The following is a 56885-nucleotide window of genomic DNA, read 5'->3' on the forward strand; positions in this document are numbered from 1 at the left end:
CCGGCGGCGTGCTCCAGGCCTTCGAACGGCCGTAGGGTTCCTACCCGTCTCCCGCGCCGGCCGCCGCCAGCCGCCGGGCCAGCTCGCGGAGGCCCTCCGCGCGCAGGACGCGGTCCCCGAAGCCCGGCAGGGGGACGTGCAGCGTGACCGGTGGTGCGTGACGGTGCGCGGTGTGAGGTCGCGGAGGGACGGCGCGGGGCTGCGAAGGACCGGCTGGGCGAGAGGCAGTGGCGCACATGCGGAACGTGAGTACGCTGCTACACATGACGGGTCACCCTCCGGGTCCGCTCTGGACGGGCCGGGCCTCCAACCGCGTGCAGTGGCTGCTCGCCGCGACCGGCGCGGCCTGCCTGGCCCTCGGCATCGAACTGGCCGTGGACAACTCCTGGACGGCGGGCATCGTCCCGCTGCTCATGTCCGTGATCGGCTGCCTGGCCGTCGGGCTGCTCATCCTCTACGGCACCCTCGCCTTCGTCCACGTCGCCGTCACCGTCGACTCCGAGTCCCTGGAAGTGCGCTGCGGCCACATCGGACTGCCGCGGCGCAGGATCCCGCTCGCCGAGGTGGCCTCCGCCGAGTTCCTCCCCCGCATCACCCCGCAGCAGTGGGGCGGCTGGGGCTACCGGTGGCGCCCCGAGAAGGGCACCGCGGTCATCGTCCGCCGCGGCGAGGGCCTGGAACTGCGGCTCGGCGACGGAAAGCTGTTCACGGTCACCGTCGACGACGCCGAGAACGCGGTCCGGGTCATCCGTACCCACCTCCGCGCCCTCGCCCCCTGATCCGCCCTCGCCCCCTGATCCGCCCTCGCCCCCTGATCCGCCCTCGCCCCCTGATCCGCCCGGCCCAGCCCTGACCCGCCCGGCTCCGGTCGGCCCGTCCGTCCCGGCCCTGACCCGCCCGGCTCCGGTCGGCCCGTCCGTCCCGCCCCGGCCCGTCCGCCCCGGCCCGTCCGTCCCGGCCCCGGCCCTGCCCGCTCCTGACCCCGGATGGCATCCGCCCCGCACGGCCGACCGGCTCCGCTGCGGCGCCCGGGCGCGGGCCTTTACCGGAGGCCGGCTCCCGGGGACGTACACTCCGCCAGATGAGCACCAGTGTCACCCGCGCGGCCGGAAGCGAGCCCGCGCGGCCCGTCGGCCGGACCGCAGCGGCTACCGGAACCGCAGCCGCCGCAGTCCCCGGCAAGGGGAGCCGGAAGGAGTTCTGGGCGCGTGCCGGGCTCGCCGCCCTCGCCGGGGTGCTGCTCTACCTGAGCTTCCCGCCCCGCCCCCTGTGGTGGCTGGCCCCCTTCGCCCTCGCCCTGCTGGCCGGCTGCTTCCACGGCCGCCGCGCGCGGGCCGGCTTCGCCCTCGGGTTCCCCGCCGGGCTCGGCTACCTGCTGCCGCTCCTCAGCTGGACCGGCGAGGAGGTCGGCCCCGTCCCGTGGCTGGCCCTCACGGCCCTCGAAGCCGCCTTCATCGGCCTCACCGGCCTCGGGATCGCCCTCGTCAGCCGCCTCCCCGCCTGGCCGTTCTTTGCCGCCGCCGTCTGGGTGGCCGGCGAGGCCCTGCGCGCCCGCGCCCCCTTCGGCGGCTTCCCCTGGGGCAAGCTCGCCTTCGGGCAGGCCGACGGCGTCTTCACCCCGCTCGCCGCGCTCGGCGGCACCCCGCTGCTCTCCTTCGCCGTCGCCCTGTGCGGATTCGGCCTGTACGAGGTCCTGCGCGTCGCCCGCAGCCACCCCCGCCGGGCCACCGCCGCGCTGGCCGCGCTCGCCGTCGCCGTACCGGTCGGCGCGAGCCTCGCCGCCCGGCCGCTCGTCTCCGACGCGGCCGAGGACGGGACCGTCGTCGCCGCGCTCATCCAGGGCAACGTGCCGCGCCTCGGCCTCGACTTCAACTCCCAGCGCCGCCAGGTCCTCGACAACCACGCGGCACGCACCGTGCAGCTCGCCGAGGACGTCAAAGCCGGCCGCGTGCCCAAGCCCGACTTCGTCGTCTGGCCGGAGAACTCCTCCGACCTCGACCCCTACGCCGAGCCCGACGCCCGCGCCGCCATCGACCGGGCGGTCAAGGCGATCGGCGTGCCCGTGGCCATCGGCGCCGTCGTGGCCCCGGAGACCGGCCCGCTGCGCAACACGATGATCCTGTGGGACCCGGTCAAGGGGCCCACCGAGACCTACGACAAGCGCAAGATCCAGCCCTTCGGCGAGCGCATCCCGATGCGCTCCTTCGTCCGGTTCTTCAGCTCCGACGTGGACCGGGTGCGCCGCGACTTCGGCCCCGGCAAGGACCCCGGCGTCTTCGACATGGCGGGCAGCGGGGTCGGGATGGTGACCTGCTTCGAGGCCGCCTTCGACGACGCCGTCCGTTCCACCGTCCGGGCCGGTGCCCAGGTCATCACCGTTCCCAGCAACAACGCCACGTTCGGCCGGAGCCAGATGACCTACCAGCAGCTGGCCATGGACCGGGTCCGCGCCGTCGAGCACAGCCGGACCGTGCTCGTCCCCGTCACCAGCGGCGTCAGCGCGGTGATCCGCCCCGACGGCAGCGTCGTCGCGCAGACGAAGATGTTCACCGCGGACGCGCTCGTCGCCGAGATCCCGCTGCGCTCCACCCGCACCCCGGCCACCGTCGTCGGGCCGCTGCCGGAATACGCGCTGCTCGTCCTCGCCGCGGCCGGCCTCGGCTGGACCGCGGCACGCCGGATCCGCGCCCGCCGCCCCGCCTGACGCGGGGGGCGGCGGCCCGCGATCGTAGGGTCGGGGGATGACCACACCCGATTTCATCCGCGCGATCCGCGCCACCGCCGGTCACCAGCTGCTCCTGCTGCCAGGGGTGACGGCGATCGTCCTCGACGACCGGGGCCGGGTACTGCTCGGCCGGCGCAGCGACAACGGGCGCTGGTCGGTGGTCGGCGGGATCTCCGAGCCGGGGGAGCAGCCGGCCGAGACCGCCGTGCGCGAGGTGTTCGAGGAGACGGCCGTGACGTGCGTGCCGGAGCGGGTGGTCCTCGTGCAGATGCTCGCGCCGGTCACCTACCCCAACGGCGACGTCTGCCAGTTCCAGGACATCACCTTCCGCTGCCGCGCGACCGGCGGGGACGCCCGCGCCAACGACAGCGAGTCGCTGGAGGTCGCGTGGTTCGAGGTGGACGCGCTGCCGCCGCTGGAACGGTTCTCCCTCGACCGCATCCACCAGGCGCTGCTGGACGAGCCCACCTGGTTCGAGCCGTTCGTCCCCGCGCCGCAGGGGCGGTCCGCCGACGCCTGAGCCCGGCGGGGCGGGCCGATCTGCGCGGTACCCGACGGCTGCGGCCGTACGCAGAGCCCGGTGCGCGTACGGCCGGAGCCGCGCCCGGTGCGGCGGGCTGTCCGGGGGGCGGTCCGGCGGGCGCGTCAGCCCGTGGCCGCCGCCGCGCGGTACAGGGCCGTCGCCCGGTCGCCCAGTACCGCGCTGTAGGAGATCTCCGGAACCGTGCCACCGCCCTCGTACCCGCCCAGCACCCCGGCCAGCGCACCGTTGACCAGCCAGGGGCTGCCGCTGGTGCCGCCGCTGAGGTCCGGGCAGCCGATCCGGCGCTGCGTCGGCGAGATCAGGTCGGTGGTGTTGGCGCAGCGCAGCGGTGCCTCCAGCGCGCGGGGGTAGCCGACGACCTCCACCGCGGCCTCCCCGGGCTGGCCGTCCGCCACCGGGAAGCCGCCCACCAGGTCCTCCACCTGCCCGGACCGGCCGGTGTCCACCGGCGCCACCGTCGCGAAGGCGATGTCGTCGTCGGGGTCCCGGTCGTTCGTCCAGCCCGCGGCGACGTGGACGCCGGTGATCCGCCACAGGCCGTACGGTGCGCTGCCGTCCCGGTAGCCAGGCGCGAAGAACGTGGTGTCCGGGTCGCCCAGGCAGTGCGCGGCGGTCGCGATCACGTCGCCGTCGTCGCTGCGCACCACCGAGGCGGTGCAGAAGTGGCCTCCGTCGAGTCCGTCCGTGAACAGGGCGCCCACCCGGTTCGCCGTGGCGTCGGGCACGGCCCGCGCCGTGACGCCGAGCGGCCGGTCGGGCGCCGCGTCCGGCAGGGCCACGCCGAGCAGCGCGGTCAGCGCGGTCAGCACGAGCGCGATCCGGGACGCCTGCCGGGCACGGGCGCGGGCTCGTCCGGCGGCACGGGGATGGGAACGCATGCGCGGGATCATGTTCCGACCCTGCCCGGCGAACCTTTGTCCGGAGCCCGCAGTTCCGTATGAATCTGCTGTGAATCCCGTGAGCCGGATGTGAAACCGGGCCATAGCAGGCCAGAGCGGCGGAGCGGGGCGGCGGAGCCGTCGGAAGCGACGAACGCACCGGGCGTTCCCGGGTTCCGTTTCGGCGGAAAGCACCAGTCTATGGACGACACGGACGGTTTGCGGACCGGCTGTTGTGCACCGCGGAGCGTGATCGGCGGGCCCACCCGCCCCTAGCCTCACCGCAGGAGCACGAACGAGGGGCGGTACCCGGTGAACTGGCTCATCCACGACTACCGCGAGAGCGATCTCGCCGCAGTGGTCCACCTGATCGACACCACGGCCGAACTGGGCCAGGAGTCCGTGTTCTCGCTCGCCGAGTGCATCAGCGCCCTCACCGACCGGCAGCCCTGCGTGGTTGCCGTCCACCAGGGCGTACCGATCGGCGCGGCCCTCGCCGGCGTCACCGGCGAGCGGGCCTGGGTGATGCGCATCGCGATCGCCGCGGGCTGGCGCGGCCGGGGCCTGGCCAGCGCCCTGCTCGTCGAGCTGGAACGGCGGCTCATCGCCGCCCGCGTCGGCAGGATCGCGTACGTCCTGCCCGAGGAGGACCTGCTCGGCGAGGGCCTGCTCAACGCCGGCTACACCCGGCAGCCCGCCGTCGCCTACTTCGAGAAGACCGAGCCGCTGCACGGCCCCGCCGCCGGCCTCCTCGACGACCTCGGCGGCCGCTTCCTCCCCAACGACCTGTGGACCGGGGTCGCCGGGATGGAGAAGGAGAAGGACCTCATCGAGCGGCGCGTGGTCCTGCCGCTGGCCGAGCCGGAGCGGGCCGCCTCGCACGGGGTGCGGGCGCCGCGCGCCATCGCCCTCTTCGGGCCGCCCGGCACCGGCAAGACCACCTTCGCCCGGGCCATCGCCTCCCGGCTCGGCTGGCCGTTCGTCGAACTGCTGCCGTCCCGCCTCGCCGACGAGGGCAATCTGGCGGCGGCGCTGCGCGACGCCTTCGCGCGGATCGCCGAATTGGAACGGGTGCTCGTCTTCATCGACGAGGTCGAGGAGATCGCGCCCCGGCGCACCGAGCCCGCGCAGCCCGGCGGCATCCACGGGGTGACGAACGAGCTGCTGAAGCTGATACCGCGCTTCCGCGAGGGCGACGAGCGGCTGCTGGTCTGCGCCACCAATTCCATCCGCTCGCTGGACCCGGCCTTCCTGCGGCCCGGGCGCTTCGACTACCTGATCCCGATCGGGACCCCCGACGCCGGGGCCCGCGCCGCGATCTGGTCCCGCTACACGGCGGGGCGCGCCGACGTCGACGTGGCGGCCCTGGTGGCGGCCACCGAGCTGTTCACCCCGGCCGACATCGAGCACGCGGCGCGGATCGCGGCGCAGGTGTCCTTCGAACGGGACCTGGAGGCGGTGGGCGCGCGCGGCGCGGCCGCCACGCAGCTCGGTGCGACCACCCGGGACTACCAGGAGGCGGTCCGGCAGTGCCGGCCCACGGTGACCCCGGCGATGACGGGGGAGTTCGAGGCGGACATCACGGCGCACGCCCGGTTCTGACCGCGCGCCCCGCGCCCCGGTTCCGACCCCGCGCCCCGGCGCCCGCGCCCGGGCAACGGCTCCGTCCCCCGGTTGCGGCGGGGGACGGCAAGTGGCCCGCAGCCACTCCCCAAAGCGGCTGCGGGCCTCCCGCGCGGACTTGGCATCCGTGCGGGACGGCCAGGCTCCGGTTGGGGTGTATCGCCGGCTGGAGCGTGACACGCGACGGTGCCGAAGGGCGCCCTGCGCGCCCTCGTCAACACCTTCGAGTCAACCAGCGGGCCGGGGGGCGGCGCTTCGGCCGGACGGCCCAGGCCACCTCGGCCGGACGGCCCAGGCCACCTCGGCCGGAAGGACGAACTCAAGGAGCGGCAGAGCGCCCTCGTCGTGCGCGACGACGAGGAGGACGGAGCTCCGCCCCGCTCCCGGGTGGACCTCCACGGCGGCCCGGCCGTGATCCGGCCGCGATCCGGCCGGGCGCACCCGCCTCCCGTACGGCTACGGCCCGCAGCGGTACGTGAACTCCACCGCGGCCGTGCGCGGCCCGGGCGACAGCAGCTCCAGCTCCGCCTTCGCGGGGTGGCTGCCCGCCCCCCGGAACGTCCACAGCAGGTGCAGCCGCGCCTCCCGCTGCCCGCGCGGCACCCGCTCGGTCAGCTGCTCGGAGCGCGTGCCGTCGCTGCGGATCCAGCGGTAGGTCAGCGTGCCCGGGCGCCCGTTGGTTCGTACGAGGGCCACCACGTCGGCCGCGGTGTCACACGACGGGCCGTCGGCGGCGGTGGTCACGGCCACGTCGCGGACCTCGAGGGCGGGACCGTACCGCTGCCAGCCGAGGTACGCGAGCACGGCGATCAGCACCAGCCCCGCCAGCGCGTACCGGCGCAGCCCGGCGGCCCGGCGCCCGCGGGGCGCGGCGGTCCCTGCCGCGGTGACGGGGAACGGCGCGGGCACGGCCGCCGTCACCCCGGGCCCGAACCGGAGCACGGAGCCCTCGACCCGGTCGGGGGCGACCTCGGCCGGCTCCGGCGGGCCGGAGAACCAGTGGCTGCCGAGCACGGTGGCGCTGTACTCGTCGTCCTCGGGGGCGCGGGGATCGCTCATCGGGCGGGCCCCTGACAGCGCGGCAGGTACTGGGAGTCCGACGCGGAGCCGTTCGCGGCGGCGGGCTTGGTCGTGACCCGGACCCCGCCGTAGCAGCCGCGTCCACTGGTGAAGGTGTGGGACCGGACCACCGGGGCGATCGAACCGGACTGGACCACGACCGTGTCCGTGCCGTCGGGCACGGAGAACTCGCCGGCCGCGTCGCCGAGGTACCACTGCAGGACGACGGTGACCGGGCCGGTGCCCTGGGTGGCGAGCGAGACGGTGGCCTCGCCCCGGTAGACGCCGGGCCTCAGTGACACGTCGAGCTTCGTGACCTGCAGCGTCGGGGCCGGTGTCGGTGTGGGGGTCGGCGTGGGAGTGGGGGTGGGGGTGGCCGTCGGGGTGGGCGTGGCACCGGGGGCCGGGCCCGTGCCGCTCACCGCGGGGGTCGGCGGAGCCGTCGTGGTGGCGCCGGGCGTCGGGGACGCGGACGGGGAGGGGGACGGCGACGGCGAGGGGCTCGCCGACGCCGGGGGGCTCGGGGACGTGGACGGGCCCGCGGTCCCGGTCGGTGAGCCCGGTCCCGGCGGGGCGGCGCTGGTCGTGGCGAACGCGCTCAGCGCCGAGGCCCCGCCGGGGGTGCCGCCGATCGCGTCCGTCGTGAACAGCAGCACCGTGCCCAGGACCAGCGCCAGGCCCGCCGCGAGCAGACCGCCGCGGCCGGGGGCCCAGCCGGAGGCGCCGCCCAGCGTGGTCGAGGCCACCGCCGTGGTGCCCTGGGCGGCGGCGGTGGCCGAGGGGAACAGGAGCGGCAGCAGCGCGGCCAGCGCCGCCAGCTTGCGCTGCCCGCGCTCCTCCCACTGCGGCCCGTACGCGGCGAGGGCCACGCCCTCCAGCTCCGCCACGAACGCCTCGGCGTTCTCCGGCCGCTGCTCCGGCTGCTTGGCCAGGCCCCGCCGGATCAGCGGGCGTACGGGCTCGGGGGCCTCGGTCTCCGGGACCGGGGCCTCGATGTGCTGGACCGCGAGCTCCGCGAAGTTCTCCCCGTCGTAGGGCTTGCGCCCGGTCAGGCACTCGAAGAAGGTCGCCGTCGCCGCGTACACGTCGGCGGCGGGCGAGGCCGGGCGGCCCTGCCACTGCTCCGGGGCCATGTAGGCGGGCGTCCCGGCCACGCCGGGCGTGGTGCCGCGGCCCGCCGCGATCCCGAAGTCCACCAGCTTCGACGAGCCGTCCGCCGCGACCAGTACGTTCTCCGGCTTGTAGTCCCGGTGGACGACCCCCGCCCGGTGCGCCTCCGCCAGGCCGAGGAGGGAGCCCTTCAGCACCACCAGCGCGGCCTCGGCGTCGGCCCGTCCGGACCGCTTCAGCAGCGCGCGCAGCGAGATGCCGTCGACCAGCTCCATCACGATGGCCGCGCCGCCGGGCGCCTCCACGTACTCGTACAGTCCCACCACGTACGGGGTCCGCAGGCCGCCGAGGAGCCGCGCCTCGGCCCGGAACTCCCCGACGAAGGCGGGGTCCTCGCGCAGCCGGCCGCTGAGGTACTTCACCGCGACGGCGGTGCCCGTGCCGTCGTGGACGGCGAGCACCACCCGTCCGCTGCCCCCCGAGCCGAGTTCCCGGACCTCGGTGTAACCGGGGACCGTCCACGTGCCGTTCATCGATCCCGCCCCTCCGCGCCGTGACGGCGTCCTGTCCCCGGGCCGTTCGGTCGCCGGCCGGCCACCCCCTGGGACACGCATTGCGCCACGGCCGGTTCCCGTCCGTGCGGGGCGTCTCAGGCGGCGGCCCGCACCGCGCCGATCATCGTGTGCAGCCGGTCGGCCGCGGCCCGGCCGAAAGCCGGGTCGTTGATGTGGGTGTCGTAGTCGTACAGCCGGGCGGCGCTGCCCCGCAATCCGTCGCGCAGTGCCGAGAACAGGGCCCCGTCCGCGCGGGGGTCGTGGTAGGGGCCGCCGGGGGCGCCGAGGGTGGAGAGTCCGCGGAGCGGGACGCAGACGGCCGCGGGGCCGGTCGCCGCGCGGAGTTTGGCCGCGACCCGGCGGCCGAGCTCGGCGCATTCGTCCTCGGTCGTACGGATCACCGTGATCGACGGGTTGTGGACGCGGACGCGCCGGTAGCGGGCCCGTTCCGGCAGGCTCCCCAGCGGGCCGAACTTGACCATGTCCAGCGCCCCCAGGCTCACCACCTGCGGAACCCCGGCCCGGCCGGCCGCGCTGAGCCGGTCCGGGCCGGCGGTGAGGATGCCCCCGCACAGGTCGTCGGCGAGCTCGCTGAGGGTGAGGTCGAGGACCCCGGCGAAGACGCCCTGGCCGGCCAGGGTCTCCAGGGTGCGGCCGCCGGCGCCGCTGACGTGGAAGACCAGCACCTCGTAGCCCAGTTCCGTCAGCCGTTCGCGGGCCGCGTCCACGCCGATGGTGGTCACCCCCGCCATGCTCGTCGCGATCAGGGGCCGGGTGCCCGTCCCCAGCGCGGCGGGGAGGTCCGGGTCCAGGGCCGCGCGCGCGTGTGCCCTGGCCATCCCGGCGACCGCCTCGACCGCGTTGGCGAGGACCGGGGCGGAGACGCTGTTGATCCCCGCGATGTCCACCACGCTGTACATCATCGTGATGTCCGAGGATCCGACGTACGGACCCACGTCCCCGGACGCCATCGAGGAGACCATCACCTTGGGCACGCCCAGCGGCAGGGCCCGCATCGCCCGGGTGGCGATCGAGGTGCCGCCGCTGCCGCCGATCGCGAGCACCCCGTGCAGCCGGCCCTCGGCGTGCAGGCGCAGCAGGGTCGCCTCGGCGCCCCGGGCCATCGTGGTCACGGCCGCGCCCCGGTCGGCGGCCGTGCGCAGCTCCGACAGTTCCGTTCCCGCCGCTCTGGCCACCGCGTCACGCGGCACGTCCGCGGGCACCCGGGGCTCGCCCATGATGCCCGTGTCGACCAGTACCACCTCGACGCCGGCCCGCGTCAGCCTCTCGCGCAGCCAGCCGTACTCCACACCCTTGGTGTCCAGGGTTCCCACCAGCACGACGTTCGTCATATGTGCAATGTCCACGCAGGTGGGGTTTGCTGGCAAGTAAAGGTCGGGTCAACCCTTCACCAGCACCAACAGCCTCTCCAGAAAAGGAATCTGAGAGGGCATCAGTTTATTTTCGGCCACCTCCGGGGTGAACCAGGCCACCCGGTCCAGTTCGGGGAATTCCCGCACCTCCCCGGAGTGCGGCGGCCACTGCATCGAGAACGTCCCGGGCACCATCAGCGCGGGGTCGAGGTCCGCCTCCACCGCCCAGATCGTCACCAGCTTCCCGCTGGCCAGCCGTACCTCGCCGAGCGGCAGGTACGGGCCCTCCGGCGGCGGCAGCCCGATCTCCTCGGTGAACTCCCGGCGGGCCGCGTCCCGCGGCGTCTCGTCCGGCCCGTACTCGCCCTTCGGGATGGCCCAGCCCCCGTCGTCCCGCCCGGCCCAGAGCGGACCGCCCATGTGCCCGAGCAGGACCTCGACACCGGGGCCGTCCTCCCCGCCGGTGCGGCGGAAGAGGAACAGCCCGGCACTGCGCTTGTGCGTCATGGGTCCATCCATGCCCCGAACCGGGCCGTCCCAGTGATCCCGGCCGGGGATCACGCGGGCCGGCGCCGGCCTTCAGTGGTCGTGCGGACCCTGGCGGTGCACCGGGCCGTGCGCGTCCGCGCAGTGCGGGTCGCCGTACGGGTCCTCGCCGGCGCGGCCGACGGTGAGCAGGGTGTCCTGGGTGTGGTCCACCTGGAGGGTGGTGTGCGTGATCCCGTACTCCTTGTCCAGCAGCCCCTCCAGATCGCGGCGCACGGCGTGGCAGTCGCCCGCCGGCTCCACCAGCACGTGCGCCGACAGCGCCGCCTGACCGGACGTGATCGTCCAGATGTGCAGGTCGTGCACCTCGGCCACCGGCGGGTGCCCCGCCAGCCGGTCGCCGACCGCGTCCGGGTCCACGTGGGCCGGCGCCGCCTCCAGGAGGATCCGGCCGGACTCGCGGACCAGCCCGTAGCCCGCCTTGACCATCAGCACCACCACCACGAGGGTGGCGATCGCGTCGGCCTGCCGGAAACCGGTGGTCAGCACGATCAGACCGGCCACGGCGGTCCCGATGAACGCGAACAGGTCGTTCAGGATGTGCTGGTAGGCGCCCTCGACGGCGAGCGAGGACCGGTTCGCCCTGGATATGCACCAGGCCGCGACCACGTTGACGACGATGCCCGCCAGCGCCGTCACCAGGACCAGCCCGCCCTCGACCGGCGGCGGATCCACCAGCCGCCGCACCGCCTCGTACGCCAGCCAGACCGCCAGCAGGAGCAGCGTCAGCCCGTTGGCCTGCGCGGAGAGTATCTCCGCGCGCTTGAGGCCGTACGTGAAGCCGCCGCGCGCCGGGCGGGCCGCGAGCCGCATCGCGATCAGGGCCAGGACGATCGAGACGGCGTCGGTCAGCATGTGGGCGGCGTCGGAGATCAGGGCCAGCGAGTGGGCCATGACGCCGACGCACACCTCGACGGCCATGAACGCGCCGATCAGACCGAGCGCGATCCCCAGCCAGCGCCGGTCGGCGTCCGCCGACACGCCGTGGCCGTGTCCGCCGGGTCCGTGGCCGTGCCCTCCGTCAGCGTCACCGTGATCGTGGTCGTGCCCGCTCATGGGGTCCCCCGTCTCATCGCGTCACCCGTGTGTCCGGTTCCGTCGCGTGAAGTGAAGCGCACCCCGGCGCGATGGGCAAAGGCTGCAACGGGGACCGTTGTCATTACCTATAAGAGGGCCCTGACCTGCGACGATGTGTGGCCGGTGCCGGGTCGGCCGGATCGTGGGAAAATTTGCTCATGGTCCAGCGCCCCGGAGTGCCGACCGCGCCCGAGCTCGTCCTGGAGACCGACCGTGGCTCCACCGCGATGAGCCCCGGGCGGATCTACCACGTCGGCCGGGACCCCCTCTGCGAGATCTGCCTCGACGACGCCCGCGTCTCCTGGCACCACGCCGTCCTGCGACCCGACGGCGACCACTGGACAGTCGAGGACGAGGACAGCACCAACGGAACCTGGGCCGACGGCCGCCGCGTGCACGCGTGGAGCGTCGGGCCCGGCAGTGAGCTGCGCTTCGGCCACGCCGCCGACGGCCCGCGCGCGCTGCTGCTCGGACCGGCGCCGCCCGCGGCCGGGCCGTCCGTCGCGCCGCCCGGGGCCGTGCCGTCCGTCGCGCCGCCTGCGGCCGTGCCGCCCGCGGCTGCCGGGCCGCCGTTGACGCCTTCCGGCGCCGAGCCGCCCGTACCGGGAGGGGCCCGGCCGTCCCGGGTTTCGCACCCGGCCCTGACCGGCACCTTCCGGCAGCCCACCGCCGTCCGTCCGCTGCCCGCCCGCACCGCCGCCCGCACCGCCGTGCGCATCGCCGTGCGCATCGGCCGCGCCCCCGGCAACGACCTCGTCGTCGACGACCTCGTCGTCTCCCGCCGGCACGCCGAACTGCGCGCCCGCGCCGACGGCACGTACGAGATCGCCGACCTCGGCAGCCACAACGGCACCTACCTCAACGGCGCCCCCGTCCAGGGGACCGCCCGCCTCGCCGAGGGCGACATCGTCGGCATCGGCCACTCCGCCTTCTGCCTCGTCGGCAACCAGCTCCAGGAGTACGTGGACACGGGCGAGGTCTCCCTCGACGTCCAGAACCTCACTGTCGCCGTCGACCGCGGCCGCAAGACCCTCCTCGACGACATCTCCTTCCCGGTCGGCGCGAAGTGCCTGCTCGCCGTCGTCGGCCCCAGCGGCGCCGGCAAGTCCACCCTCCTCGGCGCCCTGACCGGCCTGCGCCCCGCCGACCGCGGCACCGTCTTCTACGACGGACGCGACCTCTACCGCGACTACGCCGAACTGCGCAGCCGCATCGGCCTCGTCCCGCAGGACGACATCCTGCACGCCCAGCTCACCGTCCGCCGCGCCCTCACCTACGCCGCCGAACTGCGCTTCCCCCAGGACACCGCCAAGGCCGAACGGCGGGCCCGGGTCGACGAGGTGATCGGCGAACTCGGCTTGCGGGAGCGCGCCGACCAGCCCATCCACAGCCTTTCCGGCGGGCAGCGCAAACGCGTCTCCGTCGCCCTGGAGCTGCTGACGAAGCCCTCGCTGCTCTTCCTGGACGAGCCCACCTCCGGCCTCGACCCCGGCATGGACCGGTCCGTGATGCACATGCTGCGCGGCCTCGCCGACGACGGCCGTACCGTCATCGTGGTCACCCACAGCGTGCTCAGCCTGGACGTCTGCGACCGCCTGCTCGTCCTCGCCCCGGGCGGGCGCATCGCCTATTTCGGGCCGCCCGGGGAGACGCTCGGCTACTTCGGCTACAGCCAGTGGCCCGAGGCCTTCGAAGCCTTCGAGAACGACAAGGGCCGCGACTGGGCGGGCGAGTACGCCGCCTCGGTCCCGTACCGCAAGTACGCCGCCGCCGCGTTCCGGACCCCCGGCAGGGACGGCGCCGACGGCCCGGCCGGACCCGCCGGGTTCGTCCCGTCCCCGCCGAAGGCGCAGAGCTGGGGCTCCCAGCTGTCCACGCTGGTCCGGCGGTACGCGGCCGCGCTCAGCGCCGACAAGACCTTCCTCGCCATCATGATCGCGCTCCCGTTCGTGATGGGAGCCATGGCCCGCGCCCTCGCGGGCGGCACGCTCACCCAGGAGACCGCGATCAACGCCCTGCTCATCCTGTGCGTCGGCGGCGTCCTCACGGGCGCCGCCAACGCGGTGCGCGAGCTGGTCAAGGAACGGACCATCTACCAGCGCGAGCGGGCCGTCGGCCTGTCGCGCTCCGCCTACCTGATGTCCAAGGTGGTGGTGCTCGGCGCGATCACCGTGGCCCAGGCGGTGGTGCTCACGCTCGTGGCCCTCTTCGGGGTGAAACTGGGGGCCCCGGGCGGACAAGGGGTGTTCCTGCCACCCCTCGTGGAGATCACCCTCGCCGTCGCGCTGCTGTCGTTCACCGCGATGATGCTCGGCCTGCTGGTCTCCGCGCTGGTCAGGAAGGAGGAGGTCACCATGCCGCTGCTGGTCCTCCTCGCCATCGTGCAGGTGGTCTTCTGCGGCGCGCTGCTCCAGCTGGACGGCGTACCCGTCATCGAGCAGCTGGCCTGGTTCGTGCCCTCCCGGTGGGCGCTCGGCGCCATGGCGGGCACCATCGACCTCGGCGCCATCGTGCCCGGCGCCCTCACCGACGACCCGCTGTTCGCACACAGCGCCGGCGTGTGGCTGCTCAACATGGGGATGCTCGTCGCGCTGTCCGTGCTGTTCGGGGTGCTGGTCGCCCGCCTGCTGCGGCGCCACGAGCCCGCGATCATGCGGAAGTAGCCGATGGTGAATCCGACGACGGACCCCGGGGGCGCCGCGGACTTCCGGCCGACGCACGTCGTGCCGCAGAACGGCCTGCCCGCCTGGGAGACCCCCGACGAGTCCCGGCCCACGGCGCCCCTGGACCCCTTCCTTCCGGTACAGCTGCTGTCCCGGCGGGCCGAATGGGGGGAGATCCTGTGCGCCAACGGCTGGTCCGCCTGGGTGGACGGTCGGCTCCTGGTCGCCGTACCGCAGCCCCCGCCCACGACCGGCGGCCGGGGGCCCGGCCGGGCCGAGGACCCGCGGCCGCTGCTCGCGCGCGGCGCCGACGCACTGGACCGCTACCGGCGGGCCGTCGACGGGCTGGCCGCCGGGCGGGCGGACGGGGAGGGCTTCCGGGCCTCCGTACGCGGGCTGCGCGCCGGGATCGTCATCGAAGGGGAGTCGGTCTGGCTGTACGACGAGGCCGCCGGGCGCTGGCTGTACGGGGACGGCACCCGCCTGGCGACGTACGCGGTCGTGGCCGGACCGGGCGTTCCACCGGAGGCGGAGGCGGATGCGGGCCCGATGATCGGGCCCGGGGCCGCGGGAGGGCCGGTGGGGCACGAACCCACCCGCCTCGCGGACGTCCCCGAGGACCGCCCCGAGAGCCGTCCCGATGACGTCCCCGCGAACCTCCCCGAGGGCCCCCGCGAGGGCGGCGAGCGGTGACGGGCCCGGAGCGGGGGGCGGAGCGGGCGCCGGACGCGGAGCCGGTCGGCGGGCGCCCGTCGGACCTGCGCGGGAGGCTGATCGCCGGATACCGGGTGGAGGACGAGATCGGGCGCGGCGGGATGGCGGTCGTCTACCGGGCGCGGGACCTGCGGCTGGACCGGACGGTGGCGTTGAAGCTGCTCGCCCCCGAACTGGCGCGGAACGACACCTTCCGGCTGCGCTTCGCCCACGAGTCGAAGGTGGCCGCGGCCATCGACCACCCGCACATCGTGCCGGTCTTCGAGGCAGGGGAGACCGATGGCCTGCTGTACATCGCGATGCGGTACGTCGCCGGGCAGGACCTGCGGGCCCTGCTCGACCGGACCGGGCCGCTGCCGGTGGAGACCGTGGCCCGGATCGCCGGCCAGGTGGCCTCCGCGCTGGACGCGGCGCACGCCCACGACCTGGTCCACCGGGACGTGAAGCCGGGGAACGTCCTGGTCGCGGCGGGCACGGACAGCGAACACCCCGAGCACGTCTACCTCACCGACTTCGGACTGACGAAGAAGTCGCTCTCCCTGACAGGCTTCACGAGCGTGGGGCAGTTCGTGGGGACGCTGGATTACGTCGCGCCGGAGCAGATCTCGGGGAAGCCGGTGGACGGCCGGTGCGACGTCTACAGCCTGGGGTGCGTGGTCTACGAGATGCTGGTGGGCGGGCCGCCCTTCCGGCGCGACGACGACATGGCCCTGCTCTGGGCCCACCAGTACGATCCGCCGCCACCGCCGACCTCCCGGCGGCCGGATCTGCCGGCGGCACTGGACGAGGTGCTGGCGAAAGCGCTGGCCAAGTCGCCGGAGGACCGGTGGGGCAGCTGCCTGGAGTTCACCGGGGCCCTGCGCCGGGCGAGTGCCGGAGCCCCCCGGCCGCCGCGCTTCACCGACGGGTCCCCGTCGGGGCCGCCCCCGCCTCCACCGCACTGGGCGGCGCCCGTGTTCCGCGCCGGGCCCTGAGCGAACTACCCCGGGCGGGCAGACGGGCAGACGGGCGGGCGGCGGTCGGCCGGTGGCCTGGCTCTCCGGCTGCTACCGCTTGGCCCCGGAAGGCGCGTCGACGCGGCCCCGCCGGTGCAGGGGGCGGGCCAGCAGGGCGCCGAGGAAGCCCGCCACCGCGCCCCAGAGGAGGGCGAGGCCCACCGTGCGCCCCAGGAGCGCGGTGAGTTCGACGCGGCCGCCGAGCCCGTCCACGTCGCCGATGCCGAGCAGGGACAGCCCGAACCGGGCCTGCACCGCGGCCAGCAGGCACACCGCGAGCGTCGCCAGCGCCAGGGCCACTCCGAGGTGCAGGGCGTGCTGCCAGGGCCGGACGCGCGCGGGAGACCGTACGGCCGTCAGTACGCCCGCACCCAGCAGCAGGACGGCGGCGACCACCACCAGCCACCAGGCCCGGGAGTCCCGCTCCGCGAGCGAGGCGACGTCCACCGTGGACAGGTCGGGGCCGCGCAGGACCTGGTCCAGCAACTGCGGCACGGGGAGCCCGAACGGCCCCTCCACGTTGCCCTGCCACGCGCCGCCGAAGCCCAGGGTGAGCGCGATCCAGACCAGGTTCGGCAGGCCGAGCAGGACCACGGCCAGGGTCCGCCCGGGGTGGCCTTGGGTCGCGGCGACGACCAGTCCGACGACGACGCCGAGGACGACGTACGCGAGCAGCAGCGTCACCGTGGCGAACGCGGCGGGCCGCACCGCCGTGTGGAAGCGGACCAGCCCGGCCGGCAGCGGCGCGCGGCGGGATACCAGCAGGCAGATCAGCAACAGCCCGAGGATCCAGAGCAGTCCGAACAGGAGCGTGGCGGGAACGGCCGCGCGGAACCCCACCGTCGGTGCGGAGTCGAGGAGTTCGCCGATCTCGCCGACAGGCGAGTCGCCGGTGGAGATTCCGAAGTCCTGGTGGGCCAGGAGCGCGCCGCCGGTCAGTGCGAGGAGCCACAGCGCCACCAGCGGAAGCGCCCGCCCGGCCAGTTCGCGCGGCCCGGCCACGGCCCGGTTGTGCAGGGGGCGCAGGAAGCAGAAACCGGCCGTGAGGGCTCCGGCCAGGCTCACCGAGAGCGGCAGCACGGACAGGCTCGCGTCCGCACCGGCGAGGAAACCCGCCCCGCCCGACACCTCGACCGACCCGCCGGCGGCCATCACGACGACGGCGGCGACCACGCGGGGAAACGCGCCCCCCGGCAGATCACCGGCGCCGGCGCAGGCCAGTCCGGCCGCGCCGATCACCGTCATCACCGCGAAGCCGGCGACGACGGCGACGAGCGCGTCGCGCCACGCCCTCGTGGAGGAACCCCCGGTCGGCGTTGCCATCGGTGTACGGCTCACCCTGCAACCGTAGGCACCGCCCGTGCGCGGGCACCACCTGAACGGCCTAACCGACCGCGCGGCGGGGAGGCGGATGCCCGGATACTGCAAGGAACGCACCCGTATGGGTGGGTCTACGGGCGGAGCGTCCAGCCGGGACCGGAACTTCTGCGTACGGAGGGCATCCGTGACCACGCAACCTTCGGGCATACCGCCGTCCGACCGTCCCGCGGGCCCCCCGTCCGGGCCGCTCTCGGGCGGTCGGCAGGGCCCGCCGCCGCAGGGCCCGGGCGGTCCGTCCGGCCCCGCTCCTCCGGGCGGTTCCGGTCCCCCCGGGCCGCCCCCCGGCGGGCAGCCTCCCGGGAGGCCCTGGTGGCGGTCCGGGCCCCGGCTGGCGGCCGGGCTGGTGGCGGTGGCCGCGGCCGTGGCGCTGATCGTGGTGCTGACCCGGCCGGGCGGTACGCCGACCACCGGCGGCGAGGTCTTCCTCCAGCCGGCCGGGTCCGTGGGGCAGGACCCGTTCACGGAGTCCACCGCGACGGCCCCGGGCGCCCAGGAACCCCAGCCGACACCCACGGGCCCCGTGCCCACCACCGGCACCACCGCCACCCGCTCCGTCAGCGGAGCCCAGCCCGGCCTGTACGGCGGGACCCGGGACCTGGCCAGCTGCGACGTCGAGAAGCAGGTACGGGTGCTGGTGGCGGAGCCGGCCAAGAACAGCGCGTTCGCCGAGGCCCTCGGCATCCGCCCCGCGGCCGTCCCGGGCTACCTGCGCTCCCTCACACCGGTCCGGCTGCGTCTGGACACGCGGGTCACGAACCACGGATACAAGGACGGCCGGGCCACCCCTTACCAGGCCGTTCTCGAGGCCGGAACGGCCGTGCTGGTGGACGACCGTGGGGTGCCCCGGGTGCGGTGCGCCTGTGGGAACCCGCTGGGGGAGCCGGTGGCCCTGAAGCCCGACTCGAAGAGGTACGGGCAGCCGTGGAGCGCGTACCACCCGCAGAACGTGGTGGTGATCGCGCCCTCAGTGAAGATCGTCAACAAGATCGTGATCTACGACCACCAGGACAAGCGCTGGTACGAGCGCGACCGGGGCGCGAAGCCGGACCCCGACGAGCGCATCGCACCTCCGGTACTACCGACGCCTCCGGTGACGACGGCTCCGCCCTCCCGCTCGCCGTCCGACACGGACACGCCCACGGACACGGATACCGGTGCGCCGACCGACACGGACACCCCGACCGGCCCGTCCTCCGATACGGACACCGGCAGCCCGACGGACACGGGAACGCCCACGGAGAGCGGGTCGGACACGGACAGGGAGCGGGACGCGGGAACTCCCACCGACCCGGGAACCCCGGCGGACTCCGGCACTCCGGCGGATCCGGAAACCTCCACAGACACCGGCACCCCCACGGACACCGGTACCCCGACGGACACCGGTACCCCGACGGACACCGGTACCCCGACGGACGCGCAGCAGAAGCCGGGGCTGACCGACCGGAGCGGCACCCCGACCGGCCCGTCCTCCGATACGGACACCGGCAGCCCGACGGACACGGGAACGCCCACGGAGAGCGGGTCGGACACGGACAGGGAGCGGGACGCGGGAACTCCCACCGACCCGGGAACCCCGGCGGACTCCGGCACTCCGGCGGATCCGGAAACCTCCACGGACACCGGTACCCCGACGGGCGCGCAGCAGAAGCCGGGGCTGACCGACCGGAGCGGCACCCCGACCGGAACGGCGACGTCCGGTCCGCCCGCCGTGCCGCCCTCCTCCGGCACAGCCCCGGCCCCGCCCGCCCGGTAGACGGGGCCCGGTCCGTTCGGAAGGTGGCCGGGTGGCCGGGTCCGCAGGTCAGCGGCTCAGGTGCGGCAGAACTTCGCGAAGGCGCTCTGGGCGCCGGCGAGGAAGCCCTGTGCGAAGGCGGCTTCGACGGCCGCGTCCTGGGCGGTGAGTCCGGGCTTCTTGTGCGGCTTGGGCTTGCTGTCGCAGTCCTCCTGGGCCGCCTGCTTGCCCGCCTTGACACCCTCGCTGAAGCCCTGCTGGCGGGCCTTGCGGATGGCGTTCTTGTCCGTCTCCTTCTGCGCGCTGTCCGCCTTGAGCACCTGGCAGTTCCTGAAGCCGCCGGTGTCGGGCAGGACCGTGAAGTCGGTGCTCTTCTGGAAGCGCACCAGTGAGAACGTCCCGTCGGGCTTGACCGGCAGGGTGTCGACGCCCTCACCGCCGTCGATCTTCAGACCCACCTTCGGGTCCCAGCCGGATCCGCTGATGGTGATGCTCAGTCCGTTGTCGGCGGGTTTCACGGTGCAGGTGCCGATGGCGGGCGCCGCGGTCGCCGCCGGAGCCAGGGCGACCAGGCTCCCGGCGAAGAACGAGCAGGCGACCAGAGAAGTGACCGTGGTGCGGCGGCTGTGCCGGTTCATGGTGGGGTTCCTCCCTCGCGATGCTGCGGAGAGGGAGAGGCGAGGAGACGACCGTAGGGGGCGACCGCGCGCACGCGCGGTGTCGCGACGGACGCACCGCGGCCTGCGGGCGTCGGCCCGGCACAGCCGGACCACGCTCCGGGACTCTCCCTCCGGCCACCGCACCGGGCGGTGGTCTGGATCACTCGGACGGCGCCCGTCCCGTCCATCGTCCTCCGTCCCGGACGGGGTGTCGACCGGGCAGGGGGGTGCTCAAGTGCGCGGGACGGCCGTCACGGTGTGCGTACCCGAGTTGTTGCCCGGGTCCGGGTCACCGGGCGCGGTGATGGTGGCGTGGATGGCCCCGGGCCCGTTTCTGGTGACCGTGGCGAGCAGCGGGATCTGGTTCTTGGCGCCCTTCGCGAGGGTGCCGCCGGTGCAGCGGTAGCCCGTGGTGCCGGTCGCCGAGCACTGGAAGCCGTTGAAGGTGCCGGACTCCGGTGCACGCCGTAGCGACAGCGAACCAGAGGCCTGGACCTGGATGACGACGTCCTTCGCGTCGGCACCGGAGTTGGAGTAGGCGACCCAGTAGTTGCGGTTCGTGCCCGACGGCGGGCTGGCCTCGCCGGTGATGGCCCCGATGGACACGTCGGACGGGGCGTTGGCGGACCCGGCCGGTTCGGAGCAGACCTCGTTCGACTCGTAATTCGAGCCGAAGTCACTGATGACCCCGTCCCCGCCCCTGGTGTGGCTCTCCACCACCGCACAGTAGGCGACGCCGGGTCTGATGCCTGCGTTCACCGTTTTGACAACGGTCCGGTTCACGCTGGGGACTTCGCCGACCAGCCTGATGCGCCGGACCTCACCCGCGCCCTGCGGGCGCAGGATGAGGACGTGGGAATCGTCGTCGGCGTCGGTGTCCCGGAAGGTGACGGTGACGTCGGGAGCGTCCAGCCGCACGCTCACCAGTTGGGAGGATTGCGCGGGCGTGGCGAGACCGACGGCCAGTCCGCAGGCCAGACCGGTACCGACCGACGCCCGGTACATCCACCGGAGGCGTCCCTTGCCTGTCATGGGAATCCCCGTTCTCAGCCGCAATGGGATGGTTCCAGCCTCCGCTCGTGCGTGGACCACGGCACATCGCCGGGGAGCCGGTGGCCGCCGTCCCCGAGCCCCGGCGGCTCCGCGCTCCGCTGGGACACCGGCGGGATGGAGTGAGACCCTTGCTGCATGGGCCGAAGGGGAGAGAACCCCGAAGTCGGCTGGCCCGCGCGGCCGGACACGAGCCTTGCGCTCAACCGCATGGGTACGTTCGACTGGGACCTCGACAGCGGTCGGATGCATCTGGATCCGACCGCCCTCGAGGTGCTCGACCTGCGCCCGGACGAGTTCCCCGGTACCCCCGCCGGGCTGGGCCTGCGGATCCCGCCCGCCGAGGCGGCCCGGCTCGACGCCCGGGTCGCGCAGGCGCTCAAGGACGGCCGCAGCCACTACGGCGCCTACGTCCGCAGCCGCCGCCGGGACGGCTCCCCGGCCTGGACCCACCTCCAGGGTCACGTCCTGCGGGAGCGCGACGGCCGCCCGTACCGCGTCATCGGGATACTCCGCGACGCCGCCCACGACCCGGGCGAGCCCGGAGCCGCCGGCGAGCGGGACGAGGGACGGCGGCGCATGACGGGGGTCGTCGAGCGGACCACCGCCATCCTCGCCCACGCCCGCACCGTCAACGACGTGACCGACACCCTCAAGGACCCGGAGGCCCTCGGGCACCTCGGCGCGGTCAGCGTGATGCTCGGCGTCGTCGACGGCGGCCGGATCCACCTGGTCGCGGAGGGACAGCTCGGTTCGTACGTGCCCGAGATCGAGTACACCCGGATCGACGCGCGGTTCCCCATGAGCGAGGCCGTACGGACCATGCAGCCGGTGGTCCTCGGCTCGCGTGAGGAGTTCCAGCGGCGCTACCCGCAGCTCTGGCCGTACATCGAGCCGCTGGCCGTCCGCAGCGGGGTCTACCTGCCGCTGATCGCCCAGGGGCGCTCCATCGGCGCGCTCGGGCTCCTCTACACGCGGGACGGCGACTTCACCGCCGAGGAGCGGAACCTGCTGATGGCCCTCGGTAGCGGCATCGCGCAGAGCCTCCAGCGCGCGATCCTCTTCGAGCAGGAGCACGACCTCGCCGAAGGGCTCCAGCGCGCCATGCTGCCCCGCCGGATCCCGGACGTGCCGGGCGCGCGGATCGCCGTACGGTACCGGTCCGCCCGGATGGGGCGGGACGTCGGCGGCGACTGGTACGACGTCATCCCGCTCGGCGAGGGCCGCGTCGGCGTGATGATCGGCGATGTGGAGGGGCACGACACGGACGCCGCCGCCGTCATGGGCCAGCTGCGGATCGTCCTGCGCGCCTACATCACCGAGGGGCACACCCCCGGCGCGGCGATGGAACGGGCCTCGGCCTTTCTCCGCGACCTGGAGACGGAACGGTTCGCCACCTGTACGTACGCCGAAGTGGACCTGAACACCGGGCTGCTCGGCATGGTCCGCGCCGGGCACCTCGACCCGGTCGTGCGGCGCGGCGACGGGAGCTGCCACCGCGTCCAGGTGGCCGGCGGCCTCCCCCTCGGCCTGCCGAGAGGGGACGGAGCGCCGGCCGAGGGGCCGGTGACCGGCTCCGGATACCCCGTCACCAGCCTCGAACTCCACCCCGGCGACACCCTGTTGCTCTGCACGGACGGGCTGATCGAACGGCCCGGCAGCGACGCGGACACCGGCATGCGGGAGTTCATGGACGCCGTCCGCGACGGCCCAGCCGACGTGGAGGAACTCGCCGACGTGCTCTGCGACCTGGTCGGGGACGCGGGCGGCGGGGACGACATGGCCCTGCTCGTGCTGCGCCGCCGCGGCACACCCGACGCACGCGGCGGCGGCCCGCTGCGCCACCGCCTGGACCCGGGCGACACGGACGCCCCGGCGGCGGTCCGGCACCTGATCCGGGCCGCGGTGGCCGCATGGGGCGCCGGGGAGCGGGCCGACGAGATCGAGCTGGCCGCGGACGAGCTGATGACCAACGCCCTCGTCCACACCGACGGCGGCGCCCAGGTGGGACTGCGGCTGACGGCGCAGGGACGCGTGCGGTTCGAGGTCGAGGACACCAGCAGCGCCTTGCCGCGGCCGCGCGATGCGGGGGACTGGGAGGAGTCGGGGCGCGGGCTGCTCCTGGTGGACCGCCTCGCGGACGCCTGGGGCGTGGAGCCCCGGGGCGGCGGGAAACGCGTGTGGTGCGAGTTCGACCTCGCCGGCCCGGAAGCGGCCCCGGAGGCCGCCGCGTAAGGCTCACACCGCGGGGTACGGGGCCCGCGCCCGGGGTACGGGGCCCGCGCCGCCGCCCGGGTGTTCCGCGGGGCGATGAGCTCGCGGCCGGTGGCCGGTGTGGCCGGTGTGGCCGGTGTGGCCGGTGTGGCCGGGGCGGACGGGGCGGACGGGGCGGACGGCGGACGCCGGGCGCGGTGCGCAGGGGGCGCCACGGGTCCCGACGGCGCAGGTCTTCGGCTGGCGACGTGGCCGCCCCGTGGGTGCCGTGGCCGCCGGGGCCGTGGCTGCCAGACACGGCACCCGCTGATCTGCGGGGCGGCGACGCGCACATGCCCGGCCCGGCGTCCGCGTCCCGGCGGTCCGGTGCGCGCCCGAACGGCTGAACGCGTGGGTCCGCGCCCGGTTCGTGGGGTCCGGCCCGGGCCCGGGGGTCGATCCTGCCCGGGTGTCGATCCCGCGCCCGCTGCTGCCCGTGCTCCCCCTGCCCCTTCCCCTGCTCCTCGCCGTGGCCCTCGTCGTTGCCCTCGTCGTGCCCGCGCGCGCCGCCGACCGGGCCGCCGGCCGGGACGGCGACGGTGTCGAGACCGCCCGGACCAGCCGCCAAGTGGCCCCCGGTGTACGGCTGGAGTCGTACGACCGGCTCGAGGCCGACCGCTGGCTGCGGATCGACGAGCTCGTCGTCGACCTCGGGGGAAGCGGCGGAGTACGGGCCGAGTACCTGGGCGTCGCCGGCGCCGCCACCGTCGCCGACGCCGTCGCCCGGCACCGGGCCGGTCCGGGCCGGCGCGTGGTCGCCGCCGTCAACGGGGACTTCTTCGACATCGGCCGCACGGGCGCCCCGCTCGGCCCCGGCCTCGCCGCCGGGCGGCTGCTCCACTCGGCGTCGCCCGGGGCGGGCCGCGCCGTCGGCTTCGGCGCCGACGGCAGCGGCCGCGTCCTGCGGATCGGCCTCACCGGAGCGGTCACCCTGCCCGGCGGCCGCGCCCGCCCGCTCACCGGCCACAACGCAGCCCGGCCCCCCGCCGACGGCATCGCCGCCTACACCGCCGACTGGGCGGGCACCGCGATCCCGGACCGCGACGGCGCCACCGCCGTCGACGTACGCGACGGACGGGTCACCGCCGTCCGGGCGGTACGGGATCCCGCCCGGACGGAGCGGCGTCCCGCCCCCGGAACCACCCTGCTGCTCGGCCTCGGCGGCGCCGCGGCCGAACTCGCCGCCCTGCGCCCCGGGAACCCCGTCGCCGTGGCGGCCCGGGCCGTGCCCGACCCGGGCCCGGCGCCGGTCGACGCGGTCGGCGGCCGGGAGCCGCTCGTCGTGGCCGGGGTCCCGCAGGACCACGACGGCGCGCCGAACAACGCCGCCGCACCGCGCACCGCGGTCGGTCTCTCGCGCGACGGGCGCCGCCTGCGCCTCCTCACGGTGGACGGCCGCCAGCGCGACAGCGGCGGCCTCACCCTGACCGCGCTGGGCCGGCTGATGCACCGGACCGGCGCCCACGAGGCCCTCAACCTCGACGGCGGCGGCTCCTCGACCCTCCTCGCGGCGATCAGCGGAGTCACGGCCCCGGTCCTGGAGAACGCCCCCTCGGACGGCCGCCCGCGCCCGGTGCCCAACGGCCTCGTTCTCACCGCCCCCGAAGGCCCCGGCCGGACCACCGCCTTCCGGGTCGACGCCCCCGGCGGCGCCCGGGTCTTTCCCGGCCTGACCCGCACCCTCACGGCCACCGGCCACGACGCCGCGCTCGGACCGGCCGCGGGCCGGCCCCGGTGGTCCGTCACGGCGGGCTCGATCGGGGCGGACGGAGTGCTCCGTGCTCCGCGCGCCGCCGGCGTCACGGCGTACGCCCGGCTCGGCGCGGCCCGCGGCACGCTCCGCCTCGACGTGCTCGGCCCCTTGGCCCGGATGCGCCCGGTCCCGGCCAGGATCGGCCTCGCGGAGGCGGGCGAGAGCGCCGGGTTCGTGCTGACCGGGTACGACGCCCAGGGCGCGGCCACCACCGTCGAACCCCGGGACGTGGCCCTGCGGTTCGACCGCTCGCGGTGGCGCGTCACCGGCGGTGCCGGGGGCGGCTTCACCGTCACCGCCCTCGTCCCGCGGGCCGCCGGGCGGCTGCTGGCCACCGTCCGGGCGACCGGGGCCACCGCCGAACTGGCCCTCGGGGTCGGCCTGGTCACCCGGGAGCTCGCCGGGCTGGAGGACGCCGCCGCCTGGACCGGCCCGGGCGCGGCCCCGGCCGAGGGCCACCCGGGCCCCGGGCTCGCCCTGCGACTCCACCCGCCGGACAACCGGTCGGCCCCGGGCGCCCCTTCGGCCCCCGGCGCTCCGGTGGCCTCCGGTGCCGCGGCGGCCCCGCCGCGGCCGCTGGCCGTGCCCCAGCTGGCCCGGGCGTTGACGCTGTGGGTCGGAGGTGACGGCTCCGGCGCCCGGCCCGCCGTGGAGCTGGCCGACGCGGACGGCGCCGCCGTCACGCTGCGCGGACCCGCCGCGGACTGGACCGGCTGGCGGGAGATCAACCTGCCGCTGCCCGCCGCACCGCAGTGGCCGCTCACCGTCACCGGGCTCTCGGCGTCCGGCGGGACCCGCCCGGGCCGGCTGCTGCTGGACACCCTGGCCGCCCGGACCCCGCCGACGGGGCCGGCGGCCCCCGGCCCGGCCCGGCCGGACCCGGTGGTGGCCACCGGCGCCGAAGTCCGCGCCCGGCCCTGGCGGTTCGCCGTCGCCCCCGACGCCGGGCACCCCCGGATGGCCGGCGCGGACCTGGTGGTGACGGGCGCCGAGCAGCGGCCGTTCCTGCACCGCGGAGTACGGTTCCTGCCGCTCGGCACCACCCGCCGCACCCTGGCCGGGGGCGGACTGGACCGCATGCGGGCCCTGCGGGAGGCGCTGGAGGCCGCCGCCCGGGATCCGGGCACGGGCGCGCTGGCGGTCGTACGCCGGCATTCCGTGCGCACCGTGGACCGCAAGGAGGAGGCCCTCTTGGCGCGCCACCTCGCGGAGTTCCGGCGTACCACCGGGAAGGGCGCGGCGGTGATCACCGCCGGCGCCCCGCGGTTCGCCGCCGGACGGTCCGAGGGCGTGCTCGCGCTCGCGGCGGCCCGTACCGGCTGGACCCTGGTGGGCGCCGACGCCTTCCCGGGTCCGGGCCGCGACTGGCTCTCCGTACGGCCGACCGGCCCGCGGCCCCGGACCCGGCCGGCCGCGGGGCCGCTCTGAACCGCCGGAGGGGGCGCGGGCGGCACCCGGGCGCCACCCGGCGGACTCGGGCCGCCTCGAGGAGGATGCGGGCCGGCTCCCGAGGCCGGGACGCCACCGGCCAGTGCCCCGTGTCCCGCTCCACGAGCCGCCGGCACCCGCCGTCCAGCCGCGGGGCCGCGTCCGGGTCCGGAAGACGTCCCATGGGCCGAGCCAGGCGCCTGCGACCCGTACGCAGTTCGTCGTGGCGGCACCCTGGGGGTGTTGTCACACTCGTTCCCGCCGTGCGGCGCCTGGCACGCTCCCGCCTTGCGGGCGTACGGAACGACTTTGACGACACCCCCTGGCCGTGCCCTCCGACACCACCCGCGGCTACAGCGGGACGAGGGTGACCTCGGTGGCCTTCACGCTCGTCCACACCTCGACGCCGTCGGCGATGCCCAGTTCGGCGGCGGCCTCCGGGGTGATCTCCGCGACCAGGTCGGGTGCGTCGGGGGAGGAGACCAGGACGCGCAGCCGGCTGCCGACCGCGGTGACCTCGCGCACGGTGCCCCGCCAGACGTTGCGGGGGCTGCCGCCCGGGCGGTCCCGGTGCACGGAGACGGCCTCCGGGCCGATGATCGCGAGCGCCCGCGCCCCCTCCGGCAGCGCCTCGGCGACGACGAGACGGCCCCCGCCGGCGAGGACGAGGCCGTCGGCCGAGGCGGTGCCGGGCCAGGCGTTGCGCCCCAGCATCCGGGCCACCCACGGGGAACGCGGGTGCCGGGTCACCTCGGCGGGCGGCGCGTCCTGCAGGGTCCGCCCGTCGGCGAGTACGAGGACCCGGTCGGCCAGTGACACGGCCTCCACGGGATCGTGCGTGACGATCAGGCAGACGCCGCCGAAGCCCGCCAAGTGCGTGCGCAGGGTGTGCCGGACGTGGGCCCGCGTCGTCTGGTCGAGGGAGGCGAGCGGCTCGTCCAGGAGCAGCAGCCGGGGCCGGGCCGCGAGCGCCCGGGCGAGGGCGACGCGCTGGGCCTGGCCGCCGGACAGCTGCGCGGGCCTGCGCCGGGCCAGGTGCCCGACACCGAGCCGGTCCAGCCAGGCCTGGGCCTCGCGGCGGGCGTCGGCGCGCGGCACCCGGCGGGCGCGCAGCCCGTACGCGGTGTTCGCGAGGGCGCTCAGGTGCGGGAACAGCGCGCCGTCCTGCGGTACCCAGGCGACCTGGCGCCGGTGCGGGGGCAGCGCGGTCACGTCCGTACCGCCGAGGACGAGGTCGGCGTGGGCGCGCGGCGTCAGGCCGAGCAGGGCCCGCAGCAGTGTGGTCTTGCCGGCGCCGTTCTCGCCGACGACGGCGATGGTGGTGCCCGCCGCGGCGTCGAGCGTGAGGTCGTTGAAGCCGGTGACCTCGGCGTGCAGGGGCCAGCGGCCGCAGTCACGGGGCGCGCCCTCGGCCACGGCCCCGACGGGCTCCGCGGCCCCGCCCGGACGAACCGGGGGCGGGGTCTCCTCGGCGGGCTTCGGTGCCTCGGCGGCGCTCCGGGCGACCGGGGTGCCCGTCCAGCGGCCGCGCAGCGCGACCAGGACGGCCATGGCGACGGCGAGGAGCAGCAGCGAGACGGAGGTCGCCGCCTCGGGCTGGTCCTGGAGCAGCAGGTACACCTGGAGCGGCAGGGTCTGGGTGGTGCCCGGCAGGTTCCCCGCGAAGGTGATGGTCGCGCCGAACTCGCCCAGCGCGCGGGCCCAGGTGAGCGCGGCGCCCGCGATCAGGCCCGGGGCCACCATGGGCAGCGTGACGGTGAAGAACACCCGGACCGGCGGGGCGCCGAGGGAGGCGGCGGTCTCCTCGTAGCTCTGCTTCAGGCCGCCGAGGGCGCCCTCCAGGCTGATGACCAGGAACGGCATCGCGACGAAGGTCGCGGCGACGACGGCGCCCGAGGTGTGGAACGGCAGGGTGATGCCGAAGCCGTCCTCCAGCCAGGGCCCCAGCAGCCCGCGGCGGCCGAAGCCCAGCAGCAGGGCCACACCGCCCACGGTCGGCGGCAACACCATCGGGAGCAGCACGAGCGAGCGGACGAGGGGCTTGCCCCTGAAGTCGACCCGCGCCAGCAGCCAGGCGAGCGGCACGCCGAGGAGGAGCGAGAGACCGAGGGCCCACAGCGACACCAGCAGCGACAGCTTCAGGGCCTCGACCACGCCGGGGCTGGAGAGGTGGGTCGCGAGGTCGCCCCACTGGGTGCGGGTCAGGATGCCGAGGAGGGGCAGCAGCAGGAACGCGACGGCGAGCAGCGCGGGCAGCGCCAGGGCCACGGGGGGTCGGGTGTGGGTGCGGAGTCTGCTCATGAGGGGTTCCTGGCTTGGGGGTTACGGCGGCGTGTGAAGCGTACGGCGGCCGGCGGCGCGTGAGGCGGCGGCCGCCGGCCGACGTGCCGGGCCGTGCGCGGGGCCGCGTGCCGGGCCGTCCGACGTCTGGAGGTGCGTGGCCCGGACGTCCGGCGCCCGGAGCCGCGTCGCGCAGAGGTGCGTGGCTCGGAGCCGCGTCGCGCGGACGTGCCGGGAGGGACCGCCCGTCCCCCCGGACCGGGCGGTCCCTCCCGGTCCCGCCGCCGGCGTGGTGCCTACGCGGCCCCACGGTGACGGCAGGACGGCGGCGTTAGGTGCGCGGCCGGTGCGGTGCCCGCCTACGGCTTCTGGAAGCCCGCGTCCTGGAGGATCTTCTGCGCCTCGGGGCTGCTGAGCCAGGCCACGAACGCGGTGGCGGCCGCGGCGTTCTTCGACTGCCTCAGGGTGGCGGCCGGGTAGGAGGCCACCGCGTTCTGGTCGTCCGGGATGTCGACGGCGACCACCTTGTCGCCGGACTTGGCGGAGTCCGTCTTGTAGACGAGGCCGGCGTCGGCCTCGCCCAGCTCGACCTTGCTCAGCACGGCGCGGACGTTGGGCTCCTGGGAGACCGGCTTCACCGTGACGGCCTGCTTGTCCAGGATCTCCTTGCTGTAGCGCCCGACGGGGACCTCGGGCGCGGCCAGCACGACCTTGATCTTGGAGTCGGCGAGGTCCTTCAACTCGTCGATCTTGAACGGGTTGCCCTTGCCCGCGGCGATGACGAGGCGGTTCTTCGCGACGACCGTGGCGGTGTCGGTCTCCGCCTTGAGGCCGTCCATGGTCTTGGTGTCGGCGGTGATCAGCGCGTCGGCGGGGGCGCCCTGCTTCACCTGCGCGGCGAGTTCCTGCGAACCGGCGAAGGAGAAGGTGACCTTCGTACCCGGGTGGGCCTTCTCGTAGGCGGCGCCCGCGGTCTTGAACACGTCGGTGAGGGAGGACGCGGCGAGGACCGTCAGGTTCGCGGCCTTGGGCTCGGCGGAAGCCGTGCCGGAGCCCGGGGTGCTCGGGGAGGAGTCGGCGGCGGGCTTCTCGCCGCCGCCGCAGGCGGCCAGCGGGACGAGCAGGGCGGCGGTGAGCGCGGCGGTGGCAGCGCGGCGGCCGGTCGGGGTCAGGGTCGGGGACATGTCTGGTGCTCCTCGGTCGGGTCGGCGGCCGGCCGGGTGCCGGTACCGCGCGGTGGTGACCCCGCACCGGTGACGGCGGAGCGGGTGGGGACGTACGGGGTGGGAAGTGGGGGGTGGGGCGGTTGGGGAGGTGCCGCGCCCGGAGGCGTGGGGCGGTGTCGCATTCCGGCCGTGGCCAGGGCCGTAGCCGCCGGGTGTGCGGGTGTCGGGCCGGCGTCCGGGTTCAGACGCGGTCGATGTGCACGCTGGTGGACTTCACGCGGGCGGTGGCCCGCATGCCGACCTCCAGTCCCAGCTCCTCGACGGCTTCACGGGTGAGCAGGGAGACCAGCCGGTGGGGACCCGCCTGGATCTCGACCTGGGCGGCGACGTCGCCGAGCGTGACGGCCGTGACGATGCCGGGGAAGGCGTTGCGCGCGGAGGTGTACGGCTCGCCGTCCTCGGTGTGGGCGCCCTGTCCGACCTCCACGGAGAAGGCGGCCAGGGCGCGGCCGTTGATCAGGCGTCGGCCGCCCTCGTCGCGATGGGTCGCGACCCGGCCGGCGTCGGCCCAACGGCGCGCCGTGTCGGGGCTGACGCCGAGCAGGCGCGCCGCCTGGCCGATGGTGTAGGACTGCATATGCAACAAGATAGGTGCTCATGTGCCGCACTTGCAATTCCCTTGGGTGCATATCCATGGTAGATGCCATGGCTCTTGTCGCATCCGCCAAAAGTCGTTCCGGTTTCCACCGGCCGTCTCGCTAGAGTCATGGCATGGCTGAAGAGGTAACGGCGACGGGCACGGTGCGGGTCGACGCGTGGATCTGGTCCGTACGTCTGACGAAGACCCGGTCCACCGCGGCGACCGCCTGCAGGGCGGGTCACGTGAAGGTCAACGGGGAGCGTGCCAAGCCGGCGCAGCCGGTGCGCGCGGGTGACGAGGTGCGGCTCTTCCACGCGGGGCGCGAGCGGATCGTCGTGGTCCGGCGCCCCGTGTCCAAGCGGGTGGGCCCCCCGGTCGCGGCGGAGTGCTTCATCGACAACAGCCCGCCGCCGCCCACGCGCGTCGAGGCCGCCGTGGTCGGCATCCGCGACCGGGGTGCGGGCCGCCCGACGAAGCGCGAGCGCCGCGAGATCGAGACCCTGCGCGGCCGCTGACAGCGCCGGCGGCCGGTTTCCGGAGGCGGGGGCGCGAGGGAGTCTCCGTACGCCTCGATTCGAGCACGCGTTCGATAAGAGGGTTAGGCTGGGGGGCATGCACGCAGTCCAGGGCCTCCAGGGCTCCCTCTTCGACCAGGGCGACGAGATCCTGCTCGGTCCGCTCGGCGGCATCCGGCGGACCCCGCTCGGCGCCGGGGCCTGGGTCGACCACCTGACCGGCTGGCTGACCGGCGCAGACCTGTTGTTCGAGCGGCTGGCGGCCGACGTGCCCTGGCGGGCCGAGCGGCGCCAGATGTACGAGCGGGAGGTGGACGTACCCCGGCTGCTCGCCTTCTACGGCGACGGCGAGGCCCTCCCGCACCCCGCCCTGACCGACGCCCGCGAGGCGCTGACCCTGCATTACGCGGACGAGCTCGGCGAGGCCTTCACCACCGCCGGACTGTGCCTCTACCGCGACGGACGCGACAGCGTGGCCTGGCACGGCGACCGGACCGGCCGCTCCTCCACCGAGGACACCATGGTCGCCATCGTCTCCGTCGGGGACCCGCGCGATCTCGTCCTGCGCCCCCGCGACGGGGGCGCCACCCTGTTGCGCCTGCCCCTCGGGCACGGCGACCTCGTCGTCATGGGCGGCTCCTGCCAGCGGACCATGGAGCACGCGGTGCCCAAGTCGGCGCGGGCCGTGGGGCCCCGGATCAGCGTGCAGTTCCGCACTCGCGGAGTCCGCTGACCGGGGCCCTCCGCAGCCGCTCCGGCCCGCCGCGGTGCGTCAGCGCCCAAGCCAATTTCATCCGTTCGGCTGAACGGCCAATCCGCCGGGCCCGCGGCGCCGAAGACGAGGTGTGAGCATCAACCGCAGCACCAGCGAGCAGGGCGCACCGACGCCCTCGCTCATGGGCGCCCCGACCGGTACGGGGCCGCTGCGCGCACTGATCGGGCGCCTGACCGCCGTACCGGGCGGTCAGGGCGCGACAGCCGGTTTCGGGCCCGGCTGGAGTCGCCGGGGCCACCTCGCCGCGGTCGGGGCCTCTGCGCCGGCCTCGATCGCGGCGGGGTGCCCCGGCCGGCTGGACACCCCCGGCGGCCGGGAGGCGACGGCCTCCCGCGGCGCGATACGTCGTGCCGTTCCCGGCCCGACCGCCGCGCCGCCCCGCGGCGCGGTGCGGGCCCGGGAGGGCGACCCGACGATAGCCTGCGGCGCGTGCGGCCCGCCCGAGGCCGCCGTGCCCAGCGCCGGCTGAACCGGACCTCTTTCCTTTCCTGCCCATGACATCCGTATGTACAGGCATGCGTCCATCCGTCATGCCCGGTAAGCAACTCCCAAGGAGTACAACCATCATGAACGCTCTTCACTTCCGTCGCACCGCCGTAGCCGTGGCCGCCGCGGCCGTCCTTCCCTTCACCCTCGCGGCCTGTTCGGAGTCGGGCAAGGACTCCGCCGCAGGCTCCACCGCGAGCACGGACAGCTCCGCTTCGCAGCCGGCCACCCCGGACGCCTCGATGGCGACGGACAAGCCCTTCGGTCCGGCCTGTGCGGGCGTGCCCGCCGACGGCGCGGGTTCGTTCGACGGGATGGCGAAGGACCCGGTGGCGACGGCCGCCTCCAACAACCCGGCCCTGTCGACGCTGGTCGCCGCGGTCAAGCAGGCCGGCCTGGTGGACACCCTCAACAACGCCAAGGACATCACGGTGTTCGCGCCGACCAACGACGCCTTCGCGAAGATCCCGAAGGCCGACCTGGACAAGGTCCTCGCCGACAAGGCCACCCTGACGAAGATCCTCACCTACCACGTCGTGGGCGAGAAGCTGACCCCGAAGCAGCTGGAGAACGGCTCCTTCGACACCCTGGAGAAGACCAAGGTGACCACCGCCGGCTCCGGCGAGGCGTACAAGGTCAACGGCACGTCCAGCGTCGTCTGCGGCAACGTCAAGACCGCCAACGCCAACGTCTACATCGTCGACACCGTCCTGATGCCCAAGTAGCACCAGGTCGCGCGCAGGGCGCGCGGGGAACCGAGTGAGCGAGTGCCGTGCGGCCCCGGATCCCGGGGCCGCGCCGCGCTGTGCCGGGCCGGCCCGTGCGTACGCACGCGGCGCGCTGGCGCAGCTGCTGGAGCAGGTGCAAGCACAGGCGCCGGGCCGGGGCCCGGATCAGGCCGGGCCGGACTCCTTGGCGCCGCCGCCGGGCAGCCGCCCGGCCGCCGCGTGCAGCGAGCGCAGGGCCACCAGGAGGACGCCGACGTCGTCCAGGTACACCGGGTCCGGGATCAGGTCCACGGGGGAGACCGTGTACACGACCGCGACCCAGAACAGGGCCTTGTCGCGCAGCGGGATGCCCGCGTCGAGCAGCAGCCGCCGCGCCGCGAAGACACGTACGAGCAGTAAGACCGCGGCGATGGCCAGAGCGACCGCGACGACCACGCCCAGAGTGAGCCAGACCTTTCCGTCCATGGCGCGCCTATACCCCGTTCCCGGCCCGCTCTACCGGGGCGATTCCGGGGCGGTTCATCCGGTCCGGCCGCGAAGGCGCCGGCCGACCTCGCCGAGGCCTTCGGCGAGCACGTCGAGCTGTTCGGGGGTGAGGACGTCGACGAGGACCTCCCGGACCGTGGCCACGTGCCCGGGTGCGGCCTCCTCCAGCCGGGCGCTGCCGGCGTTGGTGAGGACGGCGAAGACGCCGCGGACGTCGGAGGGGCAGCTGCGGCGGCGGACCAGCCCGGCCTTCTCCATCTGCGTGACCTGGTAGGTCAGCCCGCTCTTGGAATTGATCAGGCCATTGGCCAGCTCGGTCATCCTCAGCTCGCGCCCGGGGGCCGCGGCGAGCCGTACGAGGATCTCGTACTGGGGGTGTGAGAGCCCGGAGTCGTCCTTGAGCTGCTGGTCGAGGCGGCGGTTCACCAGTGCCGACGCGGCCAGGAAGCCGTCCCAGGCCCGCATCTCGCGGTCGTTCAGCCATCTCGTCTCAGCCATGCGGCCAGCCTACACGGGTTGTTCCAATTTGAATCAATGGCTAGGGTCGGGTCCCGGCGGTTCGAATTTGAACAAACCTGAGCAGTGCCGTCCCCGCCCTCCGGACCGCCCGACCGGAAGGATTCCCCCCATGACCAGCCCCTCCGTCACCCCGACGAAGCCGCAGGCCGCCGCACCGGCCGGACCCGCGCCCGCGTTCGCCCCGTCCGGCCCCGCGCACGACACCGGCCTGCTGCTCCTGCGCCTGGTCCTCGGACTGACCATGGCCGCCCACGGCACCCAGAAGCTCTTCGGCTGGTTCGGGGGCGGCGGCATCAGCGGCACCGGACAGTTCTTCACCGCCAGCGGCTACCCCGCCGGTGACGCCATGGCCGTCCTCGCCGGCCTGACCGAGACCCTCGGCGGCCTCGGCCTCGCCGCCGGGCTGCTCACCCCGCTCGCCGGAGCCGCCCTCTTCGGCACGATGATCAACGCCATCGCCGTCCACGGAGCCGGCTCGTTCTTCGCCCCCGAGGGCATCGAGTACGAGCTGCTGCTCACCGCCGGCGCCGCGGCCCTCGCCCTCACCGGCCCCGGCCGCTACGCCGTCGACCGCTTCCTGCCCGTCGTACGCGCCCACCGGCTCGCGCACGGCGCCGGCGCCGTCGCGCTCGGCGCGGTCCTCGCCGGCGTACTGCTCCTCGTACGCGACTAACGCGCACGACTAACGCGCACGAGGGTGTCCGGGGCCTGCGCTGATTGGCCCCGGGCATTCGCGGGAAGAGCGCACGAATGACACAACCCATCGAAGACTACGCACTCATCGGCGACCTGATGACCAGTGGGCTCGTCGGCCGCGACGGGTCCATCGACTGGCTGTGCCTGCCGCGCTTCGACTCGGCGGCCTGCTTCGCCAAGCTCCTCGGAGAAGAGGAGAACGGCCACTGGCGCATCGCCCCGGTCGGCGCCGCACCCGACGAGCGCTGCACCCGCCGCGCCTACGTCGACGGCACGCTGGTCCTGGAGTCGTACTGGGAGACCGAGGGCGGCACGTTCAAGGTCATCGACTTCATGCCGCAGCGTGACACCGCGCCCGACGTCGTCCGGATCGTCGAGGGACTCACCGGCGAGTCCACCGTACGCAGCACCCTGCGCCTGCGGTTCGACTACGGCCACGTCGTGCCCTGGGTCCGGCGCGTCGACGGCGAGCGCGTCGCCGTCGCCGGACCCGACTCCGCGTGGTTCCGCAGCGAACCCCACGTGCACACCTGGGGCGAGCACAACAGCACCCGCTCCGAGTTCGCCGTCGCCGCCGGGGAACGCGTCGCCTTCGTCCTCACCTGGCACCCCTCGCACGAACCGCGCCCCAACCCGATCGACCCGTACGCGGCCCTGCACACCAGCCTCGCCGACTGGCGCGCGTGGACCTCCCAGTGCACCTACGAGGGCCCCCACCAGGAAGCGGTCATCCGCTCCCTGATCACCCTCAAGGCCCTCACCTACGCCCCCACCGGAGGCATCGCCGCCGCGGCCACGACCTCCCTCCCCGAGGAGCTCGGAGGCGTCCGGAACTGGGACTACCGCTACTGCTGGCTGCGGGACTCCACCCTCACCCTCGGGTCGCTGCTCGCCACCGGGTTCCTCGACGAGGCCCGCGCCTGGCGGGCCTGGCTGCTGCGCGCCGTCGCCGGCGACCCCGCCGACCTCCAGATCATGTACGGGATCGCGGGAGAGCGCCGCATCCCCGAGACCGATCTGCCGTGGCTGCGGGGCTACGCCTCCTCCGCCCCCGTCCGCGTGGGCAACGCGGCCGTGGACCAGCTCCAGCTCGACGTGTACGGCGAGGTCATCGACTCGCTGTACCTGGCCCGCGCCACCGGCCTCGCCGCCGAGGCACACGCCTGGAAGCTCCAGCTCGCCCTGCTCGACTTCCTGGAGCGCAACTGGCGCCGCCCCGACGAGGGACTGTGGGAAGTGCGCGGCCCGCGCCGCCACTTCGTCCACTCCAAGGTGATGGCCTGGGTCGCCGCCGACCGCGCCGTGCGCACCCTGGAACACGATCCCTCACTGCCCGGCGACATCGAGCGCTGGCGGACCATAAGGGACGAGGTGCACCGCGACGTCTGCGAGAACGGCTACGACCCGGAGCGCAAGACCTTCACCCAGTTCTACGGCTCCACCGAGCTCGACGCCGCGACCCTGCTCATCCCGCGCGTCGGCTTCCTCCCGCCCGACGACCCGCGGGTCGTCGGCACCGTCGCCGCGGTCCAGGAGGAGCTCGGGCGCAGCGGCCTGGTCCGCCGCTACAGCACCGAAGGCCCCTCCGTCGACGGACTGCCCGGCGACGAAGGAGCCTTCCTGGCCTGCTCGTTCTGGCTGGCCGACGCGCTCCATCTGACCGGCCGTGAGAAGGAGGCCCGCGCCCTATTCGAACGGCTGCTGGCCGTATGCAACGACGTGGGACTGCTCGCCGAGGAGTACGACCCCGTCGCGGGCCGCCAACTCGGCAACTTCCCACAGGCGTTCAGCCACGTCGGCCTCGTCAACACCGCCCTCACCCTCGCGCGGGGGAAGGCGGCCGTGGCGATCCCGTAGGGCGCCTCGCTACGGCCGCCGCACGGCCTCGGTCAGCCGGCCCCGCAGCCGGGCGAACTCGGCCGAGGCCCGGAGCGCGGCGACGTCCGTCTCCGGCCCCCGGTCGAGGCCGACCGGGAGTTCCGCCACCACCCGTCCCGGGCCCGCCGCCATCACCAGGACCCGGGAGCCCAGCAGGACCGCCTCCTCCGCCGAGTGCGTCACGAACAGCACGGTCGTGCCGAGCCGCCCGGCGAGGGCGCGGACCTCCTCCTGGAGCCGCTCCCGGGTCAGCGCGTCGAGCGCCGCGAACGGCTCGTCCATCAGCAGGAGTTCCGGCTCCCCGGCCAGCGCCCGCGCGAGCGCGACCCGCTGCTGCTGGCCGCCCGACAGCTCCCAGGTACGCCGGCCCGCCGTCCCCGGCAGCCCCGCCCGCTCCAGGAGCTCCGCGATCCGCCCGGCCCGCTCGGCGCGCGGCACCCCGTGCCGGGCCAGGGCGAACCCGAGGTTCCCGCCGACCGTCCGCCAGGGGAACAGGCGCGGCTGCTGGAACACCACCCCCGCGCCCCAGCCCGGGCGCGGGACCGCGCCCCGACCAGGGCGGTTCCCGACGAGGGCCGCTCGAAGCCCGCGACGACCCTGAGCAGGCTCGTCTTGCCACAGTCGGACGGCCCGACCAGCACGACGAACTCGCCCGCCCGGATCCGCAGGTCCACGCCCTCCAGCGCCGTCACCGGCTGCCGGGCCGAGCCGTACCGGACGGCCACCCCCGCCAGATCGACGACGGCGACATCCGTGCCGGGGAGGTCAGCTACCAGTGCAGCAGGAGGGGGTTTTCCGGCATGGGTGAACCTCGTCGGAGCAGCGCCGTGGTGCGTGCCGACGCCGCGGAAGAGGGCGGTGGCACGTGTACACCGGCAGGGGGGCAGGCGGAAATCCGGCGCGGGAAGTACGCGCTGCGGAGGATGTCTCACAGGTGCGCGCGAAGGGTGCGCGGGTGTCCGTACGGTGTCAGAAGCGGCGGATCAGGAGATCAACAGCCGTGCGTAGGGGAGGAGTCGGCCCGACAGAGCATGGTCGAGACACGCAGCAGATCCACGTGACGACGCGATACGAGTACAGGGGCCATGGCCGCATCCTGTCGGTGTCGGGCGGGCTGGGACAAGCGGGGTCCGGATGCTGGACGATTCCGTTCCGGGATTCGGTACGGGGCGGGCTCAGCGCCTCCGGTTGAACGGCAGGCGGCCGAGCACCAGCGCCATCCCGCAGGTGTCGGTGACCGCCGAGAAGACCAGCCCGGCGCCGATGCCGGCGGAGAGCAGCTGGAACGCCGGGTGCACCAGCAGTCCGAGCACCAGGCCGAGCAGTACGAGCGAGCCCGCGGTGACCCGTACCTGACGCTCCATGGCCCAGACCGACCGGCGACCCTCGGCGGGGTAGTCGAGGCCGTGCCCGCCGGCCGACCAGGAGCGGGTGCCGCCGGTCAGGCTGGTGGACGGGATGCCGTGCGAGGCGAGGGTGCGGGCGGCGTTCTCCGAGCGGGCGCCGGTGGCGCAGACCAGCAGCAGGCCCTTGTCCTCGGCGGCCCGTCGCAGCCGGGGCAGGGAGGGGGCGATCCGGTCGAGCGGGATGTTCACCGCGCCGGGGAGGTGGCCGGAGGCGTACTCGCCCGGCGTGCGGACGTCGATCACGGTGAACTCCTGGTGGCGGGAGAGGACCTGGCCGGCGGTGAGGGTGGCGGGGATGCTCATGGTGGACGGGCTCCTTGCGGGACGTGGACGTGGACGTGGACACAGACGTGGTCGTGAACCGGGGGCGGGCCGCGGCGGCCCGGCGGTGTGGGAGGCCGGGCGTGAGCGGGGCTCGGGGAGAGCGTGGGCCGCGGGATGCGCGGCCGCGGGAGGGAGGGGCACCGGGGAGGGGATCGCCCGGGGACCGGAGCCCGGCCGGAATCCGTCCGGAGCGGCTGCCCGGAGACCGCCCGTCACGCGAAGGTGCGGCACGGTGCGGAAGCCGGAGCAGGGCAGGCGTCAGCTACGACAACAGGAGCGCGACAGGAGGCGCTGGTGGGTGACGGCCATGCCGCGGATCATAGGCCCGGCGACGCGATCAGGCCAGCGAACGGGCCGCGCCGCGCCGCGCCGGGCAGGCCGGCTGCCCGCCCGGCGATCGTTCCGGCGGGCCGCCCCGCCCTTCCGGCCCGGACGCCGGCGCCCCCCGGCCATGACCCCGGCGATTGTTCCGGCGGGCCCGCCCCGCCCTCCCGGTCCGGGAGCCGGCGCGATGACAGCCCGGGTCGGAGGGTCCGCATGCGGCCGCTAGGGTCGCAGTCGCAGCCGGGCGGGGGCCGAGGAACGGTGCCGCGGGTTTGTCGCCCCCTGGGTGGGCGGGCCCGGTTCGTGCGGGGGAGGGTGCGGTCAGCACGGTGTCAGGGGCAGGTGTGGGAAGCCCGACCCGCCCGCCGGGGGAGTTCCCTGCGCCGCGCCGGGCGCCGGGACGCGTTCGAGGACGCCGCCCGCGAAGACGTCGTAGAGCGGCAGCGTCTCCAGGTGGACGTAGCCGATGTGGCACTCGCAGACCGCCAGCGGGCAGGCCCGCGGGCGCAGCGCCGCCCGGTAGGAGCCGTCGTACAGGTTGCCCAGCTCCGTCTTCACGAAGTGGCAGCGGCGGACCGTGCCGTCGCCGTCCACCGAGATCACCGACTCGCCGGTCCGGCAGGGCAGGCCCGCCGAGCGGTGGGGGTGGCGGCTGTACGGGAACAGCGGGTCCAGGGCCGTCCAGCGGGCCGCCTCCGGATCCGTGTAGGTGCGCCCCTCCGCGGCGTTCACCCACAGGTAGACCTCCGGCGGGAGCGCCGCCCGCAGCCGGCGGGCCTCCGCCAGGTGCTCCGGGAGGCCGACGACGCCCACGCTGAAGCGGACCCCGGCGTCCGCCAGCTCCCGGCACCGGCCCAGGAAGCGTGCGTACGGGGTCTGCCCCGGGTGGTAGGTGCACCAGAGCGCGAGCGTGTCCGGATCGGCGGCGGCGGTCCACCCGGTGCGGCCGCTCAGGTTCGTCTGGATGGCGACCCGCCGGACGTGCGGCAGGTGCGACAGCTCCGTCAGGGTGCGCCGGTACCAGGAGCGGACCAGGCCCTCGCCCCACGGGGTGAACAGCACCGAGAGCCGGTCCGCGGTGTTCCCGGCCGCCCAGGCGGCGAACCGTTCCAGTGCCGCCCGGTCGGCTGCCAGCGTCTCGCGGCTGTCCCGGCGCTTGGCGAACGGGCAGTACGGGCAGTCGTAGTCGCAGGAGGCCAGCGGCCCCCGGTACAGCACGGTGAGCTCCCGCGGCCGTTCCGGGATCCCCTCAGCGGCCCCCTGACGGCCCCGCGGGGCCGTCACTTGCGCGCGTACGCGGCCATGGCGGCCCGTACCTCCGCCGAGAACAGCGCCGGGCCCACCGCGTCCGAGTGCGCCAGGCCCTCGGGCGTAAGCCGGAGCAGGCCCGGGTCCTCCGTCAGCCAGCCGCGCGCCGCGAACGCCTCCAGCTCCGCCGGGAAGTGCTCCCCGGGGCCGCCGCCGAACCGCTCCCGGTACTCGGCCACCGGCATCCCCGCCGCCTGGAGCAGCGACTGCATCAGGTGCCGGCGCCGGGCCTCGTCCACGTCCATCCACCGGCCGTACTCCGCCCGCGCGAAATCGGCCCGCGGCCGCGCCACGTAGTCGTCGATGATCGTGCGTATCTCCCGCATGTCCACCGCGTAGTCGAAGGAGTAGTGCAGCTCGGAGGTGTAGGAACGGGCTCCGCAGCCCAGGCCCACCATGCCGTCGGTCTGGCACGCGTAGTCGTCGGCGCCCGCCGCCGGAGCACCCGGGAGGCGGAACATCCGCATCGACACCTGCTCGTACCCGGCGGCCAGCAGGTGGTCCCGGCCGGCCCGGTACAGGCGCAACCGCCGGCCGTCCCAGCTCTCGGCGGGTCCGGCGGATCCGGCCGGGTCGTCCGGCCGGCGGCCCAGCGCGGTCAGGGGGCGTACGTACAGCGGGTACAGGTACAGCTCCTCCGGGCGCCAGGCGAGCGCGGCGTCCAGGGAGTACCGCCAACTGTCCTCGGTCTGGCCGTCGATGCCGTAGATCAGGTCGATGTTCAGCACCGGGATGCCCGCGTCCCGGACCCGGGACAGCGCCGCCTCCACGTCCGCGCGCTTCTGCGGGCGGACCGCCGTCCGCGCCTCCTCCGGCACGAAGCTCTGCACGCCCAGGCTCAGCCGCGTCGCGCCCCGGTCGGCGAGGACCGCGAGGCGGTCCGCCGTGGTGGTGGCCGGCGAGGCCTCCACCGACAGCGGCACCGCCCGCAGGTCGGCGCCCGCGCCCTTCTCCGCGATGTCGCAGAGGCGTTCCAGCTCGGAGGCGGTCAGGAACGTCGGCGTGCCGCCCCCGAAGGCGGCCGCCGCGAACCGGACCGGCCCGCCGTCCGTACCGTCGAGGGCCTCGCGGACCGCGCCCGCCTGGTGCTCCAGCGCGTCGAGGTAGGCCGTGGTCAGCCCCTCCGGGGCGCCGATCCGCGTGAACAGGTTGCAGAACCCGCAGCGGACCTCGCAGAACGGGACGTGCAGGTACAGCGAGAGCGCGTCCTTCGGCTGGTCCGCCCACAGGCCGCGCAGCGCGGGCCGCTCGGGCAGCCTCCGGTACGCCGTCTTGTGCGGGTAGGCGTACACATAACTCTCGTACGGGGTCGCCGTGTCGTTGCCGGTCGTCATCGCGCGGCCGCCTCCTCGGGTGCCGGTGCCGGTGCCGGATTCGGTGCGTGTGCCGCTGCGTGTGCCGGTGCGCGTCGCGGTCGTGGCGGCTCCAGGGAGAACTGGGCGTACGGGACGGTCCACACGGCCTCGTGCGCCAGCCGGTGGCCCGTGTACCCGTCGTCCCCGTACGTCGTCCCGTGGTCGGAGCAGACGATCGCGAAGCACCGGCGGCGCGAGCGCATGGCGTCGAACAGCCGGCCGATGTGCCGGTCCACGTACTCCAGCGCCGCCGCGTGCGACTCCCACGAGTCCCCGGCCGCCGCGGTCGCGCCGTCCAGGTGGAACCAGTTGGGCTGGTGCATCGCCGACACGTTCAGGAACAGGAACAGCCGCCGGTCCGCCGGGAGCGCGGCCACGACCTGCTCCGCCCGGGCCACCTGAGCCTCGAAGGAGGCCGGGGACGCCACCCCGAACTCCGGCTCCCAGTGGCTCTCCTGGAACATCCCGGGCAGGACGGAGCCCAGCGCGCCCCGCCGGTTGAAGAAGCCGACCCCGCCCACGCACACCGTCCGGTAGCCCGCCGCGGCCAGCCCCGACACCAGGTCCGGGGTGTCGAACACCCAGGTGTGCCCCGCGGTGCTCTCGCTGCCCGTGAACCGGGCGGCGAACAGCCTCGGGTGCGGGCCCGGTTCGGCCGGAGTGGGCAGGAAGCCGGCGAACATCGCCTGGTGGGAGGCGTAGGTGAAGCTGCCCGGAGCGTGCCGTCGCTCCCAGGCGCCGCCGGGCAGGTGCGCGGCGAGGTGCGGGATGCGGCCCTCGGCGGCCAGCCGGACGGCGACGTCGTACCGCAGGGTGTCGAGCGTGACGAGCAGCAGGTCGTCACGGCCGACGACCTCGTTCATGTCAGGGGCGGGCAGGTCAGAGGTGGGAGGTACGGGGTGCATGGCGGTCCTGTCGTGCCGGGGCGTGTACGGCGGCCAGTTGGGCCGCATAGGTGTCGAGACCCGCGGCGGGCGAGCCGGGAAGCCCGGCGAGTCCGGGCAGCAGGTCCCCGAAGGCGTTGACCTCGCCGACGGCGAACCCCCGCCAGCCGGTGGCGGGCAGCAGGTCCACCCCCACGCAGAGGGTGGCGGGAAAAACGGCCGCCGCGCGCTCGCAGACCGCGAGCGCGTCGCGCTCCCAGCTGCCGCCCGCCGCGGTCACGGCCGCGACGGCGGCGTCCAGGTCGCCGCGCGCGCCGCCGAGGTGCAGGTTGGTCATCGGCCCGCGCGCGGTGCGGACCACGGCGTGCGTGGCCCGGCCCGCGACGGCCACCACCCGCAGGTCGGCCGAGCGGCCCCGCTGGGAGGCCTTCGGCAGCCAGCGCTCGATGTGCAGCCCGTCGGGGGCGAGCGCGTCGACGACGGCGCCGATCACCCGCTCGTCCTCGTACCGGCGCACCCGCAGCGAGTTGTACAGGGCGCCGGAGGGGGAGCGCTCCACCGACGTCGTCGCCCGGACGCGGCCGCCCGCGCCCGCTTCGAGGGCCAGGACGCCGGAGGCCGACGACCCGTGCGCGAGCTTCACGAACACCCGGCGGAAACCGGGCCGCGCGAGGACCTCCCGTACGTCCGTCCAGCCGTGCACCGGCGCTGCGCCGGGGCCGGAGGTCGGGGAGGCCGGCACCGGGACCCCCGCCCGGTCCAGGGCGTGGTGGCACCGGCGCTTGTCGAACAGCACGGCGAGGTCCGCCGGAGTGGTGAGCAGCCGCCCGCCGGCCGCCGCGACCCCGTCCGCCACCGTCTCCACGGCCGCGGTGAACCGCTCGTACCAGCGGCCGGTGCCCTCCACCCGCGTCGGGTCGGACACCCCGCGCAGCAGCCGCTCGACCTCGGGGTCCTCGCCCGGCGAGTCGATCCGCACGGTCTCGCCCTGCCGGAACAGGGCGCCGCCGTCGAGTACGTCCCGCCAGGACACCACGCGGGCAGCGGGCAGGCCGCGGGCGCGCACGGCGTCCTGGAAGAGCGCCACGCGGCGGCCCGCCGGATTGCCGACGACCGCGGGCGGGACGGCCGGCGGGTCCGTGTGCGGGGCGGGTGGAGCCGTCGGCGGGGCCGGTGGAGCCGTCGGCGGGTCCGCCGTCACTCCGCCACCGCGACGTACCGGTAGATCTCCCCGTCGTACTCGTCCACATCGCCCGCCTCGAGGGCGAGGACCACGCCGTGCGGCTCCAGCGCCGCGCGCAGCCGCTCCTGGACGTCCGCGCCGATGAAGTGGTGGTCGAGGTCCAAGCGGGACAGGTGGCCGAGGGACCCGCCCTCCAGCAGGGCCGTCGCGCCCTCGTCGGTGAGGATGCCCATGGACAGGTCCAGGGTCTCCAGCCGGCCCACCACGGGGGCGCCCGCCACCGCGGCGGCGACCGCGTCCTGGATCTCGCTGTTGCGCAGCCCGAGATGGCGCAGGGCCGGAAGCAGCTCGCCCGACAGGATCGGTGCCAGGTCCTCCGCCTCGGTGTCCGCGCCGTACTCGGAGGTGCCGAGCCACAGGTCGAGGACCTCCAGGGAGGGCATGTCGCTCGCGGCGACGCCGCGCACCACCTCCCTGGGCAGCCCGCCGGTCTGCACCACCAGCTTCCGCAGCCCGGTGTGCTTCACGGGCGTCAGCGCCAGCCCCGTACCGCCGCGCACCCCGAACTCGCGCAGCTCCGGGAAGGCCTCGAGGAGCGGGGTGACGTCCGACTGCACGATCCACGAGATCTCGGACTCCTCGCCCTCGATGTCGCCGAGGAAGAGGTGCCGCAGGAGCGGGAAGTCGTCGGCGGCCGCTGCGAGGACGGACACGATGGCCGCGCTGGAGACCTCGTACGACTCCTCCCAGACGCCCACGATCAGGGAGCCGACCCGCCGGGTGTCGACGGCGGCCGTGAAGCGGGCGTAGGCCTCGCTCCAGGTCTCCCCGGTGTCGTGCTCGTCGGCGCGCACCCGCCAGGCCACGGAGCCGGCCTCGGGCAGGGCCCGCTCGTCGCCCTTGGCGGGGAAGTCGAAGGCGGGAAGCCCGCCCAGCTCCGAGAGGTGTGCGACCTGGCTCATGCGCTGCTCCTGAGGGTGAACGGGCCGTTCGGACGAGCGGCCGGTGCGACACCAGTTCTACCAAGGGCCACCGACATCCCGGCCCGCGGGGAAGGGGCCCGCGCACCGCGTACGGACGGGCACCGCGGGTAAGCGCGGGCCATGACTGTCGCGAAGACGAGCGTTCTCGTACTGGACTGCGCCGATCCCGAGGCGCTTGCCGCGTTCTACGCCGAGCTGCTGGGTGCGGAGGTGCGGGCGGGGGACGGCCCGGACATCGTCGAGGTCGTCGGCGGCGCCGGCGTTCACCTCGCCCTGTGCCGGGACCACGGCTACGCGCCGCCGAGCTGGCCGCGCCCGGAGGACTCCCAGCAGGCCCACCTGCGCATCCTGGTCGCCGCCGACGACCTGGACGAGGCCGAGCGGGAGGCCGTCTCCCTCGGCGCCCGCCCGCTGGCCGTCGACGTCGGCGAAGGCCAGCGTGACGCACGCCTGTTGAGCGACCCGGCGGGCCACTCCTTCACCCTGGCCGCCACGAGCCCGGCCCGCTGAATCCCGTTCGTCCGGGGGAGGCGCGCTTCGTACCCGGGATGCACACGGCGCGCGCCGCGATCGTCCTCGCGGGCGACGCGGCCCGGCGGGCGGCCCCGGCGCTCCTCCCCGAGCCGCTGGACGCCTCGCGGGCGGCCCGCAGCGGGCTGTCGGTCAGCGCTCGCGGTAGCGGTGGCCTTAGCGCCGGCGGGCGGCACGGCTGGACGGCACGGCTAGGGCGTGCGCGAGGCCAGCAGCAGGGCCGTGTCGTCCGGCCGGTCGACGGTGCTGCCCGCCTCCCCGATCAGCCGGTCCGCGGTCTCGGTCAGCGGCGTCGGCCGGGCCGCGGCCAGGGACAGCCGCAGCCGCTCCACGCCGACGTCGATGTCGGTGCCCGGCTTCTCCACCAGCCCGTCGGTGTACAGGGCGAGCACCGACCCGGTCTCCAGGCGCAGTTCCGTCACGGGGTAGGAGGCCTCGGGGTCGATGCCGAGGACCACCCCGCCCGCCAGGTCCAGCACCACGGTGCGGCCGTCCGGGTGGCGCAGCAGCGGCTGGGGGTGCCCGGCCCGTACGGCCTGGGCGGCGCCCGTCTCCGGGTCCAGCAGTACGTAGCAGCAGCTCGCGAACTGGCCCGGGTCCAGGTCGATCAGGAGCTGGTTCGTGCCGCTCATGACCTCATCGGGGCTGCTGCCGGTCAGGGCGAACGCCCTCACCGCGCTGCGTAGTTGACCCATGGTGGCCGCGGCCGCCACCCCGTGGCCCTGGACGTCCCCGATGACCAGGGCGAGCAGTCCGGCGCCCGTCTCGACGACGTCGTACCAGTCGCCGCCGACGTCCATGCCCAGGGTGCCGGGCAGGTAGCGGCCGACCGTCTGCACGTGCTCGCGCACCGGCAGCCGGTGCGGCAGCAGCGCCGCCTGGAGCCCGCGGGCGAGCGCGGCCTCGCTGTCGTAGCGCCGCGCCCGCTCCAGGGCCTGCGCGATCGGTCCGGCCAGCGCGGTGAGCACCGTACGCTCCTCCGGGCTGAAGTCGCGCGGGGCGTCGAAACCGAGGATGCACGAGCCGACGGGCCGCCCGGAGGCGATCAGCGGCAGGAAGGCGCGGGCCCCGACGTCGGCGTCCAGCGGGATCCCCGGATACGCGGCGGCGAGGTGCTGCATCGACTCGAAGAACAGCGGCCGGCCCGAGGTCAGGGTCTCCACGCCGGGGAGCCGGACATCGAGCCCCACCCCGTCGAAGCGGTCGAGGAAACCGGTGGGGAAGCCGGTCTCCCAGGCGAGGTGCAGGTGCCGCTCGTTCAGCAGGTAGATGGCGAGCTGACGGCCGCCGAAGGCCGGCAGCAGCTCTTCGGTCACCACCGCCGACACCTGGCGGGCCGTGACCGCCTCGGTCAGCGCGATGGCGAGGGCCACCGGCCGGTACAGCGCGGAGGCTTGGCCCGCCGCCGAGCCGGGGCCCGCCTCCGGCTCGGCCGCCGCCGCCGGCGCGTACGAGGGCCTCTCGGTGGCCCCGATCGTCAGGGTGACCCCGTCGGGCCCCGGGTCCAGGGCCACGGACAGCCAGTCCCCGGGCGGGTGCCAGCCGCGCCGGGCGGGGAAGCGCACCGGCTCGGTGGACATGAAGACGGCCCGGAAGTGGTCCTCGTACGCCGGATGCCCCAGCCAGGGCGCCGCCTCCCACACCACCCGCCCGAGGAGTTGCGGCTCGCCGAGACCCAGCAGGTCCTGGGCGGCGGAGTTGGCGAAGTCGATCCTGCCCTGCCGGTCCACGGACAGCACCGCCTGCGCGAGCCGGTTCACGGCCTCGCGGGGGCCCGCGCGCCGGGCCGGGGGCCGGAGCAGCACCGGGTCCACGTCCCAGACCACCGGGTTTCCGTCCGCCGCCAGCCCGGCCAGCTCTCGGGCCAGCCGGTCCGCGGCCTCCCGCAGCCGCTCGCGGTCCACGGCCCCGACCGGGATCCCCGGGGTCGCGGCGCGCAGGGCGAACACGACGCCGAAGCGCTGCCCGCCGCCGGTCACCGGCTCGTACAGCGACGCGAAGGGGAACGGCAGCCCGGCCATCAGCTGCGGGAAGCGGCGCACGGCCTCCTCCGCGTCGGAGAGGTGCACGGCCTGACCGGACCGGAACGCCTCGGCCACCGGGTACGGGCGGTTCGCGTGCATCCGCCACCACGGCCGGAACAGCCGGCCGGGGAGCCCGGTCAGCACCGCGATCCGCAGCAGCCCCTCGGTGCGCGAGCGCAGGTAGACCCCGCCCGCGTACCCGCCGACGGCCGCCACACCTTCGACGGCGGCCCGGGCGAGCGCCTGGACCGTGGCGGCACGGGCGGTAGCGGGGCCGTGGTCGTCCGGTCTCGCCGTCACCCCGTCAGGATGCCCCCTCGGCGGTGGTGGCCGCACCCCGGCGGCGGTCCGGCCTCCCGGCCGGGCCGCGGCCGGAGCCCCCGGTACCCGGCCGCCACCGCGACCACCGCGAGCAGCGGTACCCGCGGCCACCACCCGCAGGGCCCCGTACCCGTACCGGACCCCGGACGGCCCGCCCTGCGGCGATAGGCCGACCGCTTCGCTCGTCCGGGGGACGCACGGGCGTACGGGCCGTCCCCCGGACGAGCCGCGGGGCACGATACGCACGCGTCCCACCTCCCCCGGCAGGCCCCCGGAAGGCAGAACATGCGGTTCCAGTACGACACCATCGGCGAGCGCTACGCCGAATGCACCGCCACGGCTGCCTTCTCGGCGGCCGACACCCACACCCTGCACGGCGCCCTGGACGCGCTCGGCGGCGTACGCGGCCTGGACGCCCTCGACCTGGCCTGCGGCTACGGCTACAACACCCGGCTCCTGGCCCGCGGCGGGGCCCGCCGGACGGTGGGCGTCGACCCCTGCGGGGAGCGGATCGCGCGGGCCCGCGCGCACGAGGCGACGAAGGGGCGGCCGGACATCGAGTACCACGTCGCCGAAGCCGTGGGCGTCGCCGGCCTCGGCCCCTTCGACCTCGCCACCGCCGCCTACCTCTTCAACCACGCGACCGACCGGGCGGCACTGCACGCCGTGCTCCGGTCCGTGCGCACCAGCCTGCGGCCCGGCGGCCGGCTGCTCGCCATCGTGCCCAACGCGGGCGCGTTCCCCCGGGTGGACTGGTCGCCGTACGGGGTGCGCATCCTGGACCGGGTCCCGCAGGGCGAGGCACCCCTGCTGAAGGCGCACTTCCTCACCGATCCGCCGGAGCCCTTCGAGTTTCGCGAGTGGTCCCACGCCGACCTCGCCGAAGCGGCCGTCGCGGCCGGCTTCACGACCGTCGGCTGGCAGCCGAACCGGACGCCGCCGCCCGATCCCGTACGCGACGAGGCCTACTGGACGGCGTACCGCGCCTGGCCGATCAGCTCGCTGATGACCTGCACGGCGTAGGAGACGGCATGACGGGGCGGTGTGCGGCGCGGCGTACAGGGCGTCCCGGCGCCCGGCGCCCGGCCCGGCCGTCCGCTCCCCTCACGCGTTCGCCGCCGACCGGACCAGCTCCACGATCCGGTCGCGCGCCGCCCGGCCCTCCGGCACCGGCAGCAGCGGGTATCCGTGCGGCAGCCCCGCCCCTTCGTGGAGCTCCGCCTCCACCCCGGCGGCGCGGGCCCGGCGCAGCAGTTCCCTGCCGTCCGTGGCCAGCACGTCCCGGGTCCCCGTGAACACCGTCATCGGCGCCAGCCCCGCGAACGTCCCGCGCAGCGGGCTCACCCGCGGGTCCTCGGCGGGCAGGGTCCCCGCGTACAGGCGGCCGGCCTCCAGCAGACCGGGCCGGGCCGACAGCGGATCGGCCGCCTCGATCGCCGCCTGGTCCGGATGGCTCATGGTCACGTCCAGCCAGGGGCAGACCAGCACGATCCTGGAGGGCTGCGTCCCGGTGCGGTCGCGCAGTCGCTGGGCGCCGGCCAGCGCCAGACCGGCCCCGGAGGAGTCCCCGAGGAGTACCGTGCCGCCCGCGCCGCCGCTCTCGATCAGGCCGCTGAGCAGGTCGGCGGCGACCGGCACCGTCCGGTCCGCGGTGCCGCGCGGCGCCAGGGCGTACGCGGGTACGACGACCCGGGCCCGCGCCCGCACGACCAGCGCCCGGACCATCGCCCAGTGCCTGCGCTCCAGCTCGTCCACGAAACCGCCGCCGTGGAAGTACAGCACCCGGGCGTCCGGCTCGCCGCCGCGCGGGCAGACGTCGTACACCGGCCAGGCCCCGACGAAGGTCCGCGAGATGTCCGCGACCCGGCCCAGCGACCGCGGCGGCAGGTGCGACGCGGGCCGCCGGGCGGACTGGGCCACCCGGGTCCGCACCGCCTCCGCGCTCGCGAACCGTCTTCGCCGTCCCGTCGCGGCCAGCGCCGCCGACAACGCCTTGCTGCGCAGACTCGGCACGCCCCTCACCTCCCCTTTTCCCCGCGCATCCCCAGCGCGGAACCCCGGGGAGAGCATAGGCGTGAAGCTGCGCTGGAGGCCCGCTTAAGAAAGTCTCGATGGACTGATCACCACGCCGCTCGGCAGATTGGTTCCGTCACCCGCGCCACCCGCGCCCCCGCGGCCCCGGCGTCCCCTTCCGCATGCCTGGAGCCACTCCCATGAAGGCACTCGTCAAGCACAAGGCCGAGCCGGGTCTGTGGCTCATGGACGTCCCCGAGCCCGAGTACGGCGCCGGTGACGTGCTGATCCGGGTGCTGCGCACCGGCATCTGCGGTACCGACCTGCACATCCGCGCCTGGGACGGCTGGGCGCAGGGTGCCGTCAAGACCCCGCTCGTCCTCGGCCACGAGTTCGTCGGCGAGGTCGCCGCGCTCGGCGCGGACGTCCGCGACATCGAGATCGGCGCGCTGGTCAGCGGCGAGGGCCACCTGGTGTGCGGGAAGTGCCGCAACTGCCTGGCCGGGCGCCGCCACCTGTGCCGCAGCACCATCGGGCTCGGCGTCGGGCGCGACGGCGCCTTCGCCGAGTACGTCGTGCTGCCCGCGCAGAACGTGTGGGTGCACCGGACCGCGGTCGACCTCGACGTCGCGGCCATCTTCGACCCCTTCGGCAACGCCGTGCACACGGCACTGTCCTTCCCCCTCGTCGGCGAGGACGTGCTGATCACCGGCGCGGGCCCGATCGGGATCATGGCGGCGGCGGTGGCCCGCCACGCCGGTGCGCGCAGCGTCGTCATCACCGACGTCAGCCCCGAGCGGCTGGAGATCGCCCGCAAGGCGGGCGCCACCCTCGCCGTGAACGTCGCCGAGACCTCCATCGCCGACGCGCAGCGCTCGCTCGGACTGCGCGAGGGCTTCGACATCGGCCTGGAGATGTCCGGCCGCGCCGAGGCCATGCGCGACATGATCGACAACATGACCCACGGCGGCCGGATCGCCATGCTGGGCCTGCCCGCGCAGGAGTTCCCGGTGGACTGGGCGAAGGTGGTCACCTCGATGATCACCATCAAGGGCATCTACGGCCGTGAGATGTTCGAGACCTGGTACGCGATGACGGTGCTGCTGGAGGGCGGGCTGGACCTCAGCCCCGTCATCACCGGCCGGTACTCGCACCGCGAGTTCGAGGCCGCGTTCGACGAGGCGTCGACCGCCCGGAGCGGCAAGATCATCCTGGACTGGACGGCGTAGCGCGGCCCGGCGTCCGTCCCCGGACCCACCCCGGGCATCGCGCCCCGGACCCACCCCGGGGGTCGCGCCCCGGACCCCACAGACCACCCTCCCCGGCCGGGCCCCGCCCACCCCCCTCCGCGGGGCCCGGCCCCCCTCGTCGCCCGTACGCCCAGCCCGTACGCCCGCCTCCGCCGTAGAAGGAGAACCGCACCATGTTCGAGTCCGTCCGCGAGGACCTGCGCACCACCCTCGACGAGATCCGCGCCGCCGGTCTGCACAAGCCCGAGCGCGTCATCGGCACCCCGCAGAACGCGGCTGTGGCCGTCACCTCGGGCGGAGCCGCGGGCGAGGTCCTGAACTTCTGCGCCAACAACTACCTGGGGCTGGCCGACCACCCCGAGGTCGTCGCCGCCGCCAAGGACGCCCTGGACCGCTGGGGCTACGGCATGGCCTCCGTGCGCTTCATCTGCGGTACGCAGGAGGTGCACAAGGAGCTGGAGGCCCGCCTGTCGGCGTTCCTCGGCCAGGAGGACACCATCCTCTACTCCTCCTGCTTCGACGCGAACGGCGGCGTCTTCGAGACCCTCCTCGGCGCCGAGGACGCGGTGATCTCCGACGCCCTCAACCACGCCTCGATCATCGACGGCATCCGCCTCTCCAAGGCACGCCGTTACCGCTACGCCAACCGCGACCTCGCCGAGCTCGAGACCCGGCTCAAGGAGTCGCAGGACGCCCGCCGCCGGCTGATCGTCACCGACGGCGTCTTCTCCATGGACGGCTACGTCGCCCCGCTCGCGGAGATCTGCGACCTGGCCGAGCGCTACGACGCCATGGTCATGGTCGACGACTCCCACGCCGTCGGCTTCGTCGGCCCCGGCGGCCGCGGCACCCCGGAGCTGCACGGGGTCATGGACCGCGTCGACATCATCACCGGCACCCTCGGCAAGGCCCTCGGCGGCGCCTCCGGCGGCTACGTCGCGGCGCGCGCCGAGATCGTGGAGCTGCTGCGCCAGCGCTCGCGCCCGTACCTCTTCTCCAACTCCCTCGCCCCGGTCATCGCGGCGGCCTCCCTCAAGGTCCTCGACCTGCTCGAGTCGGCCGGTGACCTGCGCGAGCGGCTCGCCGCCAACACCGCCCTGTTTCGTACGAAGATGACCGAGGCCGGCTTCGAGATCCTGCCCGGCGACCACGCCATCGCCCCCGTGATGATCGGCGACGCGGCGGAGGCGGCGAAGATGTCCGACCTGCTGCTGGAGCGCGGCGTGTACGTGATCGGCTTCTCGTACCCCGTCGTCCCGCTCGGCGCGGCCCGCATCCGCGTCCAGCTGTCGGCGGCCCACTCGACCGCCGACGTCGAGCGCGCCGTGGCCGCCTTCATCGACGCCCGCACGGCGCTGGGCACGTCCGCCGGCTGAGACAATGGAGGGGTGATCGACCCCCGCAGGCTGCGCATCCTGCGCGCCGTGGCGGACCACCGTACGGTGACCGCCGCGGCCGCAGCCCTGTACCTCACCCCGTCGGCCGTCTCCCAGCAGCTCGCGGCGCTGGAACAGGAGACGGGCCACGTGCTGCTCACCCGCAGCGGCCGCGGGGTGCGGCTCACCGCGGCCGGCGAGATCCTTCTCGGGCACGCCCACGAGGTGGTGGCCCAGCTGGAGCGGGCAGAGGCCGAACTCGCGGCCTACGCGGGCGGCACGGCGGGGTCGGTGACCGTGGCCGCCTTCGCGACGGGCATCGCCGAGGTCCTCGCCCCGGCGATCTCCCGCCTCTCCCTGGACCACCCCGGCATCCGGCTGCGCGTGCGGGACGCCGAGGGGGACCAGAGCCTGCCGATGCTGCTGGACGGCGAGGCCGACGTGGCGCTCGCGGTGGAGTACCGGGGCGGGCCGGGTGCGGACGACAAGCGGCTGTCCGTCGTCCCCCTGTACGCGGAACCCTTCGACGCGGTGCTTCCCCCGGGACACCCCCTCGCCGACCTGCCCGCGGTCTGCCTGGCCGACCTCGCCGACGCGGACTGGGTGGGCCAGTACCCGGGCAACCCGTGTCACGACGTGACGCTCCTGGCCTGTGAACTGGCCGGGTTCCAGCCCCGGTTCGCGCATTCCTCCGATGACTTCCGGGCCGTGACGGCGCTGGTGGGCGCGGGCGCCGGGGTGGCGCTGGTACCGCGTTCGGCGCTGCGGGGCATGGACCTCAAGGAGGTCCGGGTGCGCCCCGTCACCGGCCCGGCCGCCACCCGGCGGGTCTTCGCCGCCGCCCGGCGCGGCGCCGAGTCGCACCCCCTGATCGCCCCGGTGCTGGCCGCCCTGGTCCGCGAGTCGGAGCGCCTGCCGGCCCACTGAAACACCCGCCGGCGGTCCGACGGCGGACCGCGCGCGGCCGCCGTCTCCCCGGCCCGCTCTGGCGTGTGGTGCGACCGGGTCCCCCCTCCGGCGGCCCGCGATTCGCGCTCGTCCTCGCACGGCAGTACCCCGCAGCCCGCCGCCGGATCCGTATCAGAGCCGGGCCGGGCCCTTCCTGCGGCTCCGAGGCCGGGTGCCGCCCCCTTCGCCGGCCCCCTGCACGGTCTCCCTCGGCCCGCGCTCCGAAACAACGCGGCCGGGCACCCCGTTGATGCTTGAAGTTGCGCGAAAGTGCGCGATATCTTGCAGAAATACGCATCCAGAGTCGCTTGCCGAACGAGGGAGCCTGTATGAGCCACGTGGCGTACGAGTTGGGCACACAGCCCGCATGCTGGGAGCGGGCCGCCGAACTGGCCCCCGCGCGGCGGGCGGTGCTGCCGCGGCCGGGGGAGCGTACCGCGATCGTCGGGTGCGGGACCTCGTACTACATGGCCCAGGCCGCCGCCGTGTTGCGCGAGGAGGCCGGGCAGGGGGAGACCGACGCCTTCCCCGCCTCCGAGTTCCCGCGCCACCGCCGCTACGACCGGGTGCTCGCCCTCACCCGGTCCGGCACCACCACCGAGGTGCTGGACCTGCTGGCAGGGCTGCGGGACGCGGGCGTGCCCACCACCGCGGTCATCGGCGATCCGGCCACCCCCGTGACGACCCTCGCCGACGACGTCGTCGTCCTCGACTTCGCCGACGAACGGTCCGTCGTACAGACCCGGTTCGCGACCACCGCCCTCACCCTGCTCCGCGCCCACGCCGGGCTGCACTCCGCGGCCGCGGTCGCCGACGCCCGTACCGCCCTCGCCGAGCCGCTCCCCACCGGACTCGACACCGGGGGGCAGTTCACCTTCCTCGGCCGGGGCTGGAGCGTCGGGCTCGCGCACGAGGCCGCCCTCAAGATGCGCGAGGCCTCGCTGTCCTGGGCCGAGTCCTACCCCGCGATGGAGTACCGGCACGGGCCGATCAGCGTCTCCGGGCCCGGCACCGTCACCTGGTCGCTCGACGAGGCTCCCGAGGGACTCGCCGAGCAGGTGCGCGCCACCGGCTCCCAGTGGGTGGCCGGACGGCTCGACCCGCTCGCCGAACTGGTCCGGGTGCACCGCCTCGCCCTCGCCGTCGCCTCCCACCGGCAACTGGACCCGGACGCGCCGCGCCACCTCACCCGCTCGGTGATCCTGACCGCCGGAGAGGAGGCGGTCCGATGAGCCTCGTCCCCGCCGGCGCGCTCGTGCTGGAGGCCGCCGTCGCCGGGCGCGCCGTCGCCGCCTTCAACATCATCACCCTGGAGCACGCCGAGGCCGTCGTCGCCGGCGCCGAAGCCGCCGGACTGCCCGTCATCCTGCAACTGAGCGAGAACGCCGTGAAGTTCCGCGGCGGCCGGCTCCTCCCCATCTCCCGCGCCGCCGCCGCCTGCGCGGAGGCCGCCGGCGTCCCGGTCGGACTGCACCTGGACCACGTCAAGAGCACCGACCTGCTCCGCCAGGCCTGCGACGCGGGCTACAGCTCGGTGATGTACGACGCCGCGCACCTCCCGTACGGCGAGAACCTGGAGGCGACCCGCTCCGCCGCCGACTGGGCGCACGCCAACGGGCTGTGGATCGAGGCCGAACTCGGCGAGGTCGGCGGCAAGAACGGCGCCGCGCCCTTGGACCCCCACGCGCCCGGCGCCCGTACCGATCCCGACGAGGCCCGGCGGTTCGTCGCCGACGCCGGGGTGGACGCACTGGCCGTCGCCATCGGCAGCAGCCACGCGATGACCAGCCGGACCGCCACCCTGGACCACGCCCTGCTGGCCCGGCTCGCCAAGACGGTCGACGTACCGCTCGTCCTGCACGGCTCCTCCGGGCTGCCGGACGGCGAGCTCGCCGCCGCCGTCGCGGGCGGCATCCGCAAGGTCAACATCGGCACCGCGCTGAACGTGGCCATGACCGGGGCCATCCGCGCCCACCTGACCCCGGCGGACCCGCGCCCGTACCTGACGGCCGCCCGGGCCGCGATGGCGGTGACCGCCGAAGCCATGATCGGCGCACTCAACTGACCGGCACGGCGGCGGAGACCGGCGTCCGTGCGGCAAGGGGACCGCGGCCGCGCGCACCAGGTGGACCGCGGCCGCGCACCCAGGGGCGGCGCGACCGCGCACCCGGGGCGGCGCGGCCGCCGTCGGCCCCTGTTCGCCGGACGGGCCCGCCGGAGCGCGTGCCCGAGTCCCCCGCCGCGGGGAAACCCCGGCCACCGGCCTTCCGGATTCTTGAAACAGGTTCTAGTCTGCCCCCGCCGTCACAGTGGCGGCCGGCTGGGCCGCGAGACTCCCGGAGGGGCCGTGCACCTCGAATACACGCCTGAGCAGCAGCAGTTGCGCACCGAGCTGCGTGCCTACTTCGCCGAGCTGGTGCCTGAGGACGTCTACGCCCGCTACGAGGACCCGGCCGCCCAGAAGCGCTTCTACCGGGAGACCATCCGCCGGCTCGGCGCCGACGGCTGGCTCGGCGTCGGCTGGCCCGAGGAGTACGGCGGCCGGGGCATGTCCCCGATGGACCAGTTCATCTTCTTCGACGAGGCTGCCCAGGCCGTCGTGCCGCTGCCCCTGATGGCGCTCAACACCGTCGGACCGACGATCATGCAGTTCGGCACGGAGGAGCAGAAGGCCCACTTCCTGCCGAAGATCCTCGCCGGCGAGATCGACTTCGCCATCGGCTACAGCGAGCCGGACGCCGGCACCGACCTCGCCGCCCTGAAGTGCAAGGCGGTCCGGGAGGGCGACGAGGAGAGCGGCACGTACGTCGTGGACGGGCAGAAGATCTGGACCACGAACGGCGACACCGCCGACTGGGTCTGGCTCGCCGTCCGCACCGACCCGGACGCCCCCGCGCACAAGGGCATCACCATGCTGCTGGTGCCGACGTCCGACCCCGGCTACTCCTGCACCCTCATCAACACCCTCGCCTCGCACGACACGACCGCCAGCTACTACGAGAACATCCGCGTCCCGGCGACCCGCCGCGTCGGCCAGGAGAACAAGGGCTGGCGGCTGATCACCAACCAGCTCAACCACGAGCGCGTCACCCTCGCCGCCCACGGCACGATGGCGATCCGGGCCCTGCACGACGTCCAGCGCTGGGCCGCCGGGACCAAGCTCGCGGACGGCCGCCGGGTGATCGACCTGTCCTGGGTACGCGGCCGCCTGGCCCGCACACACGCCCGGCTCGACGCGATGAAGCTGCTCAACTGGCAGATGGTCAACGCGGTCCAGGCCGGCAGCCTCACCCCGCAGGACGCCTCGGCGGTGAAGGTGTACGGCTCCGAGGCCCGCCGCGACGCGTACGCCTGGCTCATGGAGGTCGTCGGCGCGGCGGGCTCCCTCAAGGACGGCTCGGCGGGCGCGGTCCTGCACGGCGAGCTGGAACGGGGCTACCGCAGCGCCGTGATCTTCACCTTCGGCGGTGGCAACAACGAGATCCAGCGGGAGATCATCTCCTGGATCGGCCTCGGCATGCCCCGGGTGCGCCGCTGACGGTGCGCCCGGCCGGGGGAGCGCGCCGGGACGCCGTGGTGCGTCGTGGTGCGTCGTGGTGGCCGCCGGGAGGGCGCCGGCCCGCGAGCGCGCGGTTCGGCGCGTCGATAACCGGTTGCCCCTCGGCGCTGGTGGCGGATGCAATGTCCGGACAGACCACCGCCGCCGCCCAGCGCACCCGGAGACGCCGACGCATGAGTACGCCACCCCCGGCATCCGAAGCGGCGCGGGCTGACGGATCATCCGTCCGGCTCGGCGCTCTCGTTCCGCTCACCCGGCCCGGCTGGACCGAGGCGGGCCGGCACCTGCTCGCCGGACTCGAACTGGCCGTTCTCGAGGCCAACGCCGCCGGCGGGATCGGCGGAAGACCACTCGAGCTGGTGGTCCGGGACACCGCGGCCGATCCGCGCCGGGCCGCGGCGGCCGTGGACGAGCTGGCCCGCCTGGGCGCGGTCGCCCTGGCGGGAGAGTACCACAGCGTCGTCGCCCGCGCCGCGGCCGCCAGGGCCGACGCCCTCGGCCTGCCGTTCCTCTGCTCGTCGGCGGTGCTCGACGCGCTCACCGAACAGCCGGCGGACCGGGTCGCGCGCCTCGCCCCGCCGCAGTCCCGCGGCTGGCGGATCTACGCGGACTTCCTCCTCGGCGCGGGCCACAGCCGGATCGCCGTGGCCGCCGAGCCGAGCGTCTACTGGGCGTCCGGTGCCCGCATCCTGCGGGACCGCCTCGTCCCGCGCGGCGCCACCGTCGACGAACTCGACGCGCGCACGCTCTCTCCGACGGCCCTGTGCGACGAACTCGTCGCCCGCCGCACCACGGCGCTCCTCCTCCTGGC

General features: G+C 75.1%; 47 protein-coding genes and 3 pseudogenes (2 of these 50 only partly in view). 27 read left to right on the top strand and 23 right to left on the bottom strand.

What is annotated here, in order from left to right; translation table 11 throughout:
- The 4 genes from OTB16_RS07595 to OTB16_RS07610 all read left to right on the top strand — a co-directional run.
- Nucleotides 1–35, top strand: the 3' end of a protein-coding gene (locus OTB16_RS07595; RefSeq protein ID WP_267719148.1) for a hypothetical protein. It extends 808 nt beyond the left edge of the window; 35 of the gene's 843 nt are visible here — the last part of the coding sequence; the start codon falls outside the window, past its left edge; its stop codon occupies nt 33–35.
- A gap of 228 nt (nt 36–263) precedes the next feature.
- The gene (locus OTB16_RS07600) at nt 264–779 is read left to right on the top strand and encodes a hypothetical protein (RefSeq protein ID WP_420717639.1); all 516 of its coding nucleotides are present in this window, start codon (nt 264–266) and stop codon (nt 777–779) included.
- A gap of 302 nt (nt 780–1081) precedes the next feature.
- The gene (gene lnt, locus OTB16_RS07605; protein ID WP_267719150.1) at nt 1082–2704 is read left to right on the top strand and encodes an apolipoprotein N-acyltransferase; all 1623 of its coding nucleotides are present in this window, start codon (nt 1082–1084) and stop codon (nt 2702–2704) included.
- A 37-nt stretch (nt 2705–2741) separates the two neighbouring features.
- Nucleotides 2742–3245 (top strand): NUDIX hydrolase, encoded by a 504-nt coding sequence (locus tag OTB16_RS07610; RefSeq protein ID WP_267719151.1) that lies wholly within the window; start codon nt 2742–2744, stop codon nt 3243–3245.
- Between the two features lie 125 nt (nt 3246–3370).
- Here OTB16_RS07610 and OTB16_RS07615 read toward each other — a convergent pair whose 3' ends face one another.
- Nucleotides 3371–4147 carry a trypsin-like serine peptidase gene (locus OTB16_RS07615; RefSeq protein ID WP_267719152.1) on the bottom strand — a complete coding sequence of 259 codons (777 nt, stop codon included), beginning with the start codon at nt 4145–4147 and terminating at the stop codon, nt 3371–3373.
- A 312-nt stretch (nt 4148–4459) separates the two neighbouring features.
- Here OTB16_RS07615 and OTB16_RS07620 point away from each other — a divergent pair, with 312 nt between their 5' ends.
- Both OTB16_RS07620 and OTB16_RS07625 read left to right on the top strand, forming a co-directional pair.
- Nucleotides 4460–5749, top strand: coding sequence for an ATP-binding protein (locus tag OTB16_RS07620; protein ID WP_267719153.1), 1290 nt, complete (start codon nt 4460–4462; stop codon nt 5747–5749).
- 324 nt (nt 5750–6073) lie between these two features.
- Nucleotides 6074–6202, top strand: a pseudogene (locus tag OTB16_RS07625) (DUF6191 domain-containing protein); the annotation flags it as partial.
- 24 nt (nt 6203–6226) lie between these two features.
- Here the strand turns inward: OTB16_RS07625 and OTB16_RS07630 are convergent.
- The 5 genes from OTB16_RS07630 to OTB16_RS07650 all read right to left on the bottom strand — a co-directional run bounded on the left by OTB16_RS07630 (nt 6227) and on the right by OTB16_RS07650 (nt 11468).
- On the bottom strand, nt 6227–6829 hold the full coding sequence (locus OTB16_RS07630) for a hypothetical protein (RefSeq protein WP_267719154.1): 603 nt from the start codon (nt 6827–6829) through the stop codon (nt 6227–6229).
- Entirely contained in the window at nt 6826–8472 is a 1647-nt protein-coding gene (locus OTB16_RS07635) for a serine/threonine-protein kinase (protein WP_267719155.1), read from the bottom strand. Before OTB16_RS07635 ends, OTB16_RS07630 begins: the two co-directional genes overlap by 4 nt.
- A gap of 116 nt (nt 8473–8588) precedes the next feature.
- Nucleotides 8589–9845 carry a Tm-1-like ATP-binding domain-containing protein gene (locus OTB16_RS07640; protein ID WP_267719157.1) on the bottom strand — a complete coding sequence of 419 codons (1257 nt, stop codon included), beginning with the start codon at nt 9843–9845 and terminating at the stop codon, nt 8589–8591.
- Nucleotides 9846–9893: 48 nt separating this feature from the next.
- The gene (locus OTB16_RS07645) at nt 9894–10373 is read right to left on the bottom strand and encodes an NUDIX hydrolase (protein WP_267719158.1); all 480 of its coding nucleotides are present in this window, start codon (nt 10371–10373) and stop codon (nt 9894–9896) included.
- A gap of 72 nt (nt 10374–10445) precedes the next feature.
- Entirely contained in the window at nt 10446–11468 is a 1023-nt protein-coding gene (locus tag OTB16_RS07650; RefSeq protein WP_267719159.1) for a cation diffusion facilitator family transporter, read from the bottom strand.
- A gap of 179 nt (nt 11469–11647) precedes the next feature.
- Between OTB16_RS07650 and OTB16_RS07655 the strand changes: the two genes are divergently transcribed.
- The 3 genes from OTB16_RS07655 to OTB16_RS07665 are packed head-to-tail and all read left to right on the top strand — an operon-like array spanning nt 11648 to nt 15840.
- Nucleotides 11648–14152, top strand: coding sequence for an FHA domain-containing protein (locus OTB16_RS07655; RefSeq protein ID WP_267719160.1), 2505 nt, complete (start codon nt 11648–11650; stop codon nt 14150–14152).
- 3 nt (nt 14153–14155) lie between these two features.
- On the top strand, nt 14156–14845 hold the full coding sequence (locus tag OTB16_RS07660; RefSeq protein WP_267719161.1) for a hypothetical protein: 690 nt from the start codon (nt 14156–14158) through the stop codon (nt 14843–14845).
- Nucleotides 14842–15840, top strand: a complete 999-nt coding sequence (locus tag OTB16_RS07665) for a serine/threonine-protein kinase (protein ID WP_267719162.1) — start codon at nt 14842–14844, stop codon at nt 15838–15840. The genes OTB16_RS07660 and OTB16_RS07665 overlap by 4 nt, the downstream gene beginning before the upstream one ends.
- A gap of 72 nt (nt 15841–15912) precedes the next feature.
- Here the strand turns inward: OTB16_RS07665 and OTB16_RS07670 are convergent, their stop codons facing one another.
- Entirely contained in the window at nt 15913–17184 is a 1272-nt protein-coding gene (locus tag OTB16_RS07670) for a streptophobe family protein (protein WP_267719247.1), read from the bottom strand.
- A gap of 181 nt (nt 17185–17365) precedes the next feature.
- Here OTB16_RS07670 and OTB16_RS07675 point away from each other — a divergent pair.
- Nucleotides 17366–18598 (top strand): annotated as a pseudogene (locus OTB16_RS07675) (DUF6777 domain-containing protein); the annotation flags it as partial.
- Between the two features lie 452 nt (nt 18599–19050).
- On the opposite strand, the gene OTB16_RS07680 reads toward OTB16_RS07675, so the two are convergent.
- Complete coding sequence (locus OTB16_RS07680) at nt 19051–19611, bottom strand: hypothetical protein (protein ID WP_267719164.1); 561 nt, start codon at nt 19609–19611, stop codon at nt 19051–19053.
- A gap of 252 nt (nt 19612–19863) precedes the next feature.
- Nucleotides 19864–20664 carry a hypothetical protein gene (locus OTB16_RS07685; RefSeq protein WP_267719165.1) on the bottom strand — a complete coding sequence of 267 codons (801 nt, stop codon included), beginning with the start codon at nt 20662–20664 and terminating at the stop codon, nt 19864–19866.
- Nucleotides 20665–20892: 228 nt separating this feature from the next.
- Between OTB16_RS07685 and OTB16_RS07690 the strand changes: the two genes are divergently transcribed.
- Complete coding sequence (locus OTB16_RS07690; protein ID WP_420717640.1) at nt 20893–22917, top strand: SpoIIE family protein phosphatase; 2025 nt, start codon at nt 20893–20895, stop codon at nt 22915–22917.
- A gap of 427 nt (nt 22918–23344) precedes the next feature.
- Nucleotides 23345–26116 carry a phosphodiester glycosidase family protein gene (locus OTB16_RS07695; protein WP_267719168.1) on the top strand — a complete coding sequence of 924 codons (2772 nt, stop codon included), beginning with the start codon at nt 23345–23347 and terminating at the stop codon, nt 26114–26116.
- Nucleotides 26117–26467: 351 nt separating this feature from the next.
- Here the strand turns inward: OTB16_RS07695 and OTB16_RS07700 are convergent, their stop codons facing one another.
- The 3 genes from OTB16_RS07700 to OTB16_RS07710 form a co-directional block, all read right to left on the bottom strand.
- Nucleotides 26468–28417, bottom strand: a complete 1950-nt coding sequence (locus OTB16_RS07700; protein WP_267719169.1) for an ABC transporter permease — start codon at nt 28415–28417, stop codon at nt 26468–26470.
- A gap of 338 nt (nt 28418–28755) precedes the next feature.
- Nucleotides 28756–29580 (bottom strand): molybdate ABC transporter substrate-binding protein, encoded by an 825-nt coding sequence (gene modA / locus OTB16_RS07705; protein ID WP_267719171.1) that lies wholly within the window; start codon nt 29578–29580, stop codon nt 28756–28758.
- Between the two features lie 223 nt (nt 29581–29803).
- Nucleotides 29804–30199, bottom strand: coding sequence for a TOBE domain-containing protein (locus OTB16_RS07710; protein WP_267719172.1), 396 nt, complete (start codon nt 30197–30199; stop codon nt 29804–29806).
- 134 nt (nt 30200–30333) lie between these two features.
- Here OTB16_RS07710 and OTB16_RS07715 point away from each other — a divergent pair, with 134 nt between their 5' ends.
- From OTB16_RS07715 to OTB16_RS07730, 4 genes are all read left to right on the top strand, one after another.
- Entirely contained in the window at nt 30334–30717 is a 384-nt protein-coding gene (locus OTB16_RS07715; protein ID WP_267719173.1) for an RNA-binding S4 domain-containing protein, read from the top strand.
- 97 nt (nt 30718–30814) lie between these two features.
- The gene (locus OTB16_RS07720; RefSeq protein ID WP_267719174.1) at nt 30815–31450 is read left to right on the top strand and encodes an alpha-ketoglutarate-dependent dioxygenase AlkB; all 636 of its coding nucleotides are present in this window, start codon (nt 30815–30817) and stop codon (nt 31448–31450) included.
- A 112-nt stretch (nt 31451–31562) separates the two neighbouring features.
- Nucleotides 31563–31961 (top strand): hypothetical protein, encoded by a 399-nt coding sequence (locus tag OTB16_RS07725; RefSeq protein WP_267719175.1) that lies wholly within the window; start codon nt 31563–31565, stop codon nt 31959–31961.
- A gap of 97 nt (nt 31962–32058) precedes the next feature.
- Nucleotides 32059–32703, top strand: coding sequence for a fasciclin domain-containing protein (locus OTB16_RS07730; protein ID WP_267719176.1), 645 nt, complete (start codon nt 32059–32061; stop codon nt 32701–32703).
- Between the two features lie 168 nt (nt 32704–32871).
- On the opposite strand, the gene OTB16_RS07735 is transcribed toward OTB16_RS07730, so the two are convergent.
- Nucleotides 32872–33171: a YkvA family protein gene (locus OTB16_RS07735; protein ID WP_267719177.1), complete on the bottom strand. Its 300-nt coding sequence runs from the start codon at nt 33169–33171 to the stop codon at nt 32872–32874.
- Nucleotides 33172–33225: 54 nt separating this feature from the next.
- Nucleotides 33226–33690, bottom strand: a complete 465-nt coding sequence (locus OTB16_RS07740; RefSeq protein ID WP_267719178.1) for a MarR family winged helix-turn-helix transcriptional regulator — start codon at nt 33688–33690, stop codon at nt 33226–33228.
- A 130-nt stretch (nt 33691–33820) separates the two neighbouring features.
- On the opposite strand from OTB16_RS07740, the gene OTB16_RS07745 reads away from it, so the two are divergent.
- Together OTB16_RS07745 and OTB16_RS07750 are read left to right on the top strand one after the other, a co-directional pair.
- Nucleotides 33821–34384 carry a DoxX family protein gene (locus OTB16_RS07745; RefSeq protein ID WP_267719179.1) on the top strand — a complete coding sequence of 188 codons (564 nt, stop codon included), beginning with the start codon at nt 33821–33823 and terminating at the stop codon, nt 34382–34384.
- Nucleotides 34385–34461: 77 nt separating this feature from the next.
- Nucleotides 34462–36264: a glycoside hydrolase family 15 protein gene (locus OTB16_RS07750; RefSeq protein ID WP_267719180.1), complete on the top strand. Its 1803-nt coding sequence runs from the start codon at nt 34462–34464 to the stop codon at nt 36262–36264.
- A gap of 9 nt (nt 36265–36273) precedes the next feature.
- Here the strand turns inward: OTB16_RS07750 and OTB16_RS07755 are convergent.
- The 7 genes and pseudogenes from OTB16_RS07755 to OTB16_RS07785 all read right to left on the bottom strand — a co-directional run bounded on the left by OTB16_RS07755 (nt 36274) and on the right by OTB16_RS07785 (nt 44031).
- Nucleotides 36274–37061 (bottom strand): annotated as a pseudogene (locus OTB16_RS07755) (ABC transporter ATP-binding protein).
- Nucleotides 37062–37460: 399 nt separating this feature from the next.
- Entirely contained in the window at nt 37461–37994 is a 534-nt protein-coding gene (locus tag OTB16_RS07760) for a rhodanese-like domain-containing protein (protein WP_267719181.1), read from the bottom strand.
- 666 nt (nt 37995–38660) lie between these two features.
- Nucleotides 38661–39557 carry an STM4011 family radical SAM protein gene (locus OTB16_RS07765; protein WP_267719182.1) on the bottom strand — a complete coding sequence of 299 codons (897 nt, stop codon included), beginning with the start codon at nt 39555–39557 and terminating at the stop codon, nt 38661–38663.
- A 62-nt stretch (nt 39558–39619) separates the two neighbouring features.
- Nucleotides 39620–40981 (bottom strand): STM4012 family radical SAM protein, encoded by a 1362-nt coding sequence (locus OTB16_RS07770; RefSeq protein ID WP_267719183.1) that lies wholly within the window; start codon nt 40979–40981, stop codon nt 39620–39622.
- A complete protein-coding gene (locus OTB16_RS07775; RefSeq protein ID WP_267719248.1) occupies nt 40978–41865 on the bottom strand; it encodes an STM4013/SEN3800 family hydrolase in 888 nt (295 codons plus the stop codon). Before OTB16_RS07775 ends, OTB16_RS07770 begins: the two co-directional genes overlap by 4 nt.
- A 16-nt stretch (nt 41866–41881) precedes the next feature.
- Nucleotides 41882–42973 carry an STM4014 family protein gene (locus OTB16_RS07780; RefSeq protein ID WP_420717643.1) on the bottom strand — a complete coding sequence of 364 codons (1092 nt, stop codon included), beginning with the start codon at nt 42971–42973 and terminating at the stop codon, nt 41882–41884.
- A 110-nt stretch (nt 42974–43083) separates the two neighbouring features.
- Entirely contained in the window at nt 43084–44031 is a 948-nt protein-coding gene (locus OTB16_RS07785) for an STM4015 family protein (RefSeq protein WP_267719185.1), read from the bottom strand.
- A gap of 141 nt (nt 44032–44172) precedes the next feature.
- Here OTB16_RS07785 and OTB16_RS07790 point away from each other — a divergent pair, with 141 nt between their 5' ends.
- On the top strand, nt 44173–44562 hold the full coding sequence (locus OTB16_RS07790) for a VOC family protein (RefSeq protein WP_267719186.1): 390 nt from the start codon (nt 44173–44175) through the stop codon (nt 44560–44562).
- 212 nt (nt 44563–44774) lie between these two features.
- On the opposite strand, the gene OTB16_RS07795 is transcribed toward OTB16_RS07790, so the two are convergent.
- Entirely contained in the window at nt 44775–46907 is a 2133-nt protein-coding gene (locus OTB16_RS07795) for a SpoIIE family protein phosphatase (protein WP_267719187.1), read from the bottom strand.
- 306 nt (nt 46908–47213) lie between these two features.
- Here OTB16_RS07795 and OTB16_RS07800 point away from each other — a divergent pair, with 306 nt between their 5' ends.
- Entirely contained in the window at nt 47214–47951 is a 738-nt protein-coding gene (locus tag OTB16_RS07800; protein WP_267719188.1) for a class I SAM-dependent methyltransferase, read from the top strand.
- Between the two features lie 81 nt (nt 47952–48032).
- On the opposite strand, the gene OTB16_RS07805 is transcribed toward OTB16_RS07800, so the two are convergent.
- On the bottom strand, nt 48033–48941 hold the full coding sequence (locus tag OTB16_RS07805) for an alpha/beta hydrolase fold domain-containing protein (RefSeq protein WP_267719189.1): 909 nt from the start codon (nt 48939–48941) through the stop codon (nt 48033–48035).
- A gap of 200 nt (nt 48942–49141) precedes the next feature.
- On the opposite strand from OTB16_RS07805, the gene tdh reads away from it, so the two are divergent.
- The 7 genes from tdh to OTB16_RS07840 form a co-directional block, all read left to right on the top strand.
- Nucleotides 49142–50170 carry an L-threonine 3-dehydrogenase gene (gene tdh, locus OTB16_RS07810; protein WP_267719190.1) on the top strand — a complete coding sequence of 343 codons (1029 nt, stop codon included), beginning with the start codon at nt 49142–49144 and terminating at the stop codon, nt 50168–50170.
- A gap of 194 nt (nt 50171–50364) precedes the next feature.
- On the top strand, nt 50365–51567 hold the full coding sequence (locus OTB16_RS07815; protein WP_267719191.1) for a glycine C-acetyltransferase: 1203 nt from the start codon (nt 50365–50367) through the stop codon (nt 51565–51567).
- 12 nt (nt 51568–51579) lie between these two features.
- Entirely contained in the window at nt 51580–52494 is a 915-nt protein-coding gene (locus OTB16_RS07820; RefSeq protein WP_267719192.1) for a LysR family transcriptional regulator, read from the top strand.
- 350 nt (nt 52495–52844) lie between these two features.
- The gene (locus OTB16_RS07825) at nt 52845–53747 is read left to right on the top strand and encodes an SIS domain-containing protein (RefSeq protein WP_267719193.1); all 903 of its coding nucleotides are present in this window, start codon (nt 52845–52847) and stop codon (nt 53745–53747) included.
- The gene (locus OTB16_RS07830) at nt 53744–54580 is read left to right on the top strand and encodes a class II fructose-bisphosphate aldolase (protein ID WP_267719194.1); all 837 of its coding nucleotides are present in this window, start codon (nt 53744–53746) and stop codon (nt 54578–54580) included. Before OTB16_RS07825 ends, OTB16_RS07830 begins: the two co-directional genes overlap by 4 nt.
- A 282-nt stretch (nt 54581–54862) precedes the next feature.
- Nucleotides 54863–56053, top strand: a complete 1191-nt coding sequence (locus OTB16_RS07835; RefSeq protein ID WP_267719195.1) for an acyl-CoA dehydrogenase family protein — start codon at nt 54863–54865, stop codon at nt 56051–56053.
- A gap of 194 nt (nt 56054–56247) precedes the next feature.
- A protein-coding gene (locus OTB16_RS07840) for an ABC transporter substrate-binding protein (RefSeq protein WP_267719196.1) crosses the window boundary here: on the top strand, nt 56248–56885 show its 5' portion. It continues 475 nt past the right edge of the window; only the first 638 of its 1113 coding nucleotides appear in the window; its start codon is at nt 56248–56250; its stop codon lies off the right edge, out of view.

The sequence above is a fragment of the Streptomyces antarcticus genome, assembly GCF_026627255.1.
Taxonomy (GTDB): Bacteria; Actinomycetota; Actinomycetes; order Streptomycetales; family Streptomycetaceae; genus Streptomyces; species Streptomyces antarcticus.

What these genes read in the sequence shown, in the direction of transcription:
- OTB16_RS07600 (WP_420717639.1), top strand. Translation starts at nt 264, where the DNA reads ATGACGGGTCACCCTCCGGGTCCGCTCTGGACGGGCCGGGCCTCCAAC.
- lnt (WP_267719150.1), top strand. Translation starts at nt 1,082, where the DNA reads ATGAGCACCAGTGTCACCCGCGCGGCCGGAAGCGAGCCCGCGCGGCCC.
- OTB16_RS07610 (WP_267719151.1), top strand. Translation starts at nt 2,742, where the DNA reads ATGACCACACCCGATTTCATCCGCGCGATCCGCGCCACCGCCGGTCAC.
- OTB16_RS07615 (WP_267719152.1), bottom strand. Translation starts at nt 4,147, where the DNA reads ATGCGTTCCCATCCCCGTGCCGCCGGACGAGCCCGCGCCCGTGCCCGG.
- OTB16_RS07630 (WP_267719154.1), bottom strand. Translation starts at nt 6,829, where the DNA reads ATGAGCGATCCCCGCGCCCCCGAGGACGACGAGTACAGCGCCACCGTG.
- OTB16_RS07635 (WP_267719155.1), bottom strand. Translation starts at nt 8,472, where the DNA reads ATGAACGGCACGTGGACGGTCCCCGGTTACACCGAGGTCCGGGAACTC.
- OTB16_RS07640 (WP_267719157.1), bottom strand. Translation starts at nt 9,845, where the DNA reads ATGACGAACGTCGTGCTGGTGGGAACCCTGGACACCAAGGGTGTGGAG.
- OTB16_RS07645 (WP_267719158.1), bottom strand. Translation starts at nt 10,373, where the DNA reads ATGACGCACAAGCGCAGTGCCGGGCTGTTCCTCTTCCGCCGCACCGGC.
- OTB16_RS07650 (WP_267719159.1), bottom strand. Translation starts at nt 11,468, where the DNA reads ATGAGCGGGCACGACCACGATCACGGTGACGCTGACGGAGGGCACGGC.
- OTB16_RS07655 (WP_267719160.1), top strand. Translation starts at nt 11,648, where the DNA reads ATGGTCCAGCGCCCCGGAGTGCCGACCGCGCCCGAGCTCGTCCTGGAG.
- OTB16_RS07660 (WP_267719161.1), top strand. Translation starts at nt 14,156, where the DNA reads ATGGTGAATCCGACGACGGACCCCGGGGGCGCCGCGGACTTCCGGCCG.
- OTB16_RS07670 (WP_267719247.1), bottom strand. Translation starts at nt 17,184, where the DNA reads ATGGCAACGCCGACCGGGGGTTCCTCCACGAGGGCGTGGCGCGACGCG.
- OTB16_RS07680 (WP_267719164.1), bottom strand. Translation starts at nt 19,611, where the DNA reads ATGAACCGGCACAGCCGCCGCACCACGGTCACTTCTCTGGTCGCCTGC.
- OTB16_RS07685 (WP_267719165.1), bottom strand. Translation starts at nt 20,664, where the DNA reads ATGACAGGCAAGGGACGCCTCCGGTGGATGTACCGGGCGTCGGTCGGT.
- OTB16_RS07690 (WP_420717640.1), top strand. Translation starts at nt 20,893, where the DNA reads ATGGGTACGTTCGACTGGGACCTCGACAGCGGTCGGATGCATCTGGAT.
- OTB16_RS07700 (WP_267719169.1), bottom strand. Translation starts at nt 28,417, where the DNA reads ATGAGCAGACTCCGCACCCACACCCGACCCCCCGTGGCCCTGGCGCTG.
- modA (WP_267719171.1), bottom strand. Translation starts at nt 29,580, where the DNA reads ATGTCCCCGACCCTGACCCCGACCGGCCGCCGCGCTGCCACCGCCGCG.
- OTB16_RS07710 (WP_267719172.1), bottom strand. Translation starts at nt 30,199, where the DNA reads ATGCAGTCCTACACCATCGGCCAGGCGGCGCGCCTGCTCGGCGTCAGC.
- OTB16_RS07715 (WP_267719173.1), top strand. Translation starts at nt 30,334, where the DNA reads ATGGCTGAAGAGGTAACGGCGACGGGCACGGTGCGGGTCGACGCGTGG.
- OTB16_RS07720 (WP_267719174.1), top strand. Translation starts at nt 30,815, where the DNA reads ATGCACGCAGTCCAGGGCCTCCAGGGCTCCCTCTTCGACCAGGGCGAC.
- OTB16_RS07730 (WP_267719176.1), top strand. Translation starts at nt 32,059, where the DNA reads ATGAACGCTCTTCACTTCCGTCGCACCGCCGTAGCCGTGGCCGCCGCG.
- OTB16_RS07735 (WP_267719177.1), bottom strand. Translation starts at nt 33,171, where the DNA reads ATGGACGGAAAGGTCTGGCTCACTCTGGGCGTGGTCGTCGCGGTCGCT.
- OTB16_RS07740 (WP_267719178.1), bottom strand. Translation starts at nt 33,690, where the DNA reads ATGGCTGAGACGAGATGGCTGAACGACCGCGAGATGCGGGCCTGGGAC.
- OTB16_RS07745 (WP_267719179.1), top strand. Translation starts at nt 33,821, where the DNA reads ATGACCAGCCCCTCCGTCACCCCGACGAAGCCGCAGGCCGCCGCACCG.
- OTB16_RS07750 (WP_267719180.1), top strand. Translation starts at nt 34,462, where the DNA reads ATGACACAACCCATCGAAGACTACGCACTCATCGGCGACCTGATGACC.
- OTB16_RS07760 (WP_267719181.1), bottom strand. Translation starts at nt 37,994, where the DNA reads ATGAGCATCCCCGCCACCCTCACCGCCGGCCAGGTCCTCTCCCGCCAC.
- OTB16_RS07770 (WP_267719183.1), bottom strand. Translation starts at nt 40,981, where the DNA reads ATGACGACCGGCAACGACACGGCGACCCCGTACGAGAGTTATGTGTAC.
- OTB16_RS07775 (WP_267719248.1), bottom strand. Translation starts at nt 41,865, where the DNA reads ATGAACGAGGTCGTCGGCCGTGACGACCTGCTGCTCGTCACGCTCGAC.
- OTB16_RS07785 (WP_267719185.1), bottom strand. Translation starts at nt 44,031, where the DNA reads ATGAGCCAGGTCGCACACCTCTCGGAGCTGGGCGGGCTTCCCGCCTTC.
- OTB16_RS07790 (WP_267719186.1), top strand. Translation starts at nt 44,173, where the DNA reads ATGACTGTCGCGAAGACGAGCGTTCTCGTACTGGACTGCGCCGATCCC.
- OTB16_RS07800 (WP_267719188.1), top strand. Translation starts at nt 47,214, where the DNA reads ATGCGGTTCCAGTACGACACCATCGGCGAGCGCTACGCCGAATGCACC.
- tdh (WP_267719190.1), top strand. Translation starts at nt 49,142, where the DNA reads ATGAAGGCACTCGTCAAGCACAAGGCCGAGCCGGGTCTGTGGCTCATG.
- OTB16_RS07815 (WP_267719191.1), top strand. Translation starts at nt 50,365, where the DNA reads ATGTTCGAGTCCGTCCGCGAGGACCTGCGCACCACCCTCGACGAGATC.
- OTB16_RS07825 (WP_267719193.1), top strand. Translation starts at nt 52,845, where the DNA reads ATGAGCCACGTGGCGTACGAGTTGGGCACACAGCCCGCATGCTGGGAG.
- OTB16_RS07830 (WP_267719194.1), top strand. Translation starts at nt 53,744, where the DNA reads ATGAGCCTCGTCCCCGCCGGCGCGCTCGTGCTGGAGGCCGCCGTCGCC.